This is a genomic window from Nonomuraea sp. NPDC005650 (assembly GCF_040605375.1).
Lineage (GTDB): Bacteria > Actinomycetota > Actinomycetes > Streptosporangiales > Streptosporangiaceae > Nonomuraea.
The window spans coordinates 228,381-282,909 of the sequence record NZ_JBEXCR010000001.1; the positions used below are offsets into that span (position 1 = coordinate 228,381).

The 54,529-nt window shown below is 71.4% G+C and carries 57 protein-coding genes, 2 tRNA genes and 1 pseudogene (2 of these 60 only partly in view); 23 read left to right on the forward strand and 37 right to left on the reverse strand.

The window, feature by feature from the left end; translation table 11 throughout:
• The 3 genes in view from ABZS69_RS01005 to ABZS69_RS01015 are tightly spaced (at most 8 nt apart) and all read left to right on the forward strand, a layout consistent with a single transcriptional unit that may run on beyond the window.
• On the forward strand, positions 1-132 hold the final stretch of the coding sequence (locus tag ABZS69_RS01005; protein WP_355364318.1) for a tripartite tricarboxylate transporter permease. 1,386 nt of this gene lie to the left of the window's left edge; only the last 132 of its 1,518 coding nucleotides appear in the window; its start codon lies off the left edge, out of view; the stop codon is at positions 130-132.
• A complete protein-coding gene (locus ABZS69_RS01010) occupies positions 129-524 on the forward strand; it encodes a universal stress protein (RefSeq protein WP_355364321.1) in 396 nt (131 codons plus the stop codon). The genes ABZS69_RS01005 and ABZS69_RS01010 overlap by 4 nt, the downstream gene beginning before the upstream one ends.
• An 8-nt stretch (positions 525-532) precedes the next feature.
• Entirely contained in the window at positions 533-1,804 is a 1,272-nt protein-coding gene (locus ABZS69_RS01015; protein ID WP_355364324.1) for a glucarate dehydratase family protein, read from the forward strand.
• A 10-nt stretch (positions 1,805-1,814) separates the two neighbouring features.
• Here the strand turns inward: ABZS69_RS01015 and ABZS69_RS01020 are convergent, their stop codons facing one another.
• The 7 genes from ABZS69_RS01020 to ABZS69_RS01050 all read right to left on the reverse strand — a co-directional run bounded on the left by ABZS69_RS01020 (position 1,815) and on the right by ABZS69_RS01050 (position 8,991).
• Positions 1,815-3,335 (reverse strand): AMP-binding protein, encoded by a 1,521-nt coding sequence (locus ABZS69_RS01020; RefSeq protein ID WP_355364327.1) that lies wholly within the window; start codon positions 3,333-3,335, stop codon positions 1,815-1,817.
• A gap of 61 nt (positions 3,336-3,396) precedes the next feature.
• Positions 3,397-4,302: an SDR family oxidoreductase gene (locus ABZS69_RS01025; protein ID WP_355364330.1), complete on the reverse strand. Its 906-nt coding sequence runs from the start codon at positions 4,300-4,302 to the stop codon at positions 3,397-3,399.
• Positions 4,303-4,333: 31 nt separating this feature from the next.
• Positions 4,334-5,488: a thiolase gene (locus ABZS69_RS01030; protein ID WP_355364333.1), complete on the reverse strand. Its 1,155-nt coding sequence runs from the start codon at positions 5,486-5,488 to the stop codon at positions 4,334-4,336.
• Positions 5,485-5,871 (reverse strand): OB-fold domain-containing protein, encoded by a 387-nt coding sequence (locus tag ABZS69_RS01035; protein WP_355364336.1) that lies wholly within the window; start codon positions 5,869-5,871, stop codon positions 5,485-5,487. Before ABZS69_RS01035 ends, ABZS69_RS01030 begins: the two co-directional genes overlap by 4 nt.
• Entirely contained in the window at positions 5,868-6,713 is an 846-nt protein-coding gene (locus ABZS69_RS01040; RefSeq protein WP_355364339.1) for a MaoC/PaaZ C-terminal domain-containing protein, read from the reverse strand. Before ABZS69_RS01040 ends, ABZS69_RS01035 begins: the two co-directional genes overlap by 4 nt.
• Before the next feature lie 56 nt (positions 6,714-6,769).
• Positions 6,770-8,119 carry an MFS transporter gene (locus ABZS69_RS01045; RefSeq protein ID WP_355364342.1) on the reverse strand — a complete coding sequence of 450 codons (1,350 nt, stop codon included), beginning with the start codon at positions 8,117-8,119 and terminating at the stop codon, positions 6,770-6,772.
• A 257-nt stretch (positions 8,120-8,376) separates the two neighbouring features.
• Positions 8,377-8,991, reverse strand: a complete 615-nt coding sequence (locus ABZS69_RS01050) for a TetR/AcrR family transcriptional regulator (protein ID WP_355364345.1) — start codon at positions 8,989-8,991, stop codon at positions 8,377-8,379.
• A 147-nt stretch (positions 8,992-9,138) separates the two neighbouring features.
• Here ABZS69_RS01050 and ABZS69_RS01055 point away from each other — a divergent pair.
• A pseudogene (locus ABZS69_RS01055) lies at positions 9,139-10,394 on the forward strand (RNA-guided endonuclease TnpB family protein).
• A 276-nt stretch (positions 10,395-10,670) separates the two neighbouring features.
• Here the strand turns inward: ABZS69_RS01055 and ABZS69_RS01060 are convergent.
• From ABZS69_RS01060 to ABZS69_RS01070, 3 genes are read right to left on the reverse strand one after another with little or no spacing between them, the layout of a single operon-like run.
• Positions 10,671-11,387 carry a FadR/GntR family transcriptional regulator gene (locus ABZS69_RS01060; protein WP_355364348.1) on the reverse strand — a complete coding sequence of 239 codons (717 nt, stop codon included), beginning with the start codon at positions 11,385-11,387 and terminating at the stop codon, positions 10,671-10,673.
• Between the two features lie 10 nt (positions 11,388-11,397).
• Complete coding sequence (locus ABZS69_RS01065; RefSeq protein WP_355364351.1) at positions 11,398-12,528, reverse strand: mandelate racemase/muconate lactonizing enzyme family protein; 1,131 nt, start codon at positions 12,526-12,528, stop codon at positions 11,398-11,400.
• A 5-nt stretch (positions 12,529-12,533) separates the two neighbouring features.
• A complete protein-coding gene (locus ABZS69_RS01070; protein WP_355365290.1) occupies positions 12,534-13,661 on the reverse strand; it encodes a mandelate racemase/muconate lactonizing enzyme family protein in 1,128 nt (375 codons plus the stop codon).
• Positions 13,662-13,802: 141 nt separating this feature from the next.
• On the opposite strand from ABZS69_RS01070, the gene ABZS69_RS01075 reads away from it, so the two are divergent.
• The 5 genes from ABZS69_RS01075 to ABZS69_RS01095 all read left to right on the forward strand — a co-directional run bounded on the left by ABZS69_RS01075 (position 13,803) and on the right by ABZS69_RS01095 (position 17,191).
• Complete coding sequence (locus ABZS69_RS01075; RefSeq protein ID WP_355364354.1) at positions 13,803-14,321, forward strand: pyridoxamine 5'-phosphate oxidase family protein; 519 nt, start codon at positions 13,803-13,805, stop codon at positions 14,319-14,321.
• A 174-nt stretch (positions 14,322-14,495) separates the two neighbouring features.
• A complete protein-coding gene (locus ABZS69_RS01080) occupies positions 14,496-14,684 on the forward strand; it encodes a hypothetical protein (protein WP_355364357.1) in 189 nt (62 codons plus the stop codon).
• Positions 14,685-14,811: 127 nt separating this feature from the next.
• A complete protein-coding gene (locus ABZS69_RS01085; protein WP_355364360.1) occupies positions 14,812-15,663 on the forward strand; it encodes a DUF72 domain-containing protein in 852 nt (283 codons plus the stop codon).
• A 230-nt stretch (positions 15,664-15,893) separates the two neighbouring features.
• A complete protein-coding gene (locus ABZS69_RS01090) occupies positions 15,894-16,283 on the forward strand; it encodes a hypothetical protein (RefSeq protein WP_355364363.1) in 390 nt (129 codons plus the stop codon).
• Positions 16,280-17,191, forward strand: coding sequence for a hypothetical protein (locus ABZS69_RS01095; RefSeq protein ID WP_355364366.1), 912 nt, complete (start codon positions 16,280-16,282; stop codon positions 17,189-17,191). Before ABZS69_RS01090 ends, ABZS69_RS01095 begins: the two co-directional genes overlap by 4 nt.
• Before the next feature lie 115 nt (positions 17,192-17,306).
• Here the strand turns inward: ABZS69_RS01095 and ABZS69_RS01100 are convergent, their stop codons facing one another.
• Together ABZS69_RS01100 and ABZS69_RS01105 are read right to left on the reverse strand one after the other, a co-directional pair.
• Positions 17,307-17,642 carry a hypothetical protein gene (locus ABZS69_RS01100; RefSeq protein WP_355364369.1) on the reverse strand — a complete coding sequence of 112 codons (336 nt, stop codon included), beginning with the start codon at positions 17,640-17,642 and terminating at the stop codon, positions 17,307-17,309.
• A gap of 171 nt (positions 17,643-17,813) precedes the next feature.
• Positions 17,814-18,974, reverse strand: coding sequence for a hypothetical protein (locus ABZS69_RS01105; protein WP_355364372.1), 1,161 nt, complete (start codon positions 18,972-18,974; stop codon positions 17,814-17,816).
• A gap of 240 nt (positions 18,975-19,214) precedes the next feature.
• Between ABZS69_RS01105 and ABZS69_RS01110 the strand changes: the two genes are divergently transcribed.
• From ABZS69_RS01110 to ABZS69_RS01120, 3 genes are all read left to right on the forward strand, one after another.
• Positions 19,215-19,592 carry a hypothetical protein gene (locus ABZS69_RS01110; RefSeq protein WP_355364375.1) on the forward strand — a complete coding sequence of 126 codons (378 nt, stop codon included), beginning with the start codon at positions 19,215-19,217 and terminating at the stop codon, positions 19,590-19,592.
• 716 nt (positions 19,593-20,308) lie between these two features.
• The gene (locus ABZS69_RS01115; RefSeq protein WP_355364378.1) at positions 20,309-20,899 is read left to right on the forward strand and encodes a DUF4240 domain-containing protein; all 591 of its coding nucleotides are present in this window, start codon (positions 20,309-20,311) and stop codon (positions 20,897-20,899) included.
• Between the two features lie 12 nt (positions 20,900-20,911).
• Positions 20,912-21,115, forward strand: a complete 204-nt coding sequence (locus ABZS69_RS01120) for a hypothetical protein (RefSeq protein WP_355364381.1) — start codon at positions 20,912-20,914, stop codon at positions 21,113-21,115.
• A 75-nt stretch (positions 21,116-21,190) separates the two neighbouring features.
• Here ABZS69_RS01120 and ABZS69_RS01125 read toward each other — a convergent pair.
• The 3 genes from ABZS69_RS01125 to ABZS69_RS01135 all read right to left on the reverse strand — a co-directional run bounded on the left by ABZS69_RS01125 (position 21,191) and on the right by ABZS69_RS01135 (position 23,910).
• Positions 21,191-21,267, reverse strand: a tRNA-Pro gene (locus ABZS69_RS01125).
• Between the two features lie 538 nt (positions 21,268-21,805).
• On the reverse strand, positions 21,806-22,612 hold the full coding sequence (locus ABZS69_RS01130; RefSeq protein ID WP_350726540.1) for a serine/threonine-protein kinase: 807 nt from the start codon (positions 22,610-22,612) through the stop codon (positions 21,806-21,808).
• Between the two features lie 56 nt (positions 22,613-22,668).
• Positions 22,669-23,910 carry an MFS transporter gene (locus ABZS69_RS01135; protein WP_355364385.1) on the reverse strand — a complete coding sequence of 414 codons (1,242 nt, stop codon included), beginning with the start codon at positions 23,908-23,910 and terminating at the stop codon, positions 22,669-22,671.
• 62 nt (positions 23,911-23,972) lie between these two features.
• On the opposite strand from ABZS69_RS01135, the gene ABZS69_RS01140 reads away from it, so the two are divergent.
• Positions 23,973-24,590 carry a helix-turn-helix domain-containing protein gene (locus tag ABZS69_RS01140; protein ID WP_355364388.1) on the forward strand — a complete coding sequence of 206 codons (618 nt, stop codon included), beginning with the start codon at positions 23,973-23,975 and terminating at the stop codon, positions 24,588-24,590.
• 49 nt (positions 24,591-24,639) lie between these two features.
• Here ABZS69_RS01140 and ABZS69_RS01145 read toward each other — a convergent pair whose 3' ends face one another.
• The 4 genes from ABZS69_RS01145 to ABZS69_RS01160 form a co-directional block, all read right to left on the reverse strand.
• A complete protein-coding gene (locus tag ABZS69_RS01145; RefSeq protein WP_355364391.1) occupies positions 24,640-25,263 on the reverse strand; it encodes a DJ-1/PfpI family protein in 624 nt (207 codons plus the stop codon).
• 3 nt (positions 25,264-25,266) lie between these two features.
• Entirely contained in the window at positions 25,267-26,229 is a 963-nt protein-coding gene (locus tag ABZS69_RS01150) for a GlxA family transcriptional regulator (RefSeq protein WP_355364394.1), read from the reverse strand.
• Positions 26,230-26,344: 115 nt separating this feature from the next.
• Positions 26,345-27,970, reverse strand: a complete 1,626-nt coding sequence (gene pruA, locus ABZS69_RS01155; protein ID WP_355364397.1) for an L-glutamate gamma-semialdehyde dehydrogenase — start codon at positions 27,968-27,970, stop codon at positions 26,345-26,347.
• Positions 27,970-28,887: a proline dehydrogenase family protein gene (locus ABZS69_RS01160; protein ID WP_355364400.1), complete on the reverse strand. Its 918-nt coding sequence runs from the start codon at positions 28,885-28,887 to the stop codon at positions 27,970-27,972. Before ABZS69_RS01160 ends, pruA begins: the two co-directional genes overlap by 1 nt.
• Before the next feature lie 75 nt (positions 28,888-28,962).
• Here ABZS69_RS01160 and ABZS69_RS01165 point away from each other — a divergent pair, with 75 nt between their 5' ends.
• Complete coding sequence (locus ABZS69_RS01165) at positions 28,963-30,015, forward strand: helix-turn-helix domain-containing protein (RefSeq protein WP_355364403.1); 1,053 nt, start codon at positions 28,963-28,965, stop codon at positions 30,013-30,015.
• A gap of 54 nt (positions 30,016-30,069) precedes the next feature.
• Here ABZS69_RS01165 and ABZS69_RS01170 read toward each other — a convergent pair whose 3' ends face one another.
• Both ABZS69_RS01170 and ABZS69_RS01175 read right to left on the reverse strand, forming a co-directional pair.
• Positions 30,070-31,173, reverse strand: coding sequence for a glycosyltransferase (locus tag ABZS69_RS01170; RefSeq protein WP_355364406.1), 1,104 nt, complete (start codon positions 31,171-31,173; stop codon positions 30,070-30,072).
• Between the two features lie 126 nt (positions 31,174-31,299).
• Positions 31,300-33,126 carry a SpoIIE family protein phosphatase gene (locus ABZS69_RS01175; protein ID WP_355365293.1) on the reverse strand — a complete coding sequence of 609 codons (1,827 nt, stop codon included), beginning with the start codon at positions 33,124-33,126 and terminating at the stop codon, positions 31,300-31,302.
• A 79-nt stretch (positions 33,127-33,205) separates the two neighbouring features.
• Here ABZS69_RS01175 and ABZS69_RS01180 point away from each other — a divergent pair, with 79 nt between their 5' ends.
• Positions 33,206-33,907 (forward strand): GAF and ANTAR domain-containing protein, encoded by a 702-nt coding sequence (locus ABZS69_RS01180; protein WP_355364409.1) that lies wholly within the window; start codon positions 33,206-33,208, stop codon positions 33,905-33,907.
• Here the strand turns inward: ABZS69_RS01180 and ABZS69_RS01185 are convergent.
• Positions 33,904-34,260: an STAS domain-containing protein gene (locus tag ABZS69_RS01185; RefSeq protein ID WP_355365296.1), complete on the reverse strand. Its 357-nt coding sequence runs from the start codon at positions 34,258-34,260 to the stop codon at positions 33,904-33,906. The genes ABZS69_RS01180 and ABZS69_RS01185 overlap by 4 nt on opposite strands.
• 176 nt (positions 34,261-34,436) lie before the next feature.
• Between ABZS69_RS01185 and ABZS69_RS01190 the strand changes: the two genes are divergently transcribed.
• Both ABZS69_RS01190 and ABZS69_RS01195 read left to right on the forward strand, forming a co-directional pair.
• On the forward strand, positions 34,437-35,207 hold the full coding sequence (locus ABZS69_RS01190; protein WP_350726519.1) for a SigB/SigF/SigG family RNA polymerase sigma factor: 771 nt from the start codon (positions 34,437-34,439) through the stop codon (positions 35,205-35,207).
• Positions 35,208-35,230: 23 nt separating this feature from the next.
• On the forward strand, positions 35,231-35,644 hold the full coding sequence (locus tag ABZS69_RS01195; protein WP_355364413.1) for an ATP-binding protein: 414 nt from the start codon (positions 35,231-35,233) through the stop codon (positions 35,642-35,644).
• Positions 35,645-35,687: 43 nt separating this feature from the next.
• Here ABZS69_RS01195 and ABZS69_RS01200 read toward each other — a convergent pair whose 3' ends face one another.
• The 4 genes from ABZS69_RS01200 to ABZS69_RS01215 all read right to left on the reverse strand — a co-directional run bounded on the left by ABZS69_RS01200 (position 35,688) and on the right by ABZS69_RS01215 (position 37,499).
• Positions 35,688-35,885: a hypothetical protein gene (locus ABZS69_RS01200; protein ID WP_355364416.1), complete on the reverse strand. Its 198-nt coding sequence runs from the start codon at positions 35,883-35,885 to the stop codon at positions 35,688-35,690.
• 6 nt (positions 35,886-35,891) lie between these two features.
• Positions 35,892-36,449: a hypothetical protein gene (locus tag ABZS69_RS01205; protein ID WP_355364419.1), complete on the reverse strand. Its 558-nt coding sequence runs from the start codon at positions 36,447-36,449 to the stop codon at positions 35,892-35,894.
• A gap of 8 nt (positions 36,450-36,457) precedes the next feature.
• Entirely contained in the window at positions 36,458-37,003 is a 546-nt protein-coding gene (locus tag ABZS69_RS01210; RefSeq protein ID WP_355364422.1) for a hypothetical protein, read from the reverse strand.
• 70 nt (positions 37,004-37,073) lie between these two features.
• Complete coding sequence (locus ABZS69_RS01215; RefSeq protein ID WP_355364425.1) at positions 37,074-37,499, reverse strand: hypothetical protein; 426 nt, start codon at positions 37,497-37,499, stop codon at positions 37,074-37,076.
• A 95-nt stretch (positions 37,500-37,594) separates the two neighbouring features.
• Between ABZS69_RS01215 and ABZS69_RS01220 the strand changes: the two genes are divergently transcribed.
• Positions 37,595-37,668, forward strand: a tRNA-Pro gene (locus tag ABZS69_RS01220).
• A 151-nt stretch (positions 37,669-37,819) separates the two neighbouring features.
• Entirely contained in the window at positions 37,820-39,940 is a 2,121-nt protein-coding gene (locus ABZS69_RS01225; RefSeq protein WP_355364428.1) for an NACHT domain-containing protein, read from the forward strand.
• Between the two features lie 10 nt (positions 39,941-39,950).
• Here ABZS69_RS01225 and ABZS69_RS01230 read toward each other — a convergent pair whose 3' ends face one another.
• Entirely contained in the window at positions 39,951-40,955 is a 1,005-nt protein-coding gene (locus ABZS69_RS01230; RefSeq protein ID WP_355364431.1) for a metalloregulator ArsR/SmtB family transcription factor, read from the reverse strand.
• 50 nt (positions 40,956-41,005) lie between these two features.
• Positions 41,006-41,428 carry a helix-turn-helix domain-containing protein gene (locus ABZS69_RS01235; protein ID WP_355364434.1) on the reverse strand — a complete coding sequence of 141 codons (423 nt, stop codon included), beginning with the start codon at positions 41,426-41,428 and terminating at the stop codon, positions 41,006-41,008.
• A 142-nt stretch (positions 41,429-41,570) separates the two neighbouring features.
• Here ABZS69_RS01235 and ABZS69_RS01240 point away from each other — a divergent pair, with 142 nt between their 5' ends.
• Positions 41,571-42,800: an MFS transporter gene (locus ABZS69_RS01240; protein ID WP_355364437.1), complete on the forward strand. Its 1,230-nt coding sequence runs from the start codon at positions 41,571-41,573 to the stop codon at positions 42,798-42,800.
• Positions 42,801-42,868: 68 nt separating this feature from the next.
• Here ABZS69_RS01240 and ABZS69_RS01245 read toward each other — a convergent pair whose 3' ends face one another.
• The gene (locus ABZS69_RS01245) at positions 42,869-43,615 is read right to left on the reverse strand and encodes a lysophospholipid acyltransferase family protein (protein ID WP_355364439.1); all 747 of its coding nucleotides are present in this window, start codon (positions 43,613-43,615) and stop codon (positions 42,869-42,871) included.
• 18 nt (positions 43,616-43,633) lie between these two features.
• Positions 43,634-44,812, reverse strand: coding sequence for a cytochrome P450 (locus tag ABZS69_RS01250; protein ID WP_355364442.1), 1,179 nt, complete (start codon positions 44,810-44,812; stop codon positions 43,634-43,636).
• Positions 44,813-44,866: 54 nt separating this feature from the next.
• Between ABZS69_RS01250 and dhaK the strand changes: the two genes are divergently transcribed.
• The 3 genes from dhaK to ABZS69_RS01265 are packed head-to-tail and all read left to right on the forward strand — an operon-like array spanning position 44,867 to position 46,912.
• A complete protein-coding gene (dhaK, locus tag ABZS69_RS01255) occupies positions 44,867-45,847 on the forward strand; it encodes a dihydroxyacetone kinase subunit DhaK (RefSeq protein WP_355364445.1) in 981 nt (326 codons plus the stop codon).
• Positions 45,847-46,464 (forward strand): dihydroxyacetone kinase subunit DhaL, encoded by a 618-nt coding sequence (dhaL, locus tag ABZS69_RS01260; RefSeq protein ID WP_355364448.1) that lies wholly within the window; start codon positions 45,847-45,849, stop codon positions 46,462-46,464. The genes dhaK and dhaL overlap by 1 nt, the downstream gene beginning before the upstream one ends.
• Positions 46,465-46,507: 43 nt before the next feature.
• Positions 46,508-46,912 (forward strand): phosphoenolpyruvate--protein phosphotransferase, encoded by a 405-nt coding sequence (locus ABZS69_RS01265; RefSeq protein ID WP_355364451.1) that lies wholly within the window; start codon positions 46,508-46,510, stop codon positions 46,910-46,912.
• 36 nt (positions 46,913-46,948) lie between these two features.
• Here the strand turns inward: ABZS69_RS01265 and ABZS69_RS01270 are convergent, their stop codons facing one another.
• From ABZS69_RS01270 to ABZS69_RS01300, 7 genes are all read right to left on the reverse strand, one after another.
• A complete protein-coding gene (locus tag ABZS69_RS01270) occupies positions 46,949-48,565 on the reverse strand; it encodes a thiamine pyrophosphate-binding protein (RefSeq protein WP_355364454.1) in 1,617 nt (538 codons plus the stop codon).
• Positions 48,562-49,335: a cyclase family protein gene (locus ABZS69_RS01275; RefSeq protein WP_355364457.1), complete on the reverse strand. Its 774-nt coding sequence runs from the start codon at positions 49,333-49,335 to the stop codon at positions 48,562-48,564. Before ABZS69_RS01275 ends, ABZS69_RS01270 begins: the two co-directional genes overlap by 4 nt.
• Positions 49,336-49,397: 62 nt before the next feature.
• Positions 49,398-50,210 (reverse strand): carbohydrate ABC transporter permease, encoded by an 813-nt coding sequence (locus ABZS69_RS01280; protein WP_355364460.1) that lies wholly within the window; start codon positions 50,208-50,210, stop codon positions 49,398-49,400.
• Positions 50,207-51,118, reverse strand: a complete 912-nt coding sequence (locus ABZS69_RS01285) for a sugar ABC transporter permease (RefSeq protein WP_355364463.1) — start codon at positions 51,116-51,118, stop codon at positions 50,207-50,209. Before ABZS69_RS01285 ends, ABZS69_RS01280 begins: the two co-directional genes overlap by 4 nt.
• On the reverse strand, positions 51,115-52,395 hold the full coding sequence (locus ABZS69_RS01290) for an ABC transporter substrate-binding protein (protein WP_355364466.1): 1,281 nt from the start codon (positions 52,393-52,395) through the stop codon (positions 51,115-51,117). Before ABZS69_RS01290 ends, ABZS69_RS01285 begins: the two co-directional genes overlap by 4 nt.
• On the reverse strand, positions 52,392-53,681 hold the full coding sequence (locus ABZS69_RS01295; RefSeq protein ID WP_355364469.1) for an alpha-glucosidase/alpha-galactosidase: 1,290 nt from the start codon (positions 53,679-53,681) through the stop codon (positions 52,392-52,394). Before ABZS69_RS01295 ends, ABZS69_RS01290 begins: the two co-directional genes overlap by 4 nt.
• Positions 53,678-54,529: the 3' portion of a carbohydrate kinase family protein gene (locus tag ABZS69_RS01300; RefSeq protein WP_355364472.1), read on the reverse strand. 63 nt of this gene lie beyond the right edge of the window; the window shows 852 of its 915 coding nt (coding positions 64-915); its start codon lies beyond the right edge, outside the window; the stop codon is at positions 53,678-53,680. The genes ABZS69_RS01295 and ABZS69_RS01300 overlap by 4 nt, the downstream gene beginning before the upstream one ends.

A 54,529-nucleotide genomic window follows, 5' to 3' on the forward strand; every position in this document is an offset into this window, starting at 1 on the left:
TTCTTCACCCGCCCGATCTCCGGCACGGTGCTCGCCCTGGTGGTCGTCGTCGCCCTCCTGCCGCTCATCCGCAAAGCCGTACGCCGCAAGACCGCCGCGGACCGCGTTCCAGTTGAGGAGAAGACGCCATGACGATCCTCGTCGGTTACCTGCCGACCCCCGAGGGCGAGGCCGCGGTCGACGCCGGCCTGCGCGAGGGCGCGCTCCGCTCCGAGCGCGTGATCATCGTGAACTCCCCGCGCCGCGGCGCGCCCGTCGACGAGCACAAGATCGACGACGACGCCTCTTCCGCGCTGCTCGCCCGGGCGCGGGCGGCCGGCGTGGACGCGGAGGTACGCCAGCCGCTCCACGACGACGACCTGCCGGAGACGTTCGAGGCGCTCGTCAAGGAGACGGGCGGCACCCTCATCGTCATCGGGCTGCGGCACCGGTCGCTGGTGGGCAAGTTCATCCTGGGCAGCGAGGCGCAGCGCATCCTCATGGAGGCCAGCGTGCCGGTGCTGACCGTGAAGGCTCCCAGATGATCCAGCACGTGAGTCTTGACGGCGGGCGGATCAGCCGCGTCTCGGTCACGCCTGTCGCCTTCCGCGACCCGCCCCTCCTCAACGTCGTCGGCGTCCACCAGCCGTTCGTGCTGCGCGCGATCGTCCAGGCGCACACCGACTCGGGGCTGGTGGGGCTGGGCGAGACGTACGCCGACCAGGCCCATCTCGACCGGCTGGACGCCGTGGCCGCCGCCCTGCCCGGCCTGGACGTGTTCGACGTCCACGGGCTGCGCCGCGTCGTCGTGGAGACGCTCGGCAGGTCCACCGGCGGCGCGGGCGCGAGCTTCGGCGGCATGCTGGAGGTCTCCAGCGCCGTCGACACCGTGGCCGCGCCCTTCGAGGTGGCGCTGCTCGACCTGCAGGGCAGGACGCTCGGCCGCCCGGTGAGCGACCTGCTCGGCGGCGCCGTACGCGAGCGGGTGCCGTACTCCGCGTACCTGTTCTACAAGTGGGCGGGCCACCCTGGCCAGGACGAGGACTCGTGGGGCGAGGGCGTCACGCCCGAGCAGATGGTCGCCCAGGCCCGGCGGATGGTCGACGAGTACGGCTTCACCGCCATCAAGCTCAAGGGCGGCGTCTTCGAACCCGGCCACGAGGTGGAGACCGTCGAGGCGCTGGCCGCCGCCTTCCCCGGCCACGCCCTGCGCATCGACCCCAACGGCGCCTGGACCGTGGACACCTCGATCAAGGTGGCGCACCGGCTGGCCGGGGCCCTGGAATACCTCGAGGACCCGACGCCCGGCATCGACGGCATGGCGGAGGTGGCCCGGCACACCGACCTGCCGCTGGCCACGAACATGTGCGTCATCGCCTTCGAGCACCTCAAGCCCGCCGTCGCCGCCGACGCCGTGCAGGTCGTCCTGTCCGACCACCACCTGTGGGGCGGCCTGCGCCGCTCTGCCCTGCTCGGGGGCATCTGCGAGACGTTCGGGATGGGGCTGTCGATGCACTCCAACTCCCACCTCGGCGTGAGCCTGGCCGCGATGACCCACCTGGCCGCCGCGACCCCGAACCTCACCTACGCCTGCGACACGCACTACCCGTGGAAGACCGAGGAGGTCGTCAAGCCGGGGGCGCTGGAGTTCCGCGACGGCGGCGTGGCCGTGCCGGCCGGGCCGGGGCTCGGCGTGGAGCTGGACGAGGACGCGCTGGCCGCCCTGCACGAACAGTACGTGCGGTGCGGGCAGCGCGGGCGCGAGGACACGGCGTACATGCGCACGGTCGTGCCCGGCTTCACCCCCAACACCGCCCGCTGGTAACCCGACCGGGCTACTCGCTGCCGTACTCCTCGCGCAGTTGGCGGCGCAGCAGCTTGCCGGCCGCCGAACGCGGGAAGTCGGAGCGGAAGACGAAACGGCGTGGACGTTTGTAGGAGGCCAGCCCGTCCTTGCAGTGCGTGGCGAGCTCGTTCGCGAGCTCCTCACCGGGGGCGGCGCCCTCGGCGGGTTGGACGACGGCCAGCACGCTCTGCCCCCACTCGGGGTCGGGCACGCCGATCACGGCCACGTCGGCCACCGCCGGGTGGGTGATCAGGTGCTGCTCGATCTCCGCCGGGTAGACGTTCACGCCGCCGGACAGGATGAGGTCGGTGCGCCGGTCCAGGAGGTACAGGTAGCCGTCGGCGTCGAAGCGGCCGATGTCCCCGACGGTGAACAGGCCCCGGGTGCGGCCGGCGCGGGTCTTGTCCGGGTCGTTGTGGTACTCGAACGTGCCGGAGCCGCCGAAGTAGATCGTGCCCGCCTCCCCGACCGGCACCTCGGCGCCGCTCTCGTCGAGCAGCCGGACCGTGAACCCGGGGAAGGGCCGGCCCACCGTGCCCGGCCGCTCCAGCCACTCCCGCGAGCCGACGATGCTCACCAGCCCCTCGGTGGCGCCGAGGTACTCCCACACGATCGGGCCCACCCAGTCGATCATCCGCCGTTTGACCTCGACCGGGCAGGGGGCGCCCGCGTGCACCAGCGAGCGCAGGCTGGACAGGTCGTACCGTTCCCGGACGGCCGCGGGCAGGCGCAGCATGCGGTGGAAGTGGGTGGGCACCAGGTGGCTCGTGGTCACCCGGTACCGCTCGATGTCGCGCAGCGTCGCCTCGGCGTCGAACCGCTCGTGGACGACCACGGTGTGGCCTTGATGCAGGGCCGACATCGCGAACGAGCCGGGCGCCGCGTGGTAGAGCGGAGAAGTGACCAGGTGGACCCCTTCGCCACCGGCCACGCCGCACATGCGGCTCAACCCTGACGACATCGCGGCCAGGTGCTCGGGGGTGATGTCGGGCAGCGACCGCTTGACGCCCCGGGGCCGTCCGGTGGTGCCCGAGGTGTAGCCCATGATCAGACCGGCGGTCCGGTCCGCGGGCTCGTCCGCGGACCCGCCGAGGTCCTCGTACGCCGACCACCCCGGCGCCCGGCCGCCGACGGCCAGGCAGTGCGGGAGGGGCACGCCGAGCTCGGCGGCCAGGTCGGCGTGGGCGACGAGGACCTTGGCGGCGCTGTCGTGGACGATGAACAACGCCTCGGCCGGCGCCAGATGGGTGTTGACGGGCACCAGGTAGAGGCCGATCTGCCCGGTGGCCAGGACGAGTTCGAAGTACGTCGAGTCGTTCCTGACCATGGCGGCGACGGCGTCGCCGCGGACGAGGCCCAGGTCGCGCAGGGCGTTGGACACTTGGTTGACGCGCGTACGCAGCTCGCCGAAGGTGAGCCGACGCTCTCCTGGGCCGATCAGGGCGGGACGGTCGGGGTGGGCGAGGGCCTCGGTGAAGAATCCGGTGGCGGCGGCTTCGGTCGGTGTCACGTGTCCTGGGTCCTTTCGCGAGCACTGGACCAAGATGCCCCAGAGGGGCGGGGTTTCCCGATCAGTCGCCGGTCGGCGTCCGGCCGAGCATGTCGACGTTGGGCGCGGCCTTGGCGACCAGGTCGGGGATCACGCGGCCGAGCTCCGCCGCGTCCCACAGGTCCTGCCTGGTCACCTCCGGGCCGAGCCGCCAGCCCTCCGCGACGCCGATCCGGCCCCCGCCGACGTCGAACACCCGCCCGGTGACGCCGTCGCTCTCCGCACTGGCCAGCCAGACGACCAACGGCGAGACGTGCTCCGGGGCGAGCGCGGCGGCGTGCTCGGCGGGCATCAGGTTCTCGGTGAGCCGGGTGAAAGCGGCCGGCGCCACGGCGTTCACGGTGACCCCGTAGCGGCCGAGCTCCAAGGCCGTGATGACGGTGAACGCGGCGATGCCGGCCTTGGCCGCGCCGTAGTTGGACTGGCCGAAGTTGCCGTAGATGCCCGAGGCCGAGGTGGTGTTGATGAGCCGGGCATCCAGCGGCCGCCCGCTCCCCTTGGCCCGCGCCCGCCAGTACTCGGCGGCGAACCGGGTCGGCCCCGCGGTGCCGCGCAGGTGCACGCGGATCACCGCGTCCCAGTTCTCCTCCGTCATGGACGCGATGGTCTGGTCACGCAGGATGCCGGCGTTGTTGACCAGCACGTCGAGCCCGCCGAACTCGCTCACCGCCTGCTCCACCAGGCGCTTGGCGCCCGCCCAGTCGGCGACGTCGTCGGTGTTGGCCACGGCCTTGCCACCGGCCGCCAGGATCTCCTCCACCACGAGTTGCGCCGCGCCGGCGTCGGAGCCGGTGCCGTCGGTGGCGCCGCCGAGGTCGTTGACCACCACGTGGGCGCCCTGCCGCGCCAGTTCCAGCGCGTGCGCCCGGCCGAGACCGCGCCCCGCGCCGGTCACGATCGCCACCCGGCCCTCACAGATACCACTCATCGAGTCACGCCTTTCTGTCGCTTGAAGAAGGTCAGGGCCTGCGGCCGGACAGCACCAGGCTCCCCGAGGCGGCGAAGTACATTCCCACGCCCTGCACGAAACCGATCTCGACGTCGGGCACCTGGGCGTCGGCCTCGCCTCTGAGCTGGCGGACGGACTCCTGGATGGCGAACATGCCGTACATGCCGGTGTGGGTGTAGCTGAGCCCGCCGCCGTTGGTGTTCATGGGCAGCCTGCCGCCCGGGCGGGTGTGGCCGCCGGCGACGAAGGCGCCCGACTCGCCGCGGCCGACGAAGCCGAGGTCTTCGAGCATGTACAGCGGCACGTGGGCGAAGGCGTCGTAGCACATCAGGTGGTCGACGTCGGAGTGGCTCACCCCCGCCGTGGCGAACGCCTCCGCGCTGGAACGCCGGAAGGCCAGGCTGGAGCCCGGGTCCTCCATCTGGGAGACCATCGTGCCCTCGGCCGACTCTCCCGACCCGAGCAGGTACACCGCCCGTGCCCCCGAGGGCAGGTCGGCCGCCCGTTCGGCGCTGGTCAGCACCAGCGCGCCGCCGCCGTCGGTGACCACGCAGCACATGTCCTTGGTGAACGGGTAGGCGATCAGCGGCGCGGCCAGCACCTCGTCCACGGTGACGATGTCGCGGCGCATGGCGCGCGGGTTCTTCGCCGCCCACTCCCGCTGGGCGACCACCACCTGGGCCAGGTCCTCCCGTCCCATGCCGCGCTCGTGCAGGAAGCGCAGCGCGGGCAGGGTGAACGTGGCGTACGGAAGCACCGCCCCGTACGGCATCTCGAACTGGCCCTGCGGAGAGGCCGGGTTCATGCCGTACTGCGGCACGCCCACGCGTGACCGGCCCGACTCGCCGTGCGTGATGAGCACGACGTCGGCGGCCCCGGCCGCGATCGCGGCGGCGGCGTGCCGGACGTGCAGCATGAAGCTGCACCCGCCGACCATGGTGCCGTCCAGCCACCGCGGTGTGATGCCGAGGTGGTGGGAGACCTCCATGGCCAGCGGGCCGGCCGTGGCCACGCCGTCCACGTCCGCCGCCGTCAGGCCCGCGTCCTCGATCGCGCGGCGCGCGGCCCCCGCGTGCAACTCGATCATCGAGACGTCGGGCAGCACGCCGATCTCCTCGGTCTCGGCCGCCCCGACGATCGCGACGTCGCCTCCGTGCATCCTCATACGGCCGCCTCCTCGGGCCGGAAGACCGGCAGGTCGTCCTGGAAACAGACCCGCAGTCGCAGGTCCAGCGGCAGGTTCTCCGGAGTGGGCTCGACCCCCACGATGTTGGTCATCAGGCGCGGCCCTTCGTCCAGCTCGACCAGCGCGATCACGGGCGACAGTCCCTCCATGCCGGGCATCGGCCGCTGGTTGATGACGTACGACACGAGCCGCGCCTGGCCGGACACCGTCACCCACCGCACGTCACGCGAGGCGCAGTAGCGGCAGGCCGGCCGGGGGTAGAAGTAGTGACGCCCGCACTCCCCGCAGCGCTGCACCCGCAGCTCCCCCTGGCGCGCGCCCTCCCAGTACGGCGCCGTCTCCGGCGTGGGCTGCGGCTTCACCGCTTCACCCCCGTGAAGATGCCGCGGTCGAGCACCACGGTGTCGCCCACCTTCGTGACGAACCGGCCGTCGTCCCAGATGTGCACGGCGAGGTCCTGGCCGGGCACCACCGGGGAGGCGAAGCGAGCCGACATCCCGCCGAACGCCGCCGGGTCCGAGCCGCACAGCGCGTGCAGCAGGGCACGTCCGGTGAACCCGTAGGTGCACAGCCCGTGCAGGATGGGACGTTCGAAGCCGGCGCGGGCGGCGAACCACGGGTCGGAGTGCAGCGGGTTGCGATCCCCGCTCAACCGGTACAGCAGCGCCTGGTCGGAGCGGGTCGGGTAGACGACGACGCGATCGGCCGGGCGGTCGGGCCGCTCCCACGGGGCCGACGTGCCCCGCTCTCCGCCGAACCCGCCCTCGCCGCGGACGAAGACGCCGTTGCTGACCTCGGCGACCGGCCGGCCGGTGTCGGCGGCGACGATGGAGGACTCCAGGACGGCCAGTGCGCCGCTGCCCTTGTCGTAGATGTTCACCAGGCGGGAGGTCGAGCGCACCCGGCCGTTCACGGGCAGGGGACCTTCCAGCCGGATCGACTGCTCGGCGTGGAGCACCTGCGAGAAGTCGAAGTCACCCAGCTTGGGGCCCTGGTTGCCGCCGCCTCCGCCGATCACCACGACGAACGTGGGCAGCACCTGCTGGGTGACCCCGTGTGAGTTCTCGGTGGTGAACGAGAGCTCGGCCGGTGGATCCTGCGCTCCGGCGCCGACTCCCAAGGCGTACAGGATGGCGTCTTTCGAGGTCCACGTATGCTCGCCCGATTCCCAGGTCTGCCCGATGGCATCGAGGTTCATCGACATGTTCCGCTCCTTTCGCACCCGCGATTTATGTAGACGAAAGCCGTCTGTAAAGACGTTCAGGCACCCTTCGATCCGCGTGCGACCCGGGCCGCCTCCACCTTCGCCGCGTCCCGCTCGGGATTCACCAGCAGGGCGAACAGCGCCCCTCCCGCGAGGGCGACGACGCCCGTCAGCACGAAGACCGTGGTGTAGCCGTCGGCGAGGGTGTCCGTCGCGCGGGCGCCGTCGAGTACGTGGCCCGTGATCAACGGCCCGGCGGCCGCCAGGACGCCGGTCACGGCCAGCCCGATCGACAGGACGCTGCGCTGCTGCCCGGCCGGCACGATCTGGACGAGAACCGGGTTGACCACGGCGTTGACGCTGATGGCCAGCCCGTAGCCGAGCATCAGCAGGGCAATGGGGACCGCCACCCCGGAGGAGAGGGGCAGGGCGGCGAGGAAGACACCGCCCAGCGCGAGCAGCGCACCGCCCAGCAACCCGCGGGCGCGGCGGGCCGCCGTCCCTCTCTTCAGCATCCGGTCGCTCCAGGCGCCGAACCCGTACAGGAACACCATGGCGGCGATGCTCGGCACGCCGAACAGCGAGCCCGCCGCCACCGCGGAGAAGCCCAGGCTCACCTGGAAGTAGGACGGCAGCCAGGTGAGGACCACGATCGCGAGCATCGCCGAGGCGGTGCTCGCGGCCACGAAGCCGGCGAAGGTGCCCGTAAGGAGGATGGAGCGGATGGGCGCCCGCGACGCGGCCTCCGCGACCGGCCCGGCGGCGCGCCCGGCGGCGGCCTGGCCGTGGGGTCCCTCCCGCCCGATGAACAGCCAGCCCACGGCCCAGGCGAGGCCCAGGATCGCGACCGCGACGAAGCCCGTCTCCCAGCCGAAGGCGGCGATGATGAGTGCCAGCGGCGGGGCGAAGATCAGCTTGCCGAACGACGCCCCCGTCGTCAGCAACGCCGTGGGCAGCCCGCGCCGTTCGTTCGGCCACCAGGAGTAGGCGGTCGTGTACGCCGCCGGCGTCGCCGGGCCCTCGGCCGCGCCGAGCATGAAGCGCGTGACCAGGAGCAGCGCGCCCGACGCGGCGAAGAAGACGGGCAACTGGAGCAGCGACCAGATGACGACGACGGTGAAGAGGGTCGCCTTGACGGGCAGCCGGTCGGCGACCAGCGCGTAAAGAAGCACCGACAGCGGGCCGAGCAGGCCCGCGGCACTGCTGATGGCGCCGAACTCGGCGGCCGACAGCCCCAGCTCGGCCATGGCCGGCTGGGCGACGAGGCCGAGGATCGCCTTGTCCAGGTAGGCGATCAGCATGACGCCGAGCAGCATCGCGGTCATGCCCCAGGCCATAACCGGACGGTTCCTGGTCTCTGCGCCGTGCGCGGTGATCGGTTCGGGTGTGACACGCTCGCTCACCATGATGGGCTCCTCCCGGGAGGCCAAAAGGGGGATGGTGAAGTAATGCCGATGCCGGCTTCGTGCTTGGGGGGTCGCGCTGCTTCGCCGGGAGGCGTGAGCGGCTTCGAGGGAACTCCGCGATGGCCAGGAGGGAAAGCCCTGGGCGAGGTGGGTGGTACCGGTAGTTAATTTAGACGAAATACGTCTGCAATAAGCAAGCTAAGACGTCTCCCCATCCCTGTCAATGGTGGGTCGGGCGCGCCCGCGGCGGCCCGGAGTCAGGCGTACTGCTCCGGCGCCCGGTAATCGACCCTGGACAGCACGAAGTCCACGGTCTCCTCGACGTACTTGTCCTTGCGCGCGATCAGGGCCGGCATCTGGCTGATCGGCGTCGACAGGAAGTGGTTGGTCAGCATGCCGGCGACCGCGTCGAGGACGAGCGCGGGCGAGGTGCCGGGCGGAAGTTCGCCGCGGGCGACGGCGTTGAGCACGATGGCGCGGCCGACCTTGATGCGTTCGCGCTGGAACCTCTCCAGCGCCTGCCCGAACAGCTCGGGGTAGACCCTGGCCTCGACCTGCGCCCTGAGGTAGACGAGGCCCCTCGGCGTCAGATAGCCGTTGAGGGTCCCCGTGGCCATCCGGATCAGTTGCGTGCGCAGCGATCCCGACTGCGTGTCGAACGGGTCCTGCTGGAGCCCGGCGGTCAGCGCGTCGACGATCAGCCTCTCCTTGCTCCCCCACCTGTTGTACAGAGCGGCCTTGCCCACACGGGCCCTGCGGGCGAGTACGTCGAAGCTGAACCCGGCCCAGCCGACCTCGCCGTACAGTTCGAGGGCGGCGGCGTGCACCCGCGCCTCCAGGTCGGGGTCCGGTGGGCGACCTCGTCCACTCATCGGGTGCCTCCAAGGAGACCTCCGCCTTCAGGCGGAGGAGGAATTGGACTTCTGCGGAGCAGGGCAGGGTGAGGCGATTGACTACCAGGCGGACCGCCGTATCGAACATCCGCGCGAGAATTGCCTGATCGTGCGAGGATGTGAGGCGTGGCGCAGACTGTGAAGCGGGCCTACAAGTACCGCTTCCACCCGACCGCCGAGCAGGCTGAAGAGCTCGCCCGGACGTTCGGCTGCGTGCGCCTGGTCTACAACAAGGCGTTGGAAGAGCGCACCCGCGCCTACGCGCTGGAAGGGCGCCGGGTCTCCTACGTGGAGTCGTCGGCCGCGCTGACGGCGTGGAAGCGCGGTGGCGAGTACGACTTCCTGTCGGAGGTGTCGTCGGTGCCGTTGCAGCAGGCGCTGCGGCATCTGCAGGCGGCGTTCGCGAACTTCTTCGCCAAACGCGCCAAGTACCCCACGTTCAAGTCGCGCAAGAAGTCGCGGCTGTCGGCGGAGTATACCCGCTCGGCGTTCCGCTGGCGCGAGGGCCGGTTGACGCTGGCGAAGATGGACGCGGCGCTGGACATCGTGTGGTCGCGCCCCCTTCCCCCGGGCGCGGAGCCCTCCACGGTGACCGTGTCCAAAGACGCGGCCGGGCGGTGGTACGTGTCCATCCTGGTCGAGGAGGCGATCGCGCCGCTGGCACCGGTCGAGCGCAACGTGGGGGTGGATGCGGGCATCACCGCCCTGGCCACACTCTCCACCGGCGAGAAGATCGTCAACCCGCGTCACGAGCGCCGCGATCGGCGCAAGCTGGCCAAAGCCCAGCGCTCGCTCGCTCGCAAGGAGAAGGGCTCGAACAACCGGGCCAGGGCCCGGCTCAAGGTGGCTCGGGTGTACGCCCGGATCACCGACCGCAGACGCGATCACCTGCACAAGGTCACCACACGGCTTGTTCGCGAGAACCAAGTGATCGCCGTGGAAGACCTGACCGTCCGCAACATGGTCAAAAACCGTTCGCTGGCCCGCACCATCTCGGATGCGTCCTGGCGGGAGTTGCGGTCGATGCTGGAGTACAAAGCAGCCTGGTACGGGCGCACGCTGGTGGCGGTGGATCGCTGGTTCCCGTCCAGCAAACTGTGCTCTGCGTGCGGCGTCCTGCAAGAGGCGATGCCGCTGAACGTCCGGGAGTGGACCTGCGTGTGCGGGGCGGTCCACGACAGGGACGTGAACGCGGCCAAGAACATGCTCGCCGCCGGGCTGGCGGAGAGCTGAAACGCCTGTGGAGCTGGTGTAAGACCTCAACGAGAGTCCTCTCGGGCGGGCGACCGGCGGTGAAGCAGGAAGACCGACCGGCGACGGTTGGAATCCCCCTCGTTTACGAGGGGCAGGATGTCAAGGGACTCAGTGTGCCAGACAACTGATCACTTCACGGGCGCGGAGAAACCCTGGACACGGGCCCGAAACGTATCACCGCCGGCCAGCGCCGCCGGGCCGGTCAGCTCTGGGCCGGTCAGCTCCGGGCCGTGCACGCGGCGCAGCCGGCGCTCTGCCGGGTCCGGCCACGCGCCTCGCCCACCTCGGGCGCGCAGGTCCGCGCGCCGTGGGACGCCCACAGTCGCGCATCCCACCCGACCGGCAACCACCCGCTCCCCGCGACTCCGCAGACGCAGCCGTCCCGACGCGCCCCCGAGCGCCCGCTACGGGGTCTGGAGGCGGGCGCGCGAGTTGGACAGGTGCAGCCGCATCGCGGCCCGCGCCGCCGCCGCGTCGCGGTCGGCGATGGCGCGGTAGATGTTCTCGTGCTCCAGCGTCACCCGCGTGAGGTGGGTGGCGTTGGACACCGTGTACGCGTGCTCCAGCCGCGTGCGCGGCAGCATGATCACCATGGGCCCGAAGGACGCCAGCAGGTCGGAGTAGAACCGGTTGCCCGAGGCCAGCGCGATCTTGAGATGGAACTGGAAGTCGGCCTCGACGGCGCTGCTGGGCTGCTCGCCGGAGCGCCCGAGGTCGACCAGGGCCCGCTCGATGGCCTTCAGCTGCAGGTCGGTGCGGCGCTCGGCGGCCAGCCCCGCCGACTCCGACTCGACGCCGATCCGGAAGTCGATCATGTCGAGGACGTCGCGATGGGTGCGGATCTGGGAGGGCTCGACCGAGAAGGCCGTGGAGGCGGGCAGCGCCAGCACGAACGAGCCCCGCCCCTGGAACGTCTCGACCAGCCCGGCCGCCTGGAGCCGCGAGATGGCCTCGCGGACCACCGTGCGGCTCACGCCGAACTCCTCGACGAGCGAGGACTCCGTCGGCAGCTTCTGGCCGGGCTCGATCTCGCCGGCGAGGATGCGCGACTTGAGCCGTTCGACGAGCTCATGCGCGAGCCCGCGCCCGCTGTCGCGGTCGAGCCTCTGATCTGGCGGCACGGGTGACAACCTACCCGGCCGCCGTACGGAACTCGACCTGGTCGAGCCGCCAGTCCGCGGCCCCGCCGGCGAGGCTGAGGCCGAGCCCCGGACGGTCGGGAACGATCATGCGCCCTCCCTCGATCTCCAGCCGCTCCTCGAACAGCGGCGACAGCCACTCGATGTGCTCCACCCAGGACTCGCGCGGGTAGGCGGCGGCCAGGTGGACGTGGATCTCCATCACGAAGTGCGGCGCGACCTGCAGGTGCGCGTGGTCGGCCAGCGCGGCGACCTTGAGATAGGGCGTGATGCCGCCCACCCGCGGCACGTCGGGCTGCAGGAAGCCGACTGCGCGCAGCTCGATGAGCCGCACGAGGTCGGGCACGCTGGAGAGCATCTCGCCGGTGGCGATGGGCGTGTCGAGGGCGGCGGCCAGCTGCGCGTGCCCCTCGGCGTCGTAGGCGTCCAGCGGCTCCTCGATCCAGACGAGCCCGAACTCCTCCACCGCCCGCCCGAACCGCAACGCCGTCGCCCGGTCCCACTGCTGGTTGGCGTCCACCATCAACGGCACGTCATCCCCGAGATGCTCGCGCACCGCGGCCAGCCGCCGCAGGTCCTCCCGGGTGTCGGGCTGGCCCACCTTGATCTTGATCCCGCCGATGCCGTCCTTCAGCGAGTGCCCGGCCCGCTCCTTGACCTCCTCGATCGGCGCCTGCAGATAGCCGCCCGAGGTGTTGTACGTCCGCACCGAGTCCCGATAGGACCCCAGCAGCTTGGCCAGCGGCAGCCCCGCCCGCTTCGCCTTCAGATCCCACAGCGCCACGTCGACGGCGGCCAGCGCCTGCGTGGCGACACCGGAACGCCCCACCGACGCGCCCGCCCACAGCAGGGAGTCGTACACCTTGCCGATGTCGGACGGGTCCTGGCCGATCAGGTTCGCCCCGACCTCTCTCGCGTGGGCGAACTGCGCGCGGCAGCCCGCCCGCGTCGTGTACGAGAACCCGAGCCCCTCGAGCCCGTCGTCCGTCGTGATCTCGCAGGTCAGCACGTCGATCGCGGCCAGGGGCCGCTGGCGCCCCGTGGCGACCTTGGCATCGCTCACCGGATGCGCCAGCGGCACGGCGTAGTGGCCGAACCGCACCGACGCGACACGGTCACCCATGGGTCTCAGGCCTTCCCGAACTCGACGCTGTCCACGGTCCACTCGCGGCACTGCTCGCTGAGCGTGAACCCGAGCCCCGGCCGGTCGGGGACGATCATGCGGCCGTCGCGGGTCTCGAGCCGCTCGTTGAACAGCGGGTTGAGCCATTCGAAGTGCTCGACCCAGGGCTCGCGCGGGTAGGCGGCGGCCAGGTGGAGGTGGATCTCCATGGCGAAGTGCGGCGCCAGCTGCAGCCCCGCATGGTCGGCGAGGGTGGCCAGGCGCAGGAAGGGCGTGATGCCGCCGACGCGCGGGGCGTCCGGCTGGATGATGTCGGCGGCGCGGGCCTCGATGAGGCGGACGTGCTCGGCCACGCTGGAGAGCATCTCGCCGGTGGCGATGGGCGTGTCGAGGGCGGCGGCCAGCTGCGCGTGCCCCTCGGCGTCGTAGGCGTCCAACGGCTCCTCGATCCAGACGAGCCCGAACTCCTCCACCGCCCGCCCGAACCGCAGCGCCGTGGGCCGGTCCCACTGCTGGTTGGCGTCCACCATGAGCGGCACGTCGTCGCCGAGGTGCTCGCGCACCGCGGCCAGCCGCCGCAGGTCCTCCTTGGTGTCGGGCTGGCCGACCTTGATCTTGATCCCGCCGATGCCGTCCTTGAGCGACTGGGTGGCGCGGGCCTTGACCTCCTCGATGGGCGCGTGCAGGAAGCCGCCCGAGGTGTTGTACGTCCGGACCGAGTCGCGGTAGGACCCCAGCAGCTTGGCCAGCGGCAGCCCCGCCCGCTTCGCCTTCAGGTCCCACAGCGCCACGTCGACGGCGGCCAGCGCCTGCGTGGCGACACCGGACCTGCCGACCGAGGCGCCCGCCCACAGCAGGGTGTCGTACACCTTGCCGATGTCGGAGGGGTCCTGGCCGATCAGGTTCGCCCCGACCTCCTTGGCGTGGGCGTACTGCGCGGGGCCGCCCGCCCGCTTGGAGTAGCTGAAACCGGTGCCCTCGTGGCCGTCCTCGGTCGTGATCTCGGCGAAGAGGAAGGCGATCTCGGTCATCGGCTTCTGCCGCCCGGTGAGGACCTTGGCGTCACTGACGGGGACGTCGAGCGGAAGCGTGACGGAGGAGAGCGAGACGTGGCGGATGCGGTCGGCGGCCATGGCGGTCCAAGTGGGGTAGGCGATGTTGTCAGTCATCATACGAAGCCATCACTCGTATGACAACTGCCCACCGATGAGTTCCGCCCCGCCAGCCGGTCTGTTCACATGACCGACTCACCGCACGACGCCCGGAGGGTTCCGATGACCGAGCACCTGCCCGTCGAAGTCACCAACCTCGACCGCTACGACCACGACCCGCTGCCCTGGGACCGCGCCCACGCCGTGCTCTCCAGCTCGGCGGGGGCGGACATCACCTGGTTCCTCGGCACCGTACGGCCCGACGGCCGGCCGCACGCCGCGGGCGTCGGCGCCATCTGGTACGACGGCGCCCTCCACTTCACGACCGGCCCCGGCGCCCGCAAGGCCCGCAACCTGAGCGCCGATCCGAACTGCACCGTCTCCGTCCGGCTCGACGGCATCGACCTGAACCTCGAAGGCACCGCGCACCGGGTCACCGACGCCGCCACGGTGGAGCGCGTGGCCGCCCTGTACGCCGAGCACGGCTGGCCGGCGAGCGCCGAGGGCGACACGATCACGGCACCGTACAGCGCGCCCAGCGCGGGCCCGGCGCCGTGGCACCTCTACCGGTTCTCGATGCGCGTCGCGTTCGGCGTCGCCACGGCCGAACCGCACGGTGCGACCCGCTGGCGGTTCGCCTGAGGCGGCGTACGCGCGCTCCGCCGCCGGCAGGTCGCCGCGCGCCTGCCTGGGGAAGGCTTTGCCTCCTGCCGGGAGACTCCGCGGGCCGCCCCCGCTACCGTGAGAAGTACGCCGTACCGGCGTTTCCCGGGGAAGCCCTCCGTCAGCTCACAGCACGTCAGGGAGTGATCTCTGATGCTCGTACGCCTGCTCGCCGCCACCGCTTTGGCGGCATCCACGGTCATCACCTCGGCCTCGCTCGCCACACCACCGGCCGGCGCGACCACAGTCCACCAGGTGGCCGCCACAGTGCCGGCCGCCATAGGGGCCCAGCCCCCCATTCCCATCCCTCCGAAACCGGTTCCGCCGGACGACGACGAGTAGGACGTTCGACCGGCACCGTCAAGCGGGACTGCCGCCGCCCCGTGAGGCAGCTCCTCGCGGGGCGACGTCAGCGTCGCGCACCAGGCCCAGCGCGGCGTCGCGGTGGATCTCCGATACCGTCGAGAGCATGCGGCTTCACGTGGGATGCGCGATGTGGACTCATGCGCGCTGGCAAGGTCGATTCCTCCCCGACCAGCTCCCGCCCGGCGAGCGGCTGCGCTCGTACGCGACCTGGTGCGACGCGGTGGAGGGCAACACGACCTTCTACGCGACCCCGGCGCGCGGCACGGTGGAGTCATGGGCCCGGCAGACCGCCCCCGACTTCCGCATGGTCGTCAAGCTCCCCAGGCCCATCACCCACGAGCACCGCCTGACGGGCGCCGACGAGCACCTCCACGCCTTCCTGGACGCGATCGAGCCGCTGGGCCCGCGCACCCACGCGCTCTGGATCCAGCTGCCCGGCTCCTTCTCCCCCACCGACCTCGGCACGCTGGCGGCGTTCCTCCGCCGGCTCCCCAGCTCCCACAGGTACGCCGTCGAGGTCCGCCACCGCGCGTTCTTCGAGGACGAGCGGTCCGAACGGCTCCTGGAGCGCGTCCTGTCGGCCGCGGACGCCGAGTGGGTCCCGTTCGACACCACGACGCTCTTCCAGAGCCCGCCGACCAGCGACGCCGAGCGCGATGCGTGGACGAAGAAGCCCCGCGTGCCCCGCCGCACGCGCGCCCTCACCGGCCACCCGATCGTCCGCTACCTGGGCCGGGACGCCGAGGCCCGCACCGTCGAGGGCTGGCGCCCCTGGCTGGACACGGTCGCGGACTGGCTGCGGGAGGGCCGCTCCCCCACGTTCTTCGTCCACACCCCGGACAACGCCGACGCGCCGAAGCTGGCCCGCGACTTCCACGAAGCGGTACGCGCCCGCCTCCCCGCCCTGCCCCCGCTCCCCGAACCCGAGCCCACAGACCCGCTGACCCTCTTCTGACCCGCAGGCCGCTCCACGCCGTGGGCGGGCGTCCACCGGAACGCTGATCCCGCGCCCTTCTCCTGATGGTCGCCTTTTACGAAAATCGTCGTCGCGACGGCCTGTCGCCCGCCGGCGTCCTCCGCGCCGCGCGACGATGGATGCGCCCGACGTCCACCGAGGGCATGACGCGGCCGCAGGCGACCACAACCGGCCACGCCGGCGTCGGACGCCAACGGGAGGGAAGCTCGATGGAGGAAGCCGCCACGGTCGAACTCGCCGACCGGCTGCTCGCCGAGCTGCCCGCGCTGCTGCCCCCCGGCGACGTGGCCACCGTAGCCGAGGAGCTGTCCGGCCTGGTCGAGCGCGGGCGCGCCGGCGAGCCGGTCGAGGAGGAGCTCCTCGACGTCCTGCACCGCCACCCTGCCCTCCGCCGGCGCGCCGCCGAACTGGCCGGCGGCGAGAGCGGTCTCGGCGTGCAACCGCCCCCGGGCCTCGGCCGCGCGCCGATGCCGCCCAGGTACGTCTGCCCGCAGGACGGCTACGAATGGTTCCACCTCGACCTGTCCGACCCCGTCCCCGCCTGCCCCAATGACGGTGTCCCCCTGGTCCGCGAGCACGGGGGCGGGACGGGCCCGTGAACCCGATCGGCCAGAGCCTCGGCGCCGGCCTCGTCGAACAGCTCGCCCCCCGCGTCCTCACCCCCGCCTTCGCCTTCTGGGCCGGCGGCCTGCTCGCCCTGTGGACCGCCGGGTACGGCAGCACCTGGGCCACCGGCCTGGCCGCCCTCCCGACGGTGCTGCAGGTGCTCCTGCTCGCCGCCGTGCTCATGCTCGTCGCGGCCTCGGCGGTCCTGGCCGAGCACCTGACGCTGCCCGTGCTCCGCCTGCTCGAAGGCTACTGGCCCGAGCTGCTCGCGGCCCCGCTGCGGGAGCAGACCGTACGCCGCCGCGAGCGCGTCGCGAAGAGCCTGCGGGAGCTGACCGCCAAGGCGTTCCACGGCGAGGCGGACCCCGAGGACGAGCGCCTGCGGGCGATCGCCGAACAGCAGCTCTTCGACCTCCCTGCGGAGGCCTCCTCCACCATGCCCACCCGCCTGGGCAACATCCTGCGCGCCGCCGAGAACCGTCCCCGCGCCCGGTACGGCCTCGACCCCGTCCTGTGCTGGCCCCACCTGTGGCTCTCGCTGGACAAGGAGACCCAGGCGGAGCTCACCCTGGCGCGCAAGGGCCTCGACGACGCCGCCCGGCTGTGGCTGTGGTGCCTGCTCTTCGCCGTCTGGACGCCCTGGAACCGGTGGGCCCTGCTGGTCGCCCTCATCGGCTGCCCCGCCGTCTACTACGGCGCCATGCTCGCCAAGGCCCGCGCGTACGGGCTGCTCGTGCAGTCCGTCTTCGACCTGCACCGGCGCCGCGTCTACCGGGGACTCGGCTGGCCCGCCCCCGCGGACGCGGCCGGCGAACCCGCCGCGGGCCAGGAGGTCACGACGTACCTGTGGCGCGGCATCGCCCCACCGGGCCTGCGCTTCGCCCCGGAGGACGAGACCTGACCCCGGAGGACGTCCCTACAGGGCCCCGATCATGACCTGTAGCGGGTTTGACCTGGCAACACTGTATGGGGCGATCCGGTGACGTCCACGCTTGTCGCTGACGATTGTCACTCAGCTAGTCACCCAACGGCCGGCCGATATCTTCGTCACGAATCCCGGGCGCTGCGCTTTGCTGCTCTTCTCTTCGATGTCTCTCCACAGTCAGACGCACATCCAAGAAGAAGGCCGCGAGTAGCAGCACACCGCCGACGGCCAGCAAAATCGTTGTTGGGATCTGAACGAGATTGCGAACATCCTCGCACTCGTTCACATGGTCCTGACCGGCAGAATTGGACGGCGAGATGAAGGCCGAACCGCACTCCGAGCCACCTTCGGTAAGGGGCATCACACCAGCAAGCACACCGGCACCAATAAAAAGGAAGGCAATGAACGCGATCGCCCTGATGGACATACGTGATCCTTCGACATGATTGATGCAGAGAAGGATCATTCCATATCGGCCCGCAGATGCGGAAGTACTGGCCCAGGGCCTGGTACCCACCGAACCCGGGGCGATTCACTTATAAGGCCGCTCGTCCGCGCACCTTCGTTTCTGCATGGACGCCCCGCTCCACCGAGCCCTCTACTCGGGACCGCTCAGTTCTCGATACGCCTCGCGCAGTTCTGTGGCTTCCGGCATGCGGAGCGTTTCGATGGCGCTGATCACCTCGTGTGCCCTCCAATAGTTGGACGGCACCAGCACGCCGCTGGTCATCGTCATGAGGGCAAGCCGACCGGCCTCGTCGGGCTGATCGGCCGCAAGCAGGGCCAGCGCCAGGTCAAGACGCGCAGATACCGCCCTGCGTGGGCGAAACAGCCCATCTGCGGCTGACTCCATACGCGCGAGCACCTGCCGGGCGTATGACTCGCGGCCGGATCTCCCAGCCATGACAGTGTGGGTCGCGACGTATGCGTCGCTCTTGAAGGGGTCGTATCGGTAGTGATGCTCGGGATGCTCGGGCATCGACAACGACGAGACCAGCCGGGCGACACGGTTCAGCGCATCACGTGTCTCCGGGCCGGATCCGAGCCGTGCCCATACCCGGCCTTCCTGTGCGGTCGCCTGGATGTAGGCGGAACTTCCACGTGGCGCGATCACCTGAGCCCCCTGAGTCAGGGTCAAGGCTCGGCGGTAGTCGCCGGCGGTGATCGCCTGCCAGGCCGCCGTCTCCAGGCACCATGCCGCGATCTCGGGATGCTCAGCATGCTTTGCCAGCTGGGCGGATGTCCGAAGCCATGTTGCGGCGGCATTGAACTGGCGAAGGTCGATATAGCAGGTGGAAGCCAGCAAGGACAGCCAGCCACCGGCTGTGAGCAGGCGGCGGTGCTCGATGAGTGTCTTCTTCGCGTTGATCAGATGCGAAACGTAAGACAGGTGCTCGCGTGCTCGTTTCAGCAACTCGGCCGGCGGTGTTCCCTGGTAGGCCATCGCAAGATCATCGACGGCCAGTTCCAGCCGGTCAAGCGTCTCGTTACCCACATCGCTCGCGGCAACCCGGCGGCCCAGCTCCAACGCCTCGATCTCGCCTTCGAAGCAAGCGTTGTCCTGCACCGTTGCTTCTGCGTCATCGGCGAACAACTCGGCTTCCCCCATACCGAGCACCCGGCAGTAGAGCAATCGATAGGGGTCCTTGGGCTGATGCCTGCCGGCCTCCCAATCCTTGATCATACGGATCAGGGATTCCCGCTCGGGCAGACGAGCCCTGGTGCGTGGGTCGGCCGCGTCGGCAAGGTGCTTGGCCATGTCTCGCTGTGTCCACAACTTGCCACGCCTTTCGGCGCGCAACCGTATCGCCCAGACCGGAACGCTATCCATTGTGCGCACCTCGGAGGACTTGGGGTCCGCCTGTCTCCCCAGTCTCCCTTACTCGCACTGTCGGTGCGGGGCTACCGGGAGATGTCATGAGAGGACCGTGAAAAGGCGGAACCCGCAGGCGCTGACACGCCGTACGGGTTCCTTGATCGCACACTGGAGGTGCGACCCATGGACAACTCTAGAGGCGCTCCGATCCCCGCGAACAGCGTCACAGCGGGCCGTCAGGACAGGGCATTGGATGTCGTGTCGATGACCCCGCTCGACCTCGCCGAAGAACTGCGCAAGGCGCTGAAGCAGTACGGCATCGCGGCCGATGTCCACGACGGTTACGGGCTGGCGCTGGTGTCGGTCTGGGTGGGCCTGGTCGTGTGGTGCAAAGACGATCGCTACTGGTGGCGTACCGGCTGGGCTCAGCACCGTCGACGCTTCACCTACGCCTGGCATCCAGCGATAGACCCTGCTCGGGCGGCTCGGCGGGTCGCCTTCCGGTACGCACATCTGAGGAAGACCCCGTCATCCGAGGTGGTCACGGACAGCGCGTCGTGACCCTTGCGAATAGGTGCCTGAGCCCGCATGTAGCCATGGCGCAGCGCGATCGCACCCGGCTGGACTGGCGGCAACCGTACCCCGCGCTGGAGCGGACGCGCACGGTGGCCTGGACCTGCCACTGCAGGGCCACGGTCTACGAACTGTGCGAGGGCGGCGGGCGGGCACTCCTACGGCGAACCATCCAGCTCGGCGGAAGGCACAAGGTGCATGAGACATCGCCCTTGCCCATCAGCGAGGTTCGGGCGATCTGGACGGCGTTGTTGTTTGGAAGGGCCCGCTAGAGACGGGCGTGATGGCTTGAGATCTGGAAGGACGGCGTCACCACGCCTGCCAGAAGCAATCCGGGAACTCCCGGCCCGTTCCTCCCCCGTCTTCGGCAACTGCCGATCTCACGTCCTGACCTAAGCTCAGGTCGCCCGGTGGGCCGGTGCTGAGGAACGAAGTGCCGGACCGTCGATCGCCCCCGACCCCGTACGGGGATCAGCCATCATCAGGCGATCGTCAGGGCATCACCCCTCACCCAGATGATCACGATTGTGAGATGCCCTATGCCTGCGGCCGGGCCGGTGATCAAAGCGGTCTTGGCGGCAGCGTCAGTGGTCGGCGCGGTGTTCGACTGCGGCGGCCAGGGGGTGCGGCGGGCGAACCAGTAAAGAAACTATGAGCCGGCTCGCCGTCGATTTCGTCGTCGCCTCCTGCCATGATCGCCGGTTATGGACATGGACGAGTTCTGGAATCTGATCGAGCGGTCCGCGCGTGAGACCGACGGGAGGGAAGAGCGGCTGAGGTGGCTGGAAGAGCAGTTGGCGCGACGTTCCGCCGAGGAGATCATCGACTTCCAGGCATGGATTCTGGAAGCGCGGCGCAAGGTCGACACCTATTTGATGTGGGGAGCCGCAATCGTCTTATCTCTGGCAGGCGGCGATGACAGCTTCTGGTATTTCCAGATGTGGCTGGTCGGCCTCGGTCGGGAGACCTTCGAAAAGGTCGCGGACGATCCGGACACGCTTGCGGACGTGCCGGAGGTTCAGCGCTTCCTGGCCATGCAGCGAGATCGAACTCCCCGGACTGACGACGACTGGCCAGAGTTCGAATGCCTGTCCTATGTGGCCCCCAAGGCTTGGGAGAAAATGACAGGCACAGACAGTGACGCTTTGTTCGATGCCCTAGAGGCTCGCGGCTATGTGCTCCGCGCATTGCCCAATCCCACTGATGAGGATTGGGACCCAGAAGACGACGAGGAGGCCGCCCGCAGGGTGCCACAAAGCTATCGGTACATCCGAGAGCTTTACGGTCGCACCTAGATCACCAGGTCTATGCCGTTGTCAGCGAGTTCCCGTGGGGATAGGTCGGCTTCGGGATTCGTCTCGCTGCTCTCCGACTCCGGCGTCCCGCTGGAGGACATCGCCCGCCTGATCGGCCACAGCGGGACGGCCGTCACCGAAGCCGTCTACCGCAAGCAGATCCGCCCCGTACTCCTGCAAGGAGCTGCGGCGATGGACACCCTCTTCGCCCGGTGATCACTCAGTTGGTCACTCACCAATGCGAAAAGGTGCCACCCTGATGAGTGACACCCTGCTCGACCAGCAAGAATCTGGTCGGGACGACAGGATTTGAACCTGCGACCCCTTGACCCCCAGTCAAGTGCGCTACCAAGCTGCGCTACGTCCCGGTCGTGTCGACCGCCCCATGCGGAGCGGGACGTCACAACCTTAGCGCACATCGGAAGTGCGAGATCATGGCCGCCGGCTCCGCACCGGTCCCCTCAAGCCGCGGCGTCGTAACGCGCAGTGCCGAACACCGTGTCGGCGTCGCGAGCGAGGAGGCCGGACGGAATGACCCGGCGGGGCTCGCCCCCGTCGCCCATCGTGCGCACCTCGTCCGGTTCCGGCCGCGGCGGCCGCGGAGCGCCGGAGCGCCGGAGCGCGACTGCGCGGCCGGGCGCCGATCGCGCCGGACGTCAGGGGTGTGCGCGGAGTTCTCGCACTCGCCGATCGTGCCGGACGTCAGGGGCGTAGGCGGCGTTCTCGCGCTCGCCGGGCTCGTATGCGCCGCCGCCGTGGCCGTCTTCTGGCGCTCTGAGCCGCGTCCCTGTACGCCGACGGCCGGCGTATGAGGACGGTCGAGCAGGCCGTGCGCGATCTGGTCGAAGAACGAGAATCTGCCGGGCAGGCGACCCGGCAGAAGGCTGCGATCCAGGTCGATCCGGGTCAGATGGCGGCCTGGAACGAGCTGGCGCGCATGCCGGCCAGCAGGCCCGCCGTCTGGTCGGGCGTGTAGCGTCGCACCGGGTCGTGGTGGAGCAGCCCCTCGATCAGCGGCCGCATCACCCCGGCCCGCCGAGGCGGCGGGTACGGGCCGCTGCGGGCCATGCCGAGCACCGTGGCCGCGTCCTGGCCCGGGTAGGGCGGCTGGCCCTCGACCGCGCTGTAGAGCGTGGCGCCGAAGGACCACATGTCGGCCTCCTTACTGGCCGGCCCCCCGTGCAGCCGCTCGGGCGCCATGAACGCCGGAGTGCCCCGCAACCGGCGGGACCTGGTCATCCGGATGTCTCCCTCGGCGGTCGCTATGCCGAAGTCGGTCAGCACCACCCGGTCACCGGTCAGCATCACGTTGGCGGGCTTCACGTCGCGGTGCAGCACTCCTGCCTGGTGGGCGGTACGCAGCGCGGCGAGCAGATGCTGCCCGATCGCGGCGACCGACTGGGCCGGTAAGGTGCCCACCTGCGAGAGCAACTGGTGCAACGAGAGCCCGTCAAGGTATTCCATCACGATCCAGAGCTTGCCGCCCTCTTCGATCAGGTCGTGGACCGTGACGATGTTAGGGTGCGTCAGCCCGGCAGCCATCCTGGCCTCACGCAGCACCCGGCGTCGCACCATCTCGGCCTCACCGGCCAAGGTCAGCTCCTTAAGCGCCACCGTACGGTGGAGGAGCTGATCGAACGCGCGCCAGACGACTCCCATACCCCCACGACCGGCCTCCTCGTTCAGGAGGTACCGTCCGCCGATCTCCCGCATACCATCCCCTCTTGCTCGGGGATAATCATGTCACTTCAGCACCGGCCGTAGGGTGCCTAACGTGATCCTGATATGTCGGAAAGTGCGGGTGCGCTGGTCAACGGCCTAGAAATTCGATCAGACAACGCGCGCCACACCAGTCCGACACCCGACAAACATACTCCAGTGGCGCCCACGAGGACGGCACCAAGCCCCGCAAACTCGGCCACGACGCCCCCCAGAGCCGCCCCGAGCGGCATCCCACCCATGCCGACGAGGCGGTATGCCGAATTGACCCTCCCGAGCAATTCGGCCGGGATCAGCCGCTGCCGGGCCGAGACCACCAGGACGTTGCCCGCCCCGCCCGACACGCCCCACAGGACGGCCGCCGGGAAGAGCGTCCACGGGGAGGGCACGATCACCGGCACGATGAGCAGGAGGCTGTTCACCAGCCACGCCCACACGAGCGTGCGCAGCTCCCCGAAGCGCCCCGCCGCCCGCCCCGACAGCAGCGACCCCAGGATCGCCCCGGCGGCGAACGCGGACGTCATCAGGCCGTACTCGCCCGGTTCCAGGCCGATCCGCGACCCGTCGCCGACGGCCCACAGGACGAAGACGGCGAAGTAGGCGGAGTTGGCGAGGTTCAGCAGCCCGGCGGTGATGGCCAGGCTCCGCAGCACCCGATGGGACCACAGGTACCGCAGCGCCTCACCGATGTCCCGCCGCAGCGGCCGCCCCTGCGCCCGGGGGGCGTCCATCCGGTACGTGCCGCGCATGCCCAGCAACAGCAGGCCCGCGGCGCCGTACAGGAGGGCAGGGGCGCCGACGACGACGGCCGGGAGCGCCACGACGAGCAGGCCCGCCACCGGGGCCCCGACGAAGTCGTTGCCGATCATCTGGGCGGTGGAGACCCGGCCGTTCGCCCTGGTGAGCTGGTCCCGGGGGACGGTCATGGGCAGGATCGACTGCGCCGAGGTGTCGGCGAACACCTCGGCCACGCCGGCCAGGAGCAGCGCCGCCAGCAGCACCCACAGGTCGAGCAGGCCGAGCAGGGCCGCCAGCCCGGCGACGGACAGGGCCACGGCCCGCCCGGCGTTGGCCAGGACCATGACGCGGCGGCGGTCGACCCGGTCGGCGACGGCCCCGGCGTGCAGCGCGAGCAGCAGCCACGGCACCGTCGCGGCCGCCCCCACCAGCGACACCAGCGTGGGCGAACGGGTCATCGACACGGCCAGCAGCGGCGCGCCGACCTTCAGGACGCCGTCGGCCAGGTTCGACAGAGCGGTGGAGGACCAGAGAAATCCGAAAGAACGCCCCACGACTGACTCCGATAGTGTGTAAGGGAAAGTGTGCACAGTTTTCTTTGCAAAGATAGGCTTGCATGGTGATGCAGAGCAAGAGGTATTCGGCCCGCACGCTCGACGCGAACGCCCTGAAGTCCTTCGCTCACCCGCTGCGACTGCGGATCTACGAGCTGCTGGACGAGCACGGCCCCTCCACGGCCACCAAGCTCGCCGCCCTGCTCGGGCAGAACACCGGCGCCACGAGCTACCACCTGAGGGAGCTGGCCGGGCACGGCATGATCGAGGTCGCGCCGGGGATGGGGCGCGGCAAGGAGAAGTACTGGCGCATCACGCCCGGCGGGTTCTCCTACGGGGAGCCGGATTCCGACCCAGAGACGGCCGAGGCGATCGAGGTCCTGCTGGACGACCTGGTGCGCCAGCGGGGCGCGGAGCTGGCGCGCTGGCGCGAGGAGGAGTCGCGGGCGCCCGAGGAGTGGGTGCGGGCGAGCGGGTTCGGGCGGCGGTCGCTGCGGCTCACGCCTGAGGAGACCGCGGCGCTGCGGGACGAGGTGTTCGAGGTGATGGAGAGGTACCGCGCGCTGTCGGACGGGAGGGAGACCGGCTCGCCGGATCCGGCCACGGGGCGCGTGGTCATCCACTTCGACGTGCTGCCGGTGGGCGCCGGCCGGGGGCCGGCGGAGGAGGGCACACCCTAGACACGGCCGCGCCCCCGTCCCACGGGAACGGGGGCGAGCGCCGGGAAGTTCAGCTGATGAGCTTGGCGGCCAGCTCGGTCAGGCCCTCCGGCGCCGTCCTGGGCGAGCCGGCGTCGAACGGCGGGTGCGGGTCGTACTCGATCACGAGCTGCACCGCCTGCGCCGTCGTCACGTCAGTGGCCTGGGCCAGCAGCGTCAGCGCCATGTCGATCCCCGCCGAGACCCCCGCCGCGGTCACGATCTTCCCCTCGGTGACGACGCGCTCGCTCACCGGCTCGGCCCCGTACTGCGGCAGCATCTCGAGGGCCGCCCAGTGGCTGGTCGCCCTCAGCCCCTCCAGCAGCCCGGCCGCCGCCAGCACGAACGAGCCGCTGCACACCGAGGTCGTCCACCGGCTGTGCTCGTGGGCCTGCCGGAGCCAGCCCAGCAGCGCCTCGTCGGACATGGCGTCGAACGTCCCCGGGCCACCCGGGACCACGATCACGTCGGGGCGGGGCAGGTCCTCGTAGGAGGCCGTGGCGGTGAGGGTGAGCGTGCCCTGGTCATCGGTCACCGGCCCGGCCTCGGCCGCGACGAACGTGACCGTCCAGCCGGGCGCGAAGGCCAGCACCGTGTAAGGCCCGACCGCGTCGAGCGCCGTGAAGCGGGGATAGAGCGGGATCGCCACATGCATCGCTTACTTCTCCTTCGACTGGAACCTGCGACGGTGGTCGCCGGGTGAGATCCGCCAGTGGCGGCGGAAGACGCGGTAGAGGGTCTCCGGCGTGCCGAGCCCCGACTCCCTGGCCACCCGGTCCAGCGGGTGGGCGGTGACCTCCAGGAGCCGCCTGGCGGCCTCGGCGCGGCTGCGTTCGACGTACCGGCCGGGCGACAGGCCGGTCTGCTGGGTGAAGACGCGGGAGAAGTGGCGCTCGCTCATCCCCGCCCGGTCGGCGAGCGCGGGCACGCTCAGGTCGGCGGCGGGGTTCGCGTCGATGTAGGCCTGCAGCTCCCTCAGCGGCTCGCTGCGCGGCGTCATGGCCCGCATCGGGGTGCTGAACTGGCTCTGCCCGCCCGGCCGGTGCAGATACACCACGAGGCCGCGGGCGACGTCGCGGGCGAGCGCGTGGCCGTGGTCCCTGGCCACCAGCGCGAGCGCGAGGTCCACGCCGGACAGCACGCCCGCCGAGGTCCAGACGTTGCCGTCCTCGATGTAGAGGGGGTCGGCGTCCACCTCGACGCACTCGTAGCGGGCGTCGAGCTCGCGGGCGGCGAGCCAGTGCGTGGTGGCCCGCCGGTGGTCCAGCAGCCCGGCCTCGGCCAGCAGGAACGCGCCGTTGCACACGGACGCGACCCGCCGCGCGCCCCCGGCCAGCCTGGCGACGGCCTCGACGAGCTCCCGGTCGCGCAGCTGCTCGGGGACCGACATCCCGCCCACGACCATCAGCGTGTCGACGGGCCCGGCGACCTCGCCGAGGGCGCGGGCCGTGACGGCGATGCCGTTCCCTGAGGGCACGGGACCGGCCCGCACGGCCGCCACCTCGACCCGGTACCCGTCCTGGGGCGCCAGCAGCGCCGCCGTCGCGAACACGTCGGCCGGACCGGCCAGGTCGAGCAGCTGGAAGCCGGGGAAGACCACCATGAGAACCCGTCGCTGCATGTCTTCATGCTGGTGGCGGGCCTGTCAGGGCGTCAACGACACAAACATTGCACATTACGCCATGAGCCCCCCGGGGCAGGACCGGAGGGCTCATGGGTGCGGAAGGGCGGAAAAATCAGCCCATGTGTGGATAACGGTGGTCGGTGGGCGGGACGAACGTCTCCTTGATCGTGCGGGCGTTCACCCAGCGGATCAGGTTGAAGATCGAGCCCGCCTTGTCGTTGGTGCCCGAGGCGCGGGCGCCGCCGAACGGCTGCTGGCCCACGACCGCGCCCGTCGGCTTGTCGTTGACGTAGAAGTTGCCCGCCGCGAAGCGCAGCCGGTCGGACGCGGACGCGATCGCGTACCGGTCCTGGGCGATGATCGACCCGGTCAGCGCGTACGGGGCGATGCCCTCCATCTGGTCGAGCACCGCGTCGAAGTCGCGGTCCTCGTAGACGTGCACGCCCAGGATCGGCCCGAAGTACTCCTTGACGAAGATCTCGTCGGCGGGGTCGGCCGACTCCAGGATCGTCGGCTTGACGAAGTAGCCGACGCTGTCGTCGTACGAGCCGGTGAGGACGTCGATGTGCGCGGCCGCCCGCGCCCGGTCGATGGCCTCCTTGTGCTTGGCGAAGGCCCGGGCGTCGATGACCCCGCCCATGAACGTCGACAGGTCGCCCGCCACGTCGCCCACGGTCAGCGACTCGGCCGTGGCCACGAAGTCGTCGCGCATCCGGTTCCAGACCGAGCGCGGCACGTACGCCCGCGAGGCCGCCGAGCACTTCTGCCCCTGGTACTCGAAGGCGCCCCTGATCAGCGCCGTCGAGAGCACGGCCGGGTCGGCGGACGGGTGGGCCAGCACGAAGTCCTTGCCGCCGGTCTCGCCGACGAGGCGCGGGTAGCCGTGGTAGGAGGCGATGTTCCGGCCGACGGTGTTCCACAGGTGCTGGAACGTCGCCGTGGAGCCGGTGAAGTGGATCCCGGCCAGGGCCGGGTGCGCGAGCGCCACCTCGGAGACGGCCTGGCCGTTGCCGGTGACCATGTTGATCACACCGGGAGGCAGACCCGCCGCCTCCAGCAGCCGCATGGTGAAGTGCGCGGCGAACTGCTGGGTGGGCGACGGCTTCCAGACGACGACGTTGCCCATCAGCGCCGCGGAGGTCGGCAGATTTCCGGCGATGGCGGTGAAGTTGAACGGCGTGATCGCCAGCACGAAGCCTTCGAGCGGCCGGTACTCCATCCGGTTCCACACGCCGGGCGAGGAGATCGGCTGGTCGGCGTAGAGCTGGCGCGCGTAGGCCACGTTGAAGCGCAGGAAGTCGATCAGCTCGCAGGCCGAGTCGATCTCCGCCTGCTGCACCGACTTCGACTGCCCCAGCACGGTCGCCGCGTTGAGCGTCGCCCGCCACGGCCCGGACAGCAGGTCCGCGGCCTTCAGGAAGATCGCCGCCCGCTCGTCGAACGACAGCGCCCGCCACGCGGGCGCCGCCCGCAGCGCCGCGTCGACGGCGTCCTGCACGTCCCGGGCCGTAGCGTCGTTGGTACGGCCCAGGACGGCGGCGTGGTTGTGCGGTTGCACCACGTCGATGGGGGCGCCGGCGCCGAGGCGCTGTTCGCCGTCGATGGTCATGGTCAGGTCGACGGACGACCCGGCCAGCTCCTTGATGCGATCCTCCAGCGCCGACCGCTCGGCGCTGCCCGGCGCGTAGCCGTAGATGCGCTCGTTGGCCGGAACGGGAACGTTGCTGATGGCATCCATTACTTACCCCCAAGGGCGCGAAGGAAGAAGGCGACGTTGGCGGGGCGCTCCGCGAGGCGGCGCATGAAGTAGCCGTACCAGTCGTCGCCGTAGGGGACGTAGACGCGGACCGTGTGGCCGGCCCCGGCCAGGGACTCCTGCAGGTCGGTCCGGATTCCGTAGAGCATCTGGAACTCGTGGTCGCCGATCGTCCGCCCGAAGCGGTCGGCGAGCAGCTCCGTGATCGCGATCATGCGCCCGTCGTGCGTCGCCACCATGGGGTAACCCTTCCCCGCCATGAGGATCCGCAGGCATCGCACGTACGCCTTGTCCACGGCGCTCCTGCCCTGGTGGGCGACGGAGGCGGGCTCGCGGTAGGCGCCCTTGACCAGGCGCACCCGGGAGCCCTCGGCGGCCAGGTCGCGGCAGTCGGCCTCGCTGCGGAACAGGTACGCCTGGATCGCCACCCCGGTCGACGGGTAGTCCTCGCGCAGCTTGCGCAGGATGGACAGCGTCGAGTCGACGGTGGTGTGATCCTCCATGTCGAGCGTGACGGTCGAGCCGCCGCGCGCCGCCGCGGCGCAGATCTCGCGGGCGTGCTCCAGCGCCATCGCGTCGTCGAGCCGCTGCCCCACGGCCGACAGCTTCACCGACACCTCTCCCCGGGTGCCGAGGCCGAGCGGCCGGACGGCGTCGAGCAGCGTGAGGTAGGCGTCCGTGGTGGCCTCGGCGGCCCGCGCGTCGCGCGTCTCCTCGCCGAGGTGGTCGACGGTGACGGCGAGCTTCATGTCGCGCAGGCGCTCGACGGCGTCGCGGGCCTCTTGGACGCTCTCACCCGCGACGAACCGGTCGACCACCTTCCTGGTGAGCGGAAAGCCCGACACGGCACGACGTACGACGCCGCTCCCGGAGACGGCGAGGAGCACTTGACCCAACATGCCTCAAGTGTAAAAACGCAGCTCAGCGGGGGCCATCGACGCGCGTAACGCCTGATGTGGCAGGCTGTCATACAAATGCACAACACGGCAGACCTGCAAGAGATCGTCGACGAGATCGCCGCCCGGCTGGGGGCGTCCGCGACGCTGGAGGACCGCTCGTTCCGGCTGCTGGCGTACGGTGCGCAGCACGGCGACATCGACACGGTCCGCCAGGAGTCGATCCTGCGCCGGCGAGCCACCGGCGAGGTGCGCGACTACTTCGAGCGCTACGGCATCGCCAGGGCCTCCGGCCCGGTCCGGATCCCCGCCGACGCCGAGCTCGGGGTCCTGGCCAGGGTGTGCTGGCCGCTGCGCCACGGCGAGGTCACCTACGGCTATCTCTGGCTGCTCGACCCGGGCTCGCTCACGGCGCTCGACTCCGTCGCGCCGCTGGTGGCCAGGGCCGCCGCCGCGCTCGCCCAGGAGGCCAGGAGCCGCCAGGACCTCGGCCGCGGCCTGCTCGCGCTCTTCTCGGCCGACCCGTCCGAGCGCGCGGGCGCGTCCATCGAGGTGCCGGGCCCGGTCACGGCCATCGCCGTCCGCGAGTCGGCGGAGCGCGTCGCCGCCCTCTGGACGCTCCCGCGCGGCGTCCTGGCCCGCCCCGGCTCACCCGTCGCCCTGCTCGCCCCCGCCCACCTCGCGGGCGAGGTGGCGCAGACCCTCCAGAGCGCGTACGGCACCGCCGCCGGCATCGGCGCGCCCCGGGCGGACCCGGCCGACGCCTGGCTCAGCTGGCGCGAGGCCCGCCACGCCCTGCGCGTCGCCGAGCACTTCCCCCGCTACGCGCCCGTCGCCCGCTGGGAGGACCTGGGCGTGCACCGCCTGCTGGCCAGGCTCGGCCAGGCGGACCTGCGCGAGCTGGCGGCCGAGACCGCGGCCCTGGACCGCGAGCTGGCCGAGACCGTGGAGGCCTACCTCGACCGCGGCGGCCACGCCCAGAAGACGGCCGCCGAGCTCGGCATCCACCGCCAGACGCTCTACTACCGGCTGGGCAAGGCCGAGCGTCTCACCCATCGGGATCTTTCGGACGGAGACGACCGCCTGGCCGTGCACCTGGGGCTCAAGGCCGCCCGGCTCTGCGGGTCCTGACCACCTCATGGTGCCGGCAGGCGGCTTCTGCCGCCTGCCGGGGTTTTCGGTGGTTCAGGCGCAGGCCGCCTCGTACACCCGTACCAGCTCCTGGCTCACGCGCTCCCAGGAGTAGCGCGAGCGCGCCCGGTCGGCCCCCGCGTAGCCCAGCGCGGTCCGCAGGGTCGGGTCCCACAGCAGCTCGCGGGCCAGCCGCGCGGTACGCGCCGGCCGGTCCGGCGGCACCAGCAGGCCGGTGACGCCGTCGATGACGGAGTCCAGGTGCGCGCCGACGGCCGAGGCGATCACCGGCACGCCGCAGGCCATCGCCTCCAGCGCCACGATGCCCGTCACGGCCTCGCGCGGCACCGACACCACGGCGTCCGCGCTGCGCATGAGCTTCGGCACGGCGGAGCGCCGGACCTGGCCCAGCAGCGTCACCTGGTCGGCGACCTCGAGCTCTTCGGCCAGCGCGCGCAGCCGGCGGGCGTCCCTGTCGGCGTCGAGGTCCTCGGGCTCGGGCCCGCCCGCGATGATCAGCTCGACGTCGCCGAGCCCCGGCAGCGCCCGGATGACGGTGTCCGCGCCGCGGTCCGTCGTCAGCGGGCCGACGTGCAGGAGCCGCTTGCGCGTGCCCCGCGTGGCCACCGCGCCGCGGCGCTGGAAACGTTCGGTGTCGACGCCGTACGGGACGACGGCGATGTGGCCGCGCGGCACGCCCAGCCGGATCAGGGCCGACTCCTCGTCCCCGGAGCCGGCGATGACCGCGTTGGCCCGGCGGCCCAGGGCCAGCTCCAGCTCCTTGTGCGAGGTGTCGACCGTGTGGAACGTCTGCGTGACCGGCACCCCCAGCCCGTTGACACCAGCCACCGCCACCAGCCCGCCGGTCCACGAATGCGCATGGATCACATCGGGCCGGTCCTGGCTCCATCGCCGCATGAGGTGTTCGCCGACGTCGTTCAGGTACGGCACGACGGCGTCGGCCGACAGCTCCTCGGCCGGGCCCACGTCGATCTGCTCCAACGTGACCCCCGGGGCCACCCGCGTCTTGGGCTTGCCCTCGGTGCTGTCACGGCGGGAGTAGACGGTGACGTGGTGTTCACGGCCGAGCTCGCGGGCGACGGAAAGGATGCGGTCACGCCGGTTGCCCTCGGCGGAAGCGACGATCGCGATATTCATGGCACACCTCAGCGAAGAAAGACTGAAAGGTGCGCCTGCGTCTTAGGCACATGTCTACGCTTTCGACCATACCCAGGTTTGACGCGCTAGCAAACCCCCACAGATCAGACATCCTGACTTCGCAGGTCAGACGCCCCGGAGCGCGAGAATGACGATCTCGTCCCACACCTGGCCGCCCGAGAACGCGTGCCGGTCCGCCTCCAGCGCCTTGACCACGGTGGCCGGCGACTGCCCCGCGCACCGGCCGAGCACGTCGGCCAGCCGCTCCTCGCCGTACGGCTCGCCGTGCTCGTTCCTGGAGGAGACCAGGCCCTCCGAATACAGCACCAGCGTCTCGCCCGCGGCCACCGTCAGCTTCTCCGCCCCGGTCTCCGCCTCGGGCGCGAGGCCGAGCGGCACGCCGCCGCCCGCGGCGAAGCGCACGCCGCCGTCGGCCTGCAGCAGCGCGGCGGGATGGTGCCCGGCCGACGACAGCCGGATCTCGCGCCCCTTCACGAACCCCGCGACGACCATCACGAACATGCCGGTGCCCTGCGCCACCAGGGCCTCGTTGACCTTGCGCATCACCAGGTCGGGGTCGGACTCCCAGACGCCGAGCACCCGCAGGCCGCCGCGTACCATCGCGCTGACCGACGCGGCCTCCTCGCCCTTGCCGACGGCCCCGCCCAGCGCGAACCCCCACCCGCACGACACCGGGAACACGTCGTAGAACTCCGCGCCCACCGACGACCCGGGATGGTAGACGGCCGCCGCCTCGTAGCCGGGCACGTCGGGCAGCTTGCGGGGCGCGACGCTCGCCGACAGCGCGTCCGCCGCCCGCGAACGACTCTGGAAGCTGGTCTGGGCGCGGATCGCCAGGCCGAGCTGCAGCCCCACCTCCTGCATGACGGCCAGGTCGGCCAGCGCGAACGGGCGCCGGTCGTGCGCGCGCACCAGCGTGAGCACGCCCTCGGCGGAGCCGATCGGCACGCACAGCATCGAGCCCGCGCCCATCGCCGTCAGCAGCGGCCCGTCCGCGCAGAACCCGAGCAGGCTCTCGTCGTCCAGCATCTCCTGCACCACGCCGGAGCCGAGCTCCAGCACCTGCGTCACGACCTGGCTGCCCGCCGGATCCGCGGACTCCACCTGGCGGACCAGCTCGCCGAGCGGCTGGTTCTTCGGCGCCACCACGACCGAGCGGCGCGGCAGCCCGTCGCGCACCATGTCCGCGATCACCCAGTCGGCCCACTCGGCCGCCAGCAGCCGCGTCGCCCTCGGCAGCGCGACCGGGCGCAGCAGCGCCTCCTCCTCCAGCAGCAGATTGGCCATCTTGACCAGCAGGTCCTGCCGCTTGGCCGCGGCCAGCAGCAGCGCCGCGTCGGACTCCTCCGGCCGCCGCGCACCCGGCTCGGGCAGCTGCACCTCGGTCGGCAGCGCGACCGCCGCCACCATCTGCTGCGGCTCGCCCGGCATGGTCAGCCTGGTCAGCGCCACCTGGACGGTGTGCGTGCGCCCCTGGTGCGCCAGCCGCGTCTCGAACGCCGACGGCTGCCCCGTCTGCAGCACCGCCGTCAGATGCGACCGGAACGCCGCCCGCCGCGACACGTCCACCAGCAGCGGGAACGACCGGCCCACCAGGTAGCCGTCGGGGCTGCCGAGCATCCGCGAGGTCTCGGGGTTGATCCGCCTGACCACGCCGCCGCCGTCCAGCACGATGACCGGCACCGGAAAGGCCCGGAACACCTGGCGCAGCAGCTTCAGCTCCCGCTGCGTGCCGTCCTTCCTGCCGCCCGCCCGCTTGGGCGCCTTCTCCAGCGCCTCGCGGGCCTCGGCCAGCAGCTCGGCGGCGGTGTCGAGCTCGGCGAGGGCGGCGTCGAGCGTGGGCGCGAGATCGGCGGGGTAGGCGGTCCTCGCCTCGCGAAGCGACGACACGCGCCCGGCCAGCGCGTCCAGCGCTTGTTCGAGGTCCGGCATGGTCACCCTCTGACGCTACGTCACAGGGGATATGGGGGGCCATATCGGGTAGGGGCTTCTTGCTATGAAATCAACCGCGATGATCACCCCCGGTCTCGCCCGCGACCTCGCCATACTGGGCCGGCTGGGCGAGGACACCTCCACCGAACGCGTGCTGCGCGGCCTCACCACGGCTCTGGCCGCCGGCGTGCCGGGCTGTTCCGGGGCCTCGGCCGAGCACTGGCGCGACCACCGGGTCCTGGTGTCGGGCTCCCACAGCGAGCTGATCATGCTCGTGGAAGGCGAGCGCGCGCTGGGCGAGGGCCCGTCCGTCGAGGCCCGGCAGAGCGGCGGCCGCGCCGGCGTCGCCGACGTGCTCAACGAGCCCCGCTGGCCCCGCTACGACGCGCTGGCCAGCCGCTGGGGCGTGCGCTCCGTGCTGGTCGTCCCCATCGACGTGGCCCCCGCCCTGCTGCTGGTCGGCCTCTACTCCGTACGCCCGGGGGCGTTCTCCGCGCAGGGCGCCCACTCGCTGGCCGACATGCTGACCGAGCAGGTCGGGGTGGCGATGGCCAACATGTGGGAGTTCGAGGAGGTGCGTACCGACGCCGCGCAGCTCCAGGAGGCCCTCGCCGGACGGGCGGTGATCGACCAGGCCAAGGGCATCATCATGCAGACCAGCGGATGCACCGCGGAGGCCGCGTTCGAGGAGCTGCGCCGGATCTCCCAGCATCACCAGGTCAAGGTGGCCGACCTCGCCAGGCTCCTGGTGGACGAGCACCAGCGCAAGTCGAAGCGCTAGCCGATGGCCGCCAGGGCGTCGTCGAGCGTGTCGTACAAGGGCAGCCGCTGCGCCAGCCCGGTGATCCACATCACCTTGGACTTGGAGTATTCGACTCCGATGAGCGCGAACCTGGAGCCCGACGCCAGGCTGGTCTGCCAGTGGTGGACGATGAGCCCGAGCGCGCGAGAGTCCATGAACGTGACCCCGGCCAGGTCAAGAATCAGCTCCGAACCCGCCAACGACAAGTAATCGGCGAACTGCTCGCGGGTCGTGGCGTCGAGCACGCCGTCGACCCTGATCACGGTGATCTCGTCCACCGTCGACGACGTCAGGGTCAGGGCCGCCACAGGGCCCTCACCGTTCTCCGGCATTGTCACGGAGCAACCCTACTGTCACCGCAGGAGGGAGGAATACTTCCGGCGATACGGGGGACACTTGATGCGGAGTCCAGCAGCGGGCTTTCGTCTCGAGAGTTGAGCGAGGCGTGCCTCTGCCTGGGCTTTTTCTTGCTGGGGGAGGCCGCCTGCGACCCATAAGAGGAGCAGCGATGGCTGTGCAGGAATACGTCCTCGAGGAGATGACAGCGGAAGAGCTCCTGGCCGAAATGGTCCGGGAAGAAACCCCCGACAGTCACAGAGAGCGACTGCGTGAGCGCATCGTCGAGATGCACCGGCCGCTCGCCATGGAGATCGCCCGGCGCTACCGCTACCGCGGCGAGCCGCTGGAGGACCTTCTCCAGGCCGCGTACGTCGGCCTGATGAAGGCCGTCAACGGCTTCGACCCGACGCTCGGCCACGCGTTCAGGGGCTACGCGGTCGTCACGATGACCGGCGAGGTCAAGCGCCACTTCCGCGACCGCACCTGGGCCATCCGGGTGCCGCGTCTCTACCAGGAGCGCCGTTCGGAGCTCAACCGGCTGGTCGCCGACCTCAGCCAGGACCTCGGCAGATCGCCCACCGTGGCCGAACTGGCCGCCAAGATGAACATCACCGAGGAGGACGTCCTGCTGACGCTCGACGCCTCCGCCGCCTACAGCACCCTGTCGCTCGACGCGCCGCTCGGCACCGACGACGACGCCGCCTCCCTCGGCGACGTCATTCCCGAAGACGACGACACGCTGAGCACCATGGTCGACCGGGAGGCCGTCAAACCGCTCATCGACGCCCTGCCCTCCCGCGAGAAGCACATCCTGCTCCTGCGGTTCTTCGGCAACATGACGCAGGCCGAGATCGCCGCCGAGTTCGGGATCTCCCAGATGCACGTCTCACGCATCCTCCGCAAGGTTCTCGACCAGCTGCGTTCCGAGCTGGTCGGCTGATCGGCTGAGAAGAAGGACGCCGGGTGAACGAGGTCGGAGAACCTCAGTCGGGCTACACGAGCCCGCCGCCCGGCGCGCCCGTGAAAGAGCTCGGCTTCCGGCTGCCGGACCTCCCGCAGGTCCGGCAGTTCGCTGAGGACGAGGCCCGCGACGCCGGCATGCCCGAGGACACCATCGGGGACTTCGTCATCGCGGTCAACGAGGTGGCCACCAACGCCGTCACCCACGGGGCCGGCCGGGCCTCCATGCGTACCTGGTCGGTGAACGGCGACCTGATCGTGGAGGTGCACGACGAGGGGGTCTGGAAGCCCGGGCCCATGCCGGGCGCGGTGGGCGGGATGGGGCTGTGGGTGGCCCGGCTGGTGTCGTCGGACCTGACCCTGCGGGTCGGGAACGGCGGCAGCACCGTCATCATGCGCTTCCCCGGCAAGATGTGACAGGAGGCCGCCGTCCTCGGCGACCTCCTGCTCAGGGGCTCTGCTACCTGCGGGCCCGGCTGCGCCAGTTGCCGTAACCGGAGCGGAAGCCGGCCTTGCCGACGCCCGCCTGGTGCAGCGCCAGCAGCGTCAGGCCCAGCAGCACGAACGTCATGCCGGAGAACCCGCCGGGGATCCGCGCGCCGACCAGGTCGAGCAGGAAGCCCAGCCCGAAGACGATCGCTGCGACTATCGCGAGCATGTCAGGTCACCTCTTTCCCACGGCGGGGAGCTGGGTCTGGGTCTGGGCGCCGGAGAGGGCGAGCAGGCGTTCCAGGACGCTCCTGTAGTCGCGCAGCGCCAGGCGCAACTGCTCGGTGTCGGCGGCCTCGGCGTCCTTCCAGCGGTCGCGCAGGGCGTCGGTGCGGCTGGTGAGGCTGCTGGTGAGGGCGTCCACGACCTCGCCGACCAGCCCGTCGGCGCGCCGCACGGACTCGCCGGGATCGTCGACGAACGACGTCTGCAGGTCGCGCCAGCGGGCCTGCACCCGGTCCGGGTCCTGGTCGAACAGGACGACGTCCTCGGGGGCGGCGTGCGCGGGCACCTCGCCGACGCCAGGCTCCGGTTCAGGGGTCCTTGCGTAGGGGACGCGGTACGGGGCGTCGTCGTGCTCGGCCGCGGGGGTCTCCACGGCGCCGGGCACGGCGGCCGCGTACTCGTCGTCGGCACGCGGACTGCGCTTGTCCGGCTCGTCCTCGCGGAGGTGCTCATCGTCGGGAGCGCGCTGCGCGCGTTCTTCCTCGCTGCCGCTCCTGGGGGTGCTCATATCCTCGTTCACCGTCCTCGTGTGGTCTCCTGCAGCAGTTCCTCGAACAGCGCGCGGTAGTGCACCATGGCCTGCCGCAGGTCCTCCGTGGAGGCCTCCTTCCTGGCCGCCCGCCCGCTGATCTCGTGGGCCGTCCGGTAGTGGTCGAGGGTCTCCGCGTGGCCCACCGACAGGGTGGACAGCCGCTGCTCGAAGTCCTCCGTCGGGTAACCCCGCTCCGCCATGACCGCGGTGACCAGCTGATCGGCCTCGGTCACCGCGAACCCGGGAGCGTCGACGAAGCGCTCCTGCACCTCGGTCCACCGGTTCGCGTAGGTGTCGCGCGACTCGTCCGTCAGGGGATGGATGCCGAGCTCCGAATGCCGGCGCTCCCGGTCGAGCAGCTCCTGCTCGGCCTCGCGGCGGTTGTCGTGCTCGGCGACTATGCGTTCGTACTCCGGGCCGAAACGTTCGCGGAGATGGCCGCGACGCCGCTGCTGCAGCACGACGTAACCCACTGCGGCGAGCGCCACCACCGCGACCGCGACGACGGCCACCCAGATGAAGGTGGTCATGTTGTTCGCCTCCGGTCTCTGTGTCGAGACCAGCGACTGCCCTCGAACGGGCGGGTCGAAACTCCCCGCCTCAGCGGGCTTCCATCGCCTCCCTGGCCGCCGCAAGCACGGCTGCGACATGTGAGCCCGCTGGTGCGGCAGGGACCTCGCTGAACCCTTCTGCCGCGTCATAGCGCACGTCGAGCCCCTGGTCGACGAGCCGCTGAGCCCACCGCAGAGCCGTGTTCAGCCGCTCGGCCGCGGGTGGCTTCCCCTGCGCGGCCGCCGACAGATTACGCAGATTGGTGGCGGGCCCGGACTGGGAGTGCTCGCGGGCCAGCTTCCACGGCACGGCCCGGCTGTGGTCGAGCATCGGCTTGGCCAGCCCGGCGGCCCGCTTGGCCTGCAGCACCCCGGACTCGCTGACCCCGAAGTGCGCGGCCAGCTCCTGCACGCTCACCCCCTCGGCCACCAACCTGGCCAGCTCCCGCCGATCGATGGTCGGTTTGCGCCCCACTCGGCCACCTCCGCCCCAGCTCGCCGTGTACGCGTGCACCTCCGATGTGCGCTAAGGTTATGACGTCCCGCTCCGCAGGGAGCGGCCGACACGACCGGGACGTAGCGCAGCTTGGTAGCGCACTTGACTGGGGGTCAAGGGGTCGCAGGTTCAAATCCTGTCGTCCCGACTGGTCAGAAGGGGTGCCAGAGATCGTCTGGTGCCCCTTTTTGCGATCCTCGGCACCCGCTTGTGCGCGCGGGCGACAAAGCGGAAATCTCCCGTGGATCTTCGGACTTTTCGCGCTCCACGACGGGCATCCGCTTGGAATGCTGGGGACCGTGAGCCGGCGTACGAGGGCATGGTGGTTCTGGGCGGGCGTCGCGGTCGGGACGATGCTGGTCGTCGCCGCCACCGTGCGGCTGTGGACGCGCTATCCCGGTGAGGTGGATCCGGTCAGCGCGGGGTTCGCGCTCATCGGGGTCGCCATCACCGCGCTCTCGTGGTGGCAGGCGAAGCGGCTCGCCGACACCGACGTGGCGGCGGTGGCGGGGCGGCTGGCGCAGCGGGTGCTGGCGGAGGAGAAGGCCCAGCGGGCGCAGTTGCTGGGCGGCAAGGGCAGGGACGCCGCCATCGACGTCGACTTCGCCTTCCATCCCACCGGCAGCTCCGTCTCCGCTCCCCCGCGCGGCAGCCTGAAGCAGGTGGCCGCCTACTTCCGCGACCTGCGGGCGCCGCGACGGCTGGTGATCACCGGGGCGGCGGGTTCGGGCAAGACGGTGCTCGCGATCGAGCTGATCCGGGAACTGCTCGACGGCAGGCGGCCCGACGATCCCATCCCGGTGCGGATCTCGGCGGCGAGCCTCGATCCGGACGTACCGGTCACGACCATGCTCGCCCGGCACCTGGCCGCGACGTTCGACCTGAAGCCGGTGACCGCGCGCACGCTGGTGGAGGCGGAGCGGATCCTGCCCGTCATCGACGGGCTGGACGAGATGGACGAGACCGAGCTGCCGGGCTACGGGTCGCGGGCCGCCCGGGCGCTGCGCGCGCTGGAGGACTACGAGCACGGGCTGGATCGCTGCAGCCTCGTGGTGACCTGCCGGACCGACCAGTACGACGCCCTGGTCGCCGACCAGGCCGCGCTCCGCGGCGTCGCCCGCGTCGATGTGGACCAGGTGAACAGCGACAAGGCGTGGCGGTTCGTCCAGGCCGTCACCGATCAGGAGGACCCGGAACGCTGGCAGCCGGTGCTGGAGGCGCTGACCCGCGACGGCCATGTCCTGGCCGGCACGCTCGACACGCCGTGGCGGCTGACCCTGGCGGTCAGCGTCTACGAGGAACGCGACCCGCTCACCGGGCGCTACGTGCGCGCACCCCGGGCTCTGACGGAGTTCGCCGACCAGCGGTCCGTGCGGGAGCACCTCCTCGGCCTGTTCATCCCCGCCCGCCTGGCGGGCAGAGGGCTGAGCGCCGAACAGACCCATGCCTGGCTGGCCGTCCTGGCCGGCTACCTGCGCGGGAACGCGAGCCGGCCGCCGTTCCACGGACGCGTCCTGTCCGGCACGGATCTGGTCCTGCACCGGCTGTGGCCGCTGGCGGGAGATCGGCCGCGGCTCATCGGCGCGCTGGTGGCCCTGTCCACCTGCCTTCCCGCGGTCGCCGCCGTCGTCGCCGCCCTCGCCCTGGCGCTCTCGCAGCTGGACATCGTGGACGGCTATGTGTCGGGCCGGACGGTGACGGCGCTGATGCTGCTCTGGCTGCCCGGTGTCGTGTGCCTGGGCTTGCTGGCGGAACCCGTCAGGGCGTGGCGGGAGGTGTGGTCCGCGGCGGACGAGGTCGGCTCGCGCCGGTTCCGCGGCGCACGTGATCGCGGGAAGGCCGTGGTGGAGGGCGTGCTCGCAGCCGGAGGCGGCACCCTGGCGGGGGCGGCGGTCATCATGGAGTTCGATGTCGATCTTCCGCTCTGGGTGCCGGTCGTCTTCGGGCTCCTGCTCGGCATCGGGATGGCGAGCGGCGGAACAGGGCAGGACGGACAGCCCGGTTTCAGCCGCCGCGTCGGCCCGAGAGCGGTCATCCGGAATGACGTCGTCACGACCCTCGTGGCCGCCCTCACGTTCGGCCCGGGATTCGGATTCGTGCTGGGGATCTGGTTCGGTGAGCTGCTGGACGGGGTCTCGACCGTGGCGGCGGTGACGGCGGGCGCGGTCTTCGGGATGTCCCTCGTGGCATCCATGTCACCACGGCTGTCGCGCCTTTACCTGGGGCTTCTCCTGTCCGTACGAGGTCGGCTGCCGTGGCGGCTGGGACGGTTCCTGGACCGGTGCTACGACGCGGGGCTGCTGCGGATCTCCGGCATCGCCTATCAGTTCCGGCACCGTGAGCTCCAGGACTATCTGGCGGCGCACCCCGTACCGTCACTTCCTGAGCCGAGCCCCCGGAGCAGCGTCGGCGGGACGTAGCGTCAGATCATCAGCAGGCGCCGCTCGCCGGAAGGGTGGCGCTCAAGGACAGTCCCTGGCTCGTCGTCACGTACAGGACGCTGCGGCCGGACCGTTCGCGGGCGACCAGCCCGCAGTCGTGCAGCACGCGGAGGTGCTGCGAGATCGCGCTGGGCGTGACGCCGAAGGCCCGTGCCAGGTCCGTCGTCGTCGCGGGAGAGCGCAGCGCCTCCAGCAGTTCGGCGCGCACCCGGCCGAGCAACCTGACCACGCTGCCCGCGGGCGGCCGCGTCCCCGCCGTCCACAGCGTGCCGGCGCCCCGTGCCGGGTAGCGGACCGTGGTCTGCGTCGAGGTGTTCTTCTTGATGAGCACGTACGGCGAGCCGAGGACGACCGGCATGAGGACGAGCCCGCCTGGGCCGCGGTTCACGACGAGCTCGCGCTGCCAGCGCGGTCCCCCCAGCGTCAGCTGGCCGTCACGCCAGCGCAGGTCGGGATGCAGGTCGGCGAACAGCTTCGCCGCGCCGCCCGCCGCCAGCCGCCTGGCGCGGTGGGCGATGTCCGCGTCGAGCACCGCCCGGATCCGTGACCAGTGGGGCGCGATGAGCCGGTCGTGCGCCGCCCGCAGTTCGGCCGCGATCGCGCGCAGGCCCGCCGCCGGCCGGGCGGCGAGAGGAGCGACGGCGGCGGGCGGCTCGTCGCCGAACACCCGCTGAAGGCTCACGCGGACCTGGCGCGCGGTCGTCCTCCGAAGCGCCGCCAGGTCCTCCTCGATGGACGTCTCCGCACCCTGCGGCGCAGGAACGAGGAACTCCGGCCAGTTCAGCTTGTCGCTCACGATCAGCGACCGCGTCCGCGGGAGGTCGAGCGGAGCGCCGGCCAGCTCGTCCCGCGCCCATCGCAGCCAGCGAAGATGGACGGGATTGCGGTCGCGGCCGGCCAGTTGCTGCAGGGCGGACACCGTCTCCGACAGCGGCGAGATCGCGAACCGCGTCGCCGCCAGCTCGTCCACCCCGAGCTCGACCCTCAACGCCATGGCTCCGAGTATGCAGCCCCGCTCGCGACGGCCGGCCGGGGGCAGGGGGACTACCGCTGCTGGGCGGCGTCGTAGGCCTCCTGCGCGGAGGTGATCCGGCCCATGTTGACCTCGGCCCAGTCGCCGATGACGGCGATCGGCTCGATGAGGGAGCGGCCGAGGTCGGTCAGGGTGTATTCGACCCGGGGCGGGACCTCGGCGAAGATCTGGCGGGTGAGCAGGCCGTCGCGCTCCATCCGGCGCAGCGTCTGGGTGAGCACCTTGGGCGCGACGTGGCCGAGCTGGCCGCGCAGCCCCGAGAAGCGCATCGCGCCGTCGCTCAGCGACAGGATGACGAGCACCGTCCACTTGTCGCCGATCCGGTCCAGCACGAGCCTGGTCGGGCAGTCGGGGTCGAAGAGATCGCCCTGGTAGGCGTGGGTGCGCTTGGCCCGGAGGAGTTCGAGGAGACGGGGCGGGGCGATAGTAACCACGAGGTACTTATAGCACGTTGAAGTACTCGATACCCAATTTATACTTTTGCCTCGAGCGCGGCTCCCGGCGCTGTGGCTTTGAAGATGTAGCCCCGTGCTAAATGCTGTCGCGGGCGGGCCCGGCCCCCGGACGATCTCCGGCATGACACTCGACAGGACACGGACCGAGCGCGGGCGACGGCTGTCCGGGGCGTACTGGCGGTTGTGGTGGGCGACAGGGGTGAGCACCGCGGGCGACGGGGTGTTCGCGGCGGCCGTCCCGCTGCTGGCCGTCACGATCACCCGGGATCCCAGGCTCGTCTCGGCGATGTCGGCCGTGACGTACCTGCCGTGGTTGCTGCTGTCCCTGCCCGCCGGCGCGCTCGTCGACCGCTGCGATCGCGCCGCGCTGATGTGGCGTTCGCAGGCCGTCCAGGCGGTGATCGTCGGCGCCGTCGCGGTCCTGGCGGCGGTCGGTCACCTGGGCATCCCCCTGCTCGCGTTCCTGATCTTCGCCTCGGGCGCGTGCGCGGTCGTCTCGAACAACGCGGCGCAGGCGATCCTGCCCGACCTCGTGGCGGCGCCCCTGCTGCACAGGGCCAACGGCCACCAGCAGGTCGTCATGACGGTCGGGCAGCAGTTCGCGGGGCCGGTGGCGGGCAGCCTGCTCTTCACGGCCGCCGTGGCCTGGCCCTTCGGCGTGGACGCCGCCACGTTCGTGGTGTCGGCCGCGCTGCTCGCGTCCCTGCCCAGGATGGGTCGCCGCGGATCCGGGCCTCCCCCGCTGCGTACGGCGGTCGCGGACGGGCTGCGCTGGCTGGCCGGTCACCGTCTGCTGCGGACCCTCGCGCTGCTGCTGGGCGTCAACACCTTCTGCGGCCAGTTGGCCAACGCGACCCTCGTCCTGCTGGCGACCCAGACCATGGGTCTCGACGCGCGCGGTTACGGCCTCCTGCTGGCCGGGGCCGCGGTGGGCGGCCTGCTCGGCGGCCTCGTCGGCCCGCGCGCCATCGCGTGGACCGGCGAGCGCGCGGCGCTGGTGGCCGCGCTCGCCGCGAACGCCGTCGTCTTCGTGGGGATCGGCCTGAGCCCGGACGTGATCGTGCTCGGCGTGCTGCTGGGCTGCAACGGGTTCGCCGTCACCCTCTGGAACGTCCTGAGCGCCGGGCTCAGACAGCGCCTCGTGCCCTCCGCGCTGCTCGGCCGGGTGAGCAGCGCGTACAAGACGGTCGGCTGGGGGTTGATGCCGCTCGGGGCGCTGGCCGGCGGGCTGGTGGCCCACTCGTTCGGGTTGCGGGCGGCCTATCCCGTGGCGGGCGTGCTGCGCGGGGTGGCGCTGCTGATCGCCCTGCCCGTGCTGATCCGCGCGATGCGCCCCGATGCGTCGTCCTAGTGAGCCCCGCGAGCCCCGTGACCCGGCTAGCCCCGGCGGGTCCCGGAATGAGCCCCCTGGCAGGAGGGCTACTCCTTCTTGGCGCGGGCCTCGGCCTCGGCGGCGTCCATGGCCGCCGCCTCCTCCGGCGTCGGGGCGGTGCCGCCCAGGTGGGCGGGCTGCCACCAGACCCCCTGAGGCACCTCCGGGTACGTGCGCTGCGCCTGGTCCACCAGCCCCGTCAGCCGCTTGTGCAGGTCGGCGGTGTGGTCGTTGACGTTCTCGCCGCGCTTGGGGTGCATCGGCTCGCCCACCACGATGCTCAGCGGGATGTGCCGTTGCGTGAGCTTGCGGGGCCGGCCCTTGGTCCAGAAGCGCTGGCTGCCCCACAGCGCGACGGGGATGATGGGCGTGTTGGTGGCCTGGGCCATGCGGATGGCGCCGTTCTTGATCTCCTTGACGGTGAAGGAGCGGCTGATCGTCGCCTCGGCGAAGACGCCGACGACCTCGCCGGCCTTGAGCATGCGCAGGGCCGTCGCGTACGAGCCCGCGCCCGCCCCCCGGTCGACCGGGATGTGGTGCATGCCGCGCATCAGCGGCCCCGAGATCCGGTGCTCGAACACGTCCTGCTTGGCCATGAAGCGCACCAGCCGCCGCGCGGGCAGCGCCGCGAACCCGGCGAAGATGAAGTCGAGGTAGCTGATGTGGTTGCTCACCAGCACCGCTCCCCCGGTCTGCGGCACGTGCTGCGTACCCTCCATGTGGAAGCGGACGTCGAGCACGCGAAACAGGGTCCGCGCGGCGGCGATCACCGGCGGGTACACGATCTCAGCCATGAGCAGAAGGTAGCCTACTCAGGCGGGTGCCACGGTAGTCGGGAGCCGGACCATCCCCCGTACGTTGCCGTGCGAGGTGCGCCGGATGCCGTCCTGGTCGATCTCGTACGCAGGGGAGACGGCCTTCGTGAGCTCCTCCAGCGCCACCCGCGCCTCCAGCCGGGCGAGCGGGCCGCCGAGGCAGTAGTGGCGGCCGACGCCGAAGCTGATGGACCTGGCGGTGTCGCGGCCCAGGTCGTAGACGTCGGGGTCGGGGAAGACGGACTCGTCCCTGTTGGCGGAGCCGATCAGGATCCACACCTTCGCGTCGGCGGGGACCCGGACGCCGTGCCACTCGGCGGGAGTGGTGAGGCGGCGGGCGATGCCGTGCGCGGGGGTGTCGTAGCGCAGCGACTCCTCCACCCACTCCGTGATGGCCCCGCCGAAGGCGGCGGCGCGCTGGCCGGGGTTGCGCCACGCCCAGTACCAGGCGGCGCACAGCAGGTGGGTGGTGGTCTCCGAGCCCGCCCCGATCAGCAGGAACAGGAACGCCACGATCTCCTCGGGGCTCAGCCCGCCGTCGGCGACGAGCGCCGAGACGAGGTCGTCGCGGGGCTCGGACCGTGAAGCCGCCCGGCGGTCGGCGACGATGGAGGCGTAGTAGTCGCCGAGCGACAGGATGCTCTTGAGCCCCGTGTTCGCCATCCTGCCCTGAGGGTCGTATCTGACCAGGGCGTCGGACTTGCCGCGGACGTCCGCCCGGTCGGAGGGCGGCACGCCCACCAGCTCGGAGATCACGTCGAGCGGCAGCTTGGCGGCGAGGTCGCGGGCGAAGTCGAACGTCCCGCGTTCGAGGCCCTCCTCGATGTAGCCCCGCGCGATCGTCCTGATCATGGGTTCGAGGGCGGCCACCCGGCGGGGGGTGAAGGCCCGCGAGACGACGGCCCGCATGCGGGTGTGGTCGGGCGGGTCCATGGCCACGAACGACAGGTACGTACGCGCCTGCGGCCCCCACGCGACCGGGTCGAGAACGGGGCCGTGGTCGCTGGACAGCAGGGCGCTGTCGCCGAGCGCGGCGGCCACGTCGGCGTGCCGCGACAGTGCCCAGAAGTCGTGCTCGGGATTGTGGTAGAGCGGCGCTTCCCGGCGTAACCACGCGTAGACGGGGTACGGATCGTGGTTGACCCTCGGGTCGTAGGGGTCGTAGGCGACGTCCACCCCGCCCACGCTACGACGCTTGCGCCCTCGTGAAAATGGGCAGATCTTCTCACCATGAAGAAGCTCATCAACACGGCCGATTCCGTCGTCGATGACGCGCTGAACGGCATGGCCGCGGCCCACCCCTCGCTGCGGATACAGGACCGGGTGGTCTACCGGGCCGAGGGACCGCGGCCGGGCAAGGTCGGGCTGGTCTCGGGCGGCGGCTCGGGGCACGAGCCGCTGCACGCCGGTTTCGTCGGGTACGGCATGCTCGACGCGGCCTGCCCCGGCGAGGTCTTCACCTCACCGGTCCCCGACCAGATCATCGACGCGACCAGGGCGGTCGACGGCGGCGCCGGCGTCCTGCACATCGTCAAGAACTACACCGGCGACGTCCTGAACTTCGAGATGGCCGCCGAGCTGATCGAGGACGTCGAGGTGGCCAGCGTGCTGGTCGACGACGACGTGGCCGTACAGGACTCCCTCTACACGGCGGGCCGCCGCGGCACCGGGGCCACACTGTTCGTGGAGAAGCTGGCGGGCGCGCTGGCCGAGCAGGGCGCGCCGCTGGGCCAGATCGCCGCGGTGGCGGGCGAGGTGGACGAGCGCAGCAGGTCGTTCGGCATCGCCCTGACCTCCTGTACGACGCCACACGCGGGCAAGCCGACGTTCGACCTGCCGGAGACGGACGTGGAGCTGGGCATCGGCATCCACGGCGAGCCGGGACGGGCCCGGGTGCCGATGGCGTCGGCGCGCGAGCTGGCCGCGATCGCCATGGAGGCCATCCACGGCGACCTGCCGCTCCGCGGCGACCTGCTGGTCATGGTCAACGGCATGGGCGGCACCCCCCTCATGGAGCTGTACGTGGTCTTCGCGGAGGTCGCGGACTTCGTCAGGGGCAAGGGCGCCCGGGTGTCGCGCTCGCTCGTCGGCAACTACGTGACCAGCCTCGACATGCAGGGCTTCTCCGTGTCGATCTGCCTGCTCGACGACGTGCTCACCCGCCTGTGGGACGCGCCGGTCGAGACGCCGGGGCTGCGCTGGGGGCGTTGATGGACACCGACGTGTTCGTGGCCTGGTTCGAGGAGGCGGCCAGGCTGGTGCACAGGGACCGCGAGCGGCTGACCAGCCTGGACGCGGCGATCGGCGACGCCGACCACGGCACGAACCTCGACCGCGGCCTCACCGAGGTCCGCAGGACGCTGGCCGAGTCGCCGCCGGGGACTCCCGGCGAGGTGCTGGCCGCGGCGGGCGCGACGCTGATCCGCCGCGTCGGAGGCGCCTCCGGGCCGCTGTACGGGTCCGTGTTCCGGCAGATGGGCAAGTCGCTGGAGTCGCCGGTGACGCTGGCCGGGTTCTCGGCGGCGTTCGACGCCGGGGTGGTCGCGCTCGAACGGCTGGGCAAGGCCGCGCTGGGCGACAAGACCATGGTGGACGCGCTGGTCCCGGCCTCGCGGGCGCTGGCCCTGGCCGTACGCGACGGGATCGGGGTGCACGAGGCGTTCGAGCGGGCGGCCGGGGCCGCCGAGGAGGGGGCGAAGGCCACGATCCCGATGCGGGCGCGCAAGGGGCGGGCCAGCTACCTGGGCGAGCGCAGCGTCGGGCACGAGGACCCGGGCGCGGCGTCGGCGGCCCTGTTCATGGCCGCCCTGGCCTCGGTGGTGGCGTGATGAGCGGCCAGGCCTTCCACGACGGCCTCGACGATCGCGTGAGGTGTCGCCGGTTGATCGGTGGGGCCCGGTGATGGTGGGGCTGGTGCTCGTCTCGCACAGCGCGGGGCTGGCGGCGGAGGCGGCGGCGCTGGCGCGCGGGATCGCCGGCGCCGACACGCCCGTGGCCGCCGCCGGAGGCACGGAGGACGGCGGGCTGGGCACGAGCCTGGACCTCATCGAGGCCGCGCTGCGCAGCGTCGACCAGGGTGACGGGGTGGTGCTCATCCCCGACCTGGGCAGCTCGGTGCTGACCGCCCGCCTGCTGGAGGAGGACGGGCGGGTGGTGGTGGCGGACGTGCCGTTCGTGGAGGGGGCGATCGCCGCGGCGGTGGCGGCGGGCGCGGGCGTGCCGCTGGCCGACGTGCTGGAGGCGGCCGAGGAGGCCCGGAGCTACCGCAAGCTCTGACAAAAGCCGCACGAACGGCAAAACAGCACGAACCGCTCAGTGCCCCTTGAAGGCCTCCTCCAGCCACCAGGAGCCGTGCTCCGCCGTGACCTTGGCGTGCACCAGGAGCGGCCGGTCGCGGGGCCCGTCCACCCAGTCGGCCACGCCCGCCAGGTCTCCCGGCCCGCCGACCGTCACGGCGGCGAAGCCGTGGCCCCGGGCGATGGCGGCGAGATCGGCGGGCGGGAACGTGACCGTCCCGAGCGGGTGCCCGTGCGGCCCGAAATGGTGGACCTCGGCCCCGTACGCCTCGTCGTCGTACACCACGACGACCATGGGCAGGCCGAGCCGGACGACGGTCTCCAGCTCCGCGATGCCCATGAGGGCGCCGCCGTCGCCGAGCGCGGCCACCGGCAGCCGGTCCGGCCGGGCCAGCGCGGCGCCGATCGCCGTCGCCAGGCCCAGCCCGATCGACTGGAACGCCTGCGTGAAGCAGAACCCACCCTCATCCGGGACATCGATAAACATCGACGGATATCCCATGAAATTTCCGGAATCGATGGCGACGATCCGCTCCCTCGGCAGGAGGTCGTCCAGCCCGATGCTGAGCGTCCTGGGGTCGATCCGGCCGCCGCCGCTCTCGTCCTCGTACGGCACGTCCCGCCAGCGCCCCTCGGCCCGCACGCGGGCGGCGACCTCCGGCGACCGGTAGCCCTGACGAGGCGCGACCCGGACGGCCACCGCCTCCGCGACGCGCGCCACGTCCCCCGTCACGCCCAGGTCGGCGCGCACGTGGGCGGTGAACGCCGCCGGGTCGAGGTCGACCTTGACGACCTTCGCGCCCGGCGTGACGAGCGTTCCGTGGCGGGTCGTCCACATGTTCAGCGCGCATCCCCACGCGACGACCAGGTCGGCGCCGCGGATCAGCTCGACGGCCAGCGGCGTCGCGAAGCCGCCGCTCACGTCGAGGTCCCACGGGCTGCCGCGGAACAGCCCCTTGGCGACCGCCGAGGTGGCCAGCAGGGCGCCCGCGCGATCGGCCAGCTCCTCCAGCTCCCGCCGCGCGTGCCGGGCGCCGCGCCCCGCGACGAACACCGGCCGCTCGGCCGCGCCGAGCAGCCGCGCCAGTTCCTCCGCACCCACCGCCGGAGGGGTCGAGGGAGGGGCCGCCGGCACGTCGACGGGCCCCTCGAAAGGGGCGGCCTGGACGTCGAGCGGCAGGTTCAGCAGGACAGTGCGCCGCTCCCCCAAGGCCACCCGGTACGCCTCGGCCGCCCGCGACACCGCCTCCTCCGGCGCGCTGACGCGCATCGCCACGGCGCCGACGGCCGTCGCGAGCGCGGCCTGGTCGATGTGGAAGTTGGACTGGACCTCCGTGGCCTCCCCCGCCAGCACGACGAGCGGCGTCCGGCTCTTGGCCGCCTCGGTGAGGCCGGTCAGGGCGTTGGTGAGCCCCGGTCCTTGGTGCACCGACACGACGCCGACCCGGCCGCTCATCCGCGCGTACGCGTCGGCCATGGTGGCGGCCCCGCCCTCGTGGCGGGCGGCGACATAGCGCACGCCGCCCGCCACCAGGGCGTTGGTCACGTGGAAGTTACCGCTGCCGACCACCCCGAAGGCGGTCTCGACCCCGCAGGCGGCCAGGGCCCGCCCCACGGCCTGCGCGACGATCAACGCTCCACCAGGGCCAGCACCCGCACGGGGCTGCCGGAGCCGCCCACGATGGGCAGCGGCGGCGCCACCACGACGGCGCCGGTCACGGGCAGCAGGTCGAGGTTGCGCAGCTGGGTCAGGCCGTACTTGCCCGCCCCCAGCAGGAAGGAGTGACAGGGGAAGGCCGGGTCGAAGGAGTGGGCGGCGCCCGCGTCGGTGCCGACGGTCTCGACGCCGAGCCCGGTGATCGGGGTCTCGGAGGCCAGCCACCGGGCGCACTCCACCGAGATGCCGGGCGTGTGGGGGCCGGAGGCGTCGGCGTTCAGGAAGGCGGCCTGGTCGCCGGAGCGGGTGTCCCAGCCGGTGCGGTAGAGCAGCCAGCCGCCGTCGGGCAGCGGGCCGTTGACGCGTTCCCACTCCTTGACGTGGTCGATCTGGAGGAGGAAGTCGGGGTCCTTGGACGCCTCGGCGGCGAAGTCGAGCACGACGGCGGGCGCGATGAGGCTGCGCGCGGGCACCTGGGAGACGTCCTGGCCGTCGCGGGCGGTGACCCAGTGGACGGGGGCGTCGAAGTGGGTGCCGGTGTGCTCGCCGGTGTGGATGTCGTTCCAGTACCAGGCGGGGCCGCGGTCGTCGTAGCGGCTGATCTCCTCCAGGCGGAACGGGATCGTGTTGCCGAACGGCTCGGGCAACTGGAGGATCGGCGTCTCGGACGACAGAGGCGCCGTGAGGTCGATCACCTCGATCGCCCCGCTGCGCACGCTGTCCACGAAGCTCTGCAACACCGACATGTCATTCTCCTCGGGTGGGCTGTGCGCATCCTCCTACGCACACCCCACCAGTGCAAACAACCTCAGCCCTTGAGTCCGCTGAAGCTCATCGTGGCCACGAAGTGCCGCTGCGCCAGGATGAACGCGAGCACCAGCGGCAGCACCGCGATCACGTTGCCGGCCATCAGCGCCGACCACTCGGTGTGCCGGGCGCCGGCGAAGGTGGCCAGCCCGAGCTGCAGCGTGTAGCCCGACTCCGACGAGATCGCGATGAGCGGCCAGATCAGGTCGTTCCAGGCGCCGAGCAGCGTGAAGACCACCAGCGTGGCCAGCGCGGGCCGGGCCAGCGGCAGCACCACGCGGAAGAACACGCCCAGGCGGGAGCAGCCGTCGATGACGGCGGCCTCCTCCAGCTCCTTGGGCAGCGACAGGAAGAACTGCCGCATCAGGAACACCCCGAACGCCGACGCCAGCCACGGCACGATGGCCGCGCCCAGCGTGTCGATCAGCCCCATGTTCTTGAACAGCAGGAACGTCGGGATCATCAGCACCTGGGTCGGCACCATGATGGTGGCCATGACCGCCGCGAAGGCGACCCCGCGGGCGCGGAACTCGATCCGGGCGAAGCCGTACCCGGCCAGGGAGCAGAGCACCACGTGCCCGAGCACCGCCGACCCGGCCACGATCACCGTGTTGGCCAGCCAGAGCGGATAGTCGTCCTCGGTGAAGATCCGCCTGAACCCGTCCAGCGTGAAGTGCTCGGGCCAGAGCTTGGGCGGGTAGGTGTTGATGTCGGCGTCCGGCATGAACGCGGTCAGCGCCATCCACACCAGCGGCGCCACGAACAGCAGCGCGAGCGGCATCAGGAACAGATGGGCGAGGCTGCGGCGCGTCACTTCGCACCCCTCCACAGGACCGCGCCCGACACGGCGAGCGTCACGATGAACAGGACATAGGCGATGGCCGTGCCGTAGCCGGAGTGGAAGAGCTGGAACGCCTGCCGGTAGAGGTAGAACACGATGGTCGTCGTGGAGTCGAGCGGCTGGCCCTTGGTGGTGGTGTAGACGAGGTCGAACAGCTGCAGCGCGGTGATCGTCTGCCAGATCAGCAGGAAGACCGTGGCCGGGCGCAGCTGCGGCAGCACGACGTGGCGCAGCACGTGCCGCCCCGCGCCGCCGTCCACCCTGGCCGCCTCGATCAGCTCGCGCGGGATGTCCTGCAGGGCGGCCAGGTAGACCACGGCGGGCATGCCCACGCCGCCCCAGATCGAGATCGCGACCAGGGTGAGCATCGCCTGGCCCGGGTCCTGCAGGAACCCCATCACGGGCAGGCCGAGCGCCTTCAGCCCGGCGTTGACGATGCCGAAGTCGGGGTCGAAGACGAAGTTCGACAGGATGCCCGTGGCGGCGGCGGAGACGACGTACGGGACGAAGAAGCACGTGCGGTAGAACCCGATGAGGCGGATCCTGAGGTTGAGCGCCAGCGCCAGCGCGAGCCCGAGCACCACCGAGCCGGGCACGAACAGCACGGTGTAGAGCAGCGTGTGCCCGGCCGCCGCGGCCAATTCGGTGTCGCCGAGCATGTCGCGGTAGTTCGACAGCCCGACGTAGTCGCCGCCGGTGAGCAGGTCGCCGTCCCGCAGCGAGAGCAGCAGCGCCCACACCGCGGGGAACAGGCTGAGCCCGACGATCACGAGCGTCGCCGGGAGCACGAAGCCCCACCCGGTCAGCTGGGGCGCCCACCGGCGCCGCCGCGAGGGCGGCGCGCTCACCCGCGCCGCCCCGCTCACCATCGGGGCTGTCATCGCGAGCGCCCCAGCACCGCGTCGGCATCGGCCGCGGCCTTGGTGAGGGCCTGCTGCGCGGGCGTGCCGCCGACCATGGCCTGGGCGATCGCGTTCCCGACCTTCTCCGAGAACTCCGGGTACGCGGGCAGGGGCGGCCTGGCCTGCTTGGCGTTCTCGAGGTTCGCGGTGAAGACGTCGACGCCGGGGAAGTCCTTGACGAACTTCTGGTACGCCGGCAGCGCGGTCGTGGCCTTGCGCAGCGGCAGGTTGCCCAGGCCGAGCGACCACCGGGCGTCCTGCTCCGGCTTGGAGAGCCAGGTGAGGAAGTCGGCGGCGGCCTTGGCCCGGCGCGAGCCGTTGTCGAACACGACCCAGTTGTCCGGCCCCGCGACCGTCTCGTGGTTGCCGTTGTAGCCGGGCAGCACCTGCACGCCGTAGGAGATCTTGTGGTCGATGATGTCCAGCAGCGCGTACGGCGCCGCGGCGATCATCCCGATCTTGCCGCTCTGGAACAGCGGCACGAACTTCTCGCCATTTTGATCGAGATATACGGACTTGTCCTCGCGGGCCATGGCGCTCCACAGGCCGAGCGCCTGCGCCGCCTGCGGCGTGTTGAACGCCGACTTCTTGCCGTCCGGCGTCAGGATCGAGCCGCCCTGCTGCCAGATCATCGGCCAGAACCGCCACACCGTGTCCTCGAGGCCGGTCACGGGGTACGCGGTGCCGTACACGCCGCCGCCGGTCAGCTTCTTCGCCGTGGCGCGGAAGTCGTCCCAGGTCCAGTCCTTGGACGGGTAGGCCAGCCCCGCCGCGTCGAACAGCTTCTTGTTGTAGATGACGGCCAGGTTGTCGACCAGGGCGGGGATGCCGACGACCTTGCCGTTCACCTCCGACACGGCCCGCTCCGACGGCCAGAAGTCGTCCCACCCGAACCCGGGGGCCTTCACGGTGGCGGCCAGGTCGTAGACCTTGGGGTTGCGCGCCAGATTCGGCATCCACGTGCCGTACATGTACGCGATGTCGGGCGCCTTGCCGCCCGCCAGCACCGCCTGGACCTTCTGCAGCATGTCGTCGACGTTCGTGGACCCGACGGCGGGCGTGATCTTCACGTCCGGGTGGGCCTTGGAGTACTCGGCGGCCAGCTCCTCGATGACCTTCGCCTGCATCTCCGTCTGGCCATGCCACCAGGTGATCTCGACCGGGCCCGAGGCGTCCTCGGAGGAGGAGCCGCAGGCCGTCAGCAGCCCGGCGACCAGGACGAGCGCCGCCGTGCTTTTCATGACAGGGCCCTTCATGACCGGCTCCTGAGGGACTCGGGCATCAGCTCGCCGTGGGCCTCGAACAGCGCGCCGCACAGCTCGTCGATCTGCTCGACGGTGAGGGTGGCGGCCGTGTTCGGGTCGGCCATCATGGCGTGCCGGACGTGCTCGCGCCGCCCCTCGGTGACGGCGCGCACGGTCAGCTCGTTGACGTTGACGTAGGAGCGGTTGAGCGCCGCGCACTGCGCGGGCAGGTCGCCGACGGCCGTCGGGCGGACGCCGAGCGCGTCGGCCACGCACGGCACCTCCACCACGCAGCCGTCCGGCAGGTTCGCGACCAGGCCCCTGTTCTGGACGTTCCCGTAGACGACCCGGCTCGTGCCGGTGGTGACGCTGTGGATGATCTGCGGGGCGTATTCCATGGTCCCCTCCACGGTGATCGGCCGGCCCGCTCTCAGCGCGTCGCGGGTGGCCTCGTACTGGCGCACGTTCTCCTCGCTGATGCCGAGGTACGCGCCCACGGGGATCCGCAGGCGCTCGATCTCGCTGTCGTCGTGCAGGTACCAGGGCACGTACTCGGCCGAGTGCTCGCTCGTCTCGGTCGGGTAGTGGCCGAGCCTGCGGTACATGTCCACGCGCACCCGGCGCAGCAGGCCGGGGTCGCGCTCGATGGCCTCGTCCAGGCGCGGGTAGAGGTCCTCGCCGCGGGACTCGAAGCGCAGCATCCACGACTGGTGGTTGACGCCCGCCGCGAGGTACGACACCTCCTCCAGCGGCACCCCGACCAGCTCGGCCAGGTCGTGGGCCGTCCAGTAGATGGAGTGGCAGAGCCCGACCACGTTGCGCACGGGGGTGGCGGCGGCCAGGTACCAGACGTTCATGGCCATCGGGTTGGTGTAGTTGAGCAGCCACGCGTCCGGGCACACCTCGGCCATGGCCCGGCCGATCCGGTCGAGCGCCGGGAAGGTGCGCAGGGCGCGGAAGATGCCGCCCACGCCGATGGTGTCGGCGATCGTCTGGCGCAGCCCGTACCGGGCGGGCACCTCGAAGTCGACGCGGGTGGCGTCGATCATGCCGACCTGGATCATGTTGATCGCGAAGTCGGCGCCTTCGAGGGCCCGGCGCAGGTCGAGATGGGCGGAGATCTTGACGGGGCGCCCGGCCACGATGACGCGGGCGGCGGCCTCGGCGGTGTCCAGCCGCTCGGGGTGGATGTCGTGCAGCGCCACCTCGAACTCCCCCAGATCGGGGAAGGCCGCCAGATCCGCCAGCAGCCCCTGGGTGAACTCGACGCTTCCCGCGCCGAGAAAGACGATCTTCATAGGTCCTTCCAGGTGGGCTGGGCGGCGGTGCCGCCGGCGGCCTGGGTCGAGAGGGATCCGCAGGTCACGGCCACGCTCAGGCACTCGCGCAGGCTCATCCCGCGCAGCCGGGCGGCCAGGAATCCGGCGTCGAAGCTGTCGCCGGCGCCGACGGTGTCCACCGGCTCGACGGGGACGGCGGGGGTCCGGGTCAGCTCGCCGCCCTGCCACGCCAGCGCGCCGTTCCCGCCGTCCTTGACGATCACGGCGGGACCGAGGCCGCCGATCCGGGCCGCCGCGGCCTCGACGCACTCGCGCTCGGCGCCGAAGAGCCGGGCGGCGACGGCCTGGGCCTCGGCGGCGTTCGGCAGGAACACGTCCACCTCGGCCAGCACCTCCCCGAGCCCGTCCCACTCCCCTGCGGGGTCGTCGTTGGTGTCCAGGGAGGTGGTGGCGCCCCCGCGCCGCTCCTCCGCCAGGAAGCCCGGCAGGCCGGGCGCGAGCCCCGGCTGCAGGAAATACGACGACACGTGGACGTGCCCGGCCACGCCGCGCGGCAGGTCCTCCACGGTCAGGTACGGCAGGCAGCCGGGCGAGGTGAGGATGGCCCGGTCCGCCCCGTCGGCCAGCACCACGGTCATGGCCGTGGGCCGGGAGTCGATCACGCAGCGGGAGACGTCCACACCCCGGCCGGCCAGGACGTCCAGCACGAAGCGCCCGGCCGCGTCGTCGCCCACGCGCCCCGCGAACGCGGTCCGCACCCCCAGCCGGGCCGCGCCGCACGCGGTGATCGCGCCGGACCCGCCGAGCACCAGGTCGCCGCCGGCGACGAGTTGTTCGCGCTGGCCGTACGCCAACCCGCGCGGCGC

Bases quoted from the DNA above. Each gene is read 5' to 3' on its own strand.
- ABZS69_RS01010 (WP_355364321.1), top strand. From the start codon at position 129: ATGACGATCCTCGTCGGTTACCTGCCGACCCCCGAGGGCGAGGCCGCG.
- ABZS69_RS01025 (WP_355364330.1), bottom strand. From the start codon at position 4,302: ATGAGTGGTATCTGTGAGGGCCGGGTGGCGATCGTGACCGGCGCGGGG.
- ABZS69_RS01030 (WP_355364333.1), bottom strand. From the start codon at position 5,488: ATGAGGATGCACGGAGGCGACGTCGCGATCGTCGGGGCGGCCGAGACC.
- ABZS69_RS01040 (WP_355364339.1), bottom strand. From the start codon at position 6,713: ATGTCGATGAACCTCGATGCCATCGGGCAGACCTGGGAATCGGGCGAG.
- ABZS69_RS01045 (WP_355364342.1), bottom strand. From the start codon at position 8,119: ATGGTGAGCGAGCGTGTCACACCCGAACCGATCACCGCGCACGGCGCA.
- ABZS69_RS01050 (WP_355364345.1), bottom strand. From the start codon at position 8,991: ATGAGTGGACGAGGTCGCCCACCGGACCCCGACCTGGAGGCGCGGGTG.
- ABZS69_RS01065 (WP_355364351.1), bottom strand. From the start codon at position 12,528: ATGGGTGACCGTGTCGCGTCGGTGCGGTTCGGCCACTACGCCGTGCCG.
- ABZS69_RS01070 (WP_355365290.1), bottom strand. From the start codon at position 13,661: ATGGCCGCCGACCGCATCCGCCACGTCTCGCTCTCCTCCGTCACGCTT.
- ABZS69_RS01075 (WP_355364354.1), top strand. From the start codon at position 13,803: ATGACCGAGCACCTGCCCGTCGAAGTCACCAACCTCGACCGCTACGAC.
- ABZS69_RS01080 (WP_355364357.1), top strand. From the start codon at position 14,496: ATGCTCGTACGCCTGCTCGCCGCCACCGCTTTGGCGGCATCCACGGTC.
- ABZS69_RS01085 (WP_355364360.1), top strand. From the start codon at position 14,812: ATGCGGCTTCACGTGGGATGCGCGATGTGGACTCATGCGCGCTGGCAA.
- ABZS69_RS01090 (WP_355364363.1), top strand. From the start codon at position 15,894: ATGGAGGAAGCCGCCACGGTCGAACTCGCCGACCGGCTGCTCGCCGAG.
- ABZS69_RS01100 (WP_355364369.1), bottom strand. From the start codon at position 17,642: ATGTCCATCAGGGCGATCGCGTTCATTGCCTTCCTTTTTATTGGTGCC.
- ABZS69_RS01105 (WP_355364372.1), bottom strand. From the start codon at position 18,974: ATGGCCAAGCACCTTGCCGACGCGGCCGACCCACGCACCAGGGCTCGT.
- ABZS69_RS01110 (WP_355364375.1), top strand. From the start codon at position 19,215: ATGGACAACTCTAGAGGCGCTCCGATCCCCGCGAACAGCGTCACAGCG.
- ABZS69_RS01115 (WP_355364378.1), top strand. From the start codon at position 20,309: ATGGACATGGACGAGTTCTGGAATCTGATCGAGCGGTCCGCGCGTGAG.
- ABZS69_RS01120 (WP_355364381.1), top strand. From the start codon at position 20,912: ATGCCGTTGTCAGCGAGTTCCCGTGGGGATAGGTCGGCTTCGGGATTC.
- ABZS69_RS01130 (WP_350726540.1), bottom strand. From the start codon at position 22,612: ATGCGGGAGATCGGCGGACGGTACCTCCTGAACGAGGAGGCCGGTCGT.
- ABZS69_RS01140 (WP_355364388.1), top strand. From the start codon at position 23,973: ATGGTGATGCAGAGCAAGAGGTATTCGGCCCGCACGCTCGACGCGAAC.
- ABZS69_RS01145 (WP_355364391.1), bottom strand. From the start codon at position 25,263: ATGCATGTGGCGATCCCGCTCTATCCCCGCTTCACGGCGCTCGACGCG.
- ABZS69_RS01150 (WP_355364394.1), bottom strand. From the start codon at position 26,229: ATGCAGCGACGGGTTCTCATGGTGGTCTTCCCCGGCTTCCAGCTGCTC.
- pruA (WP_355364397.1), bottom strand. From the start codon at position 27,970: ATGGATGCCATCAGCAACGTTCCCGTTCCGGCCAACGAGCGCATCTAC.
- ABZS69_RS01160 (WP_355364400.1), bottom strand. From the start codon at position 28,887: ATGTTGGGTCAAGTGCTCCTCGCCGTCTCCGGGAGCGGCGTCGTACGT.
- ABZS69_RS01165 (WP_355364403.1), top strand. From the start codon at position 28,963: ATGCACAACACGGCAGACCTGCAAGAGATCGTCGACGAGATCGCCGCC.
- ABZS69_RS01170 (WP_355364406.1), bottom strand. From the start codon at position 31,173: ATGAATATCGCGATCGTCGCTTCCGCCGAGGGCAACCGGCGTGACCGC.
- ABZS69_RS01175 (WP_355365293.1), bottom strand. From the start codon at position 33,126: ATGCCGGACCTCGAACAAGCGCTGGACGCGCTGGCCGGGCGCGTGTCG.
- ABZS69_RS01180 (WP_355364409.1), top strand. From the start codon at position 33,206: ATGATCACCCCCGGTCTCGCCCGCGACCTCGCCATACTGGGCCGGCTG.
- ABZS69_RS01185 (WP_355365296.1), bottom strand. From the start codon at position 34,260: ATGCCGGAGAACGGTGAGGGCCCTGTGGCGGCCCTGACCCTGACGTCG.
- ABZS69_RS01190 (WP_350726519.1), top strand. From the start codon at position 34,437: ATGGCTGTGCAGGAATACGTCCTCGAGGAGATGACAGCGGAAGAGCTC.
- ABZS69_RS01200 (WP_355364416.1), bottom strand. From the start codon at position 35,885: ATGCTCGCGATAGTCGCAGCGATCGTCTTCGGGCTGGGCTTCCTGCTC.
- ABZS69_RS01205 (WP_355364419.1), bottom strand. From the start codon at position 36,449: ATGAGCACCCCCAGGAGCGGCAGCGAGGAAGAACGCGCGCAGCGCGCT.
- ABZS69_RS01210 (WP_355364422.1), bottom strand. From the start codon at position 37,003: ATGACCACCTTCATCTGGGTGGCCGTCGTCGCGGTCGCGGTGGTGGCG.
- ABZS69_RS01230 (WP_355364431.1), bottom strand. From the start codon at position 40,955: ATGGCGTTGAGGGTCGAGCTCGGGGTGGACGAGCTGGCGGCGACGCGG.
- ABZS69_RS01240 (WP_355364437.1), top strand. From the start codon at position 41,571: ATGACACTCGACAGGACACGGACCGAGCGCGGGCGACGGCTGTCCGGG.
- ABZS69_RS01245 (WP_355364439.1), bottom strand. From the start codon at position 43,615: ATGGCTGAGATCGTGTACCCGCCGGTGATCGCCGCCGCGCGGACCCTG.
- dhaK (WP_355364445.1), top strand. From the start codon at position 44,867: ATGAAGAAGCTCATCAACACGGCCGATTCCGTCGTCGATGACGCGCTG.
- dhaL (WP_355364448.1), top strand. From the start codon at position 45,847: ATGGACACCGACGTGTTCGTGGCCTGGTTCGAGGAGGCGGCCAGGCTG.
- ABZS69_RS01275 (WP_355364457.1), bottom strand. From the start codon at position 49,335: ATGTCGGTGTTGCAGAGCTTCGTGGACAGCGTGCGCAGCGGGGCGATC.
- ABZS69_RS01285 (WP_355364463.1), bottom strand. From the start codon at position 51,118: ATGACAGCCCCGATGGTGAGCGGGGCGGCGCGGGTGAGCGCGCCGCCC.
- ABZS69_RS01290 (WP_355364466.1), bottom strand. From the start codon at position 52,395: ATGAAGGGCCCTGTCATGAAAAGCACGGCGGCGCTCGTCCTGGTCGCC.
- ABZS69_RS01295 (WP_355364469.1), bottom strand. From the start codon at position 53,681: ATGAAGATCGTCTTTCTCGGCGCGGGAAGCGTCGAGTTCACCCAGGGG.